The sequence below is a fragment of the Alkalinema pantanalense CENA528 genome (assembly GCF_050753345.1).
Lineage (GTDB): Bacteria > Cyanobacteriota > Cyanobacteriia > Leptolyngbyales > Leptolyngbyaceae > Alkalinema > Alkalinema pantanalense.
In genome coordinates this window covers 1-57,671 of the sequence record NZ_JBLZFX010000009.1, presented here as the reverse complement: position 1 = coordinate 57,671, position 57,671 = coordinate 1, and the positions used below count along the sequence as shown (strand labels likewise).

Here is a 57,671-nt window from a genome sequence, read left to right as displayed (position 1 = left end):
TTTTCATTGCGGTTATTTAACAACAATGGAAATCGGCACAGAGCGACTAGAGCGCAGGAGACCACTAGCTTAGAAAATCACTCAACTTAGTCTAACGAGTCTGATTCGTCCAATTAGTTCAATTAGTCCAACATAGTAACTGACCCACTCTCCACGGACTGATAACCTAATGGGATCATCCCCAGCCAACCCTTTCAGAACCCAGTCAAGCTCAGAAATTGAGCCAAGCTGAAAACTGGCATTTGTCACATACCAGATACATCTGTGCAGTCGTTAAAGTAGGCAAGTTTGAGTCCTTCATCTCACTTTGGCAGCCACTTCATTCCTAGGGGGTGAATTCCATGACGAAGCACACTTTGTGATGAAATCATTGGTGCAGCGAAGTCATGGTTACAGTGGCACTACTGCTGGGAAAAGACTTGGGGGAAAGACTTGGGGGTATGAACTGATTAATCGTCGGATTAAACGCTTGGTTAATTGACTGGGGTCAATTAGGTCTTGCCCCCTAGACTCAGATTCAAACTCAGATCTAACGGTTGATTAGAGACCGTTGACTAGAGACCGTTAATTAGAAACTTAAGTTATGCACTCTTATCTCTCTGTTCTACCATAAGCTAAGTCAAAGTCGCTACAACTTTGATTTGTGATTTTACACCTCTCCATTAGGACTCCGTTGAGAATACTCCTGGGCACCCTGAACAGATAACTATCTTGAGTAACTGTACGGATGGAAGATCTCACTTTGTGTAAAGTGCTGAGACATTTTTCTTTAAGACTAGCCAGAATCTACCTCTAGACTGCACACTAGGGGACGGCTTGCCTCAGTTCACCTTCTCTCAATCCACTGTGCTCAGGTTACTGCGTGTTAAGCCACCCTTTTTCCCCATGACTGTATGCACCCCGTGAGTCAGCAACCCCAAGCCACTGGTTTTTCGGCCCTCCTGCGCGATCGCTCGTTTATGCAGCTTTGGATTGGCCAAATTGTTTCCCAACTCGCAGATAAGATTTTTCTGACCCTCCAAGTTTCTCTCCTTACAGAGAACCTGCGTTATCAAACCTTTGAAGTTAACTTCGGCGCAATGCAATGGGCCTTGGATCCAAATTCACGGCTGCTAATTTTGTTTATTGCCTCCACCATTCCAGCGATTCTGTTTGGCTCAGCTGCGGGAATTTTTGTCGATCGACGGCGCAAGAAATCTGTCCTGTTTCACTGCAATCTCTGGCGCGGACTGATGTTGTTACTTCTACCCTTTGTACCGGGAGGCTTTCCGCTCTTAGTCTTCGTGGTTTTTGTCGAATCTATTTTGACGCAGTTCTTTGCCCCTGCCGAGCAAAGTGCCCTACCTTTTCTGGTTGCAAGAGAAAATCTTATCGCAGCCAATTCCCTGTTTGCCACAACGATGATTGGTTCGATCGTTGTGGGTCATGCGATCGCGTCGCCCATTTTTGATCTTGTGGAACATCTCAGTCAAGGATTGGGCGAAATTCCCTTTGAATTTGGTAAGGAATTCACAGTAGGTTTTCTGTACTTGGCAGGCGCTGTCATCCTCGCTCGCCTGCCCATGCGAGAACCTCGCCAACGGACGGAAGAGACCCTGCACCCTTGGCAAGATTTCAAAGCGGGGCTGGCCTACCTGCGGAAAGATCGTCTGGTGAGCAATGCGATCGTGCAGTTGATGATTATCTACTCAGTCTTTGCTTCGTTAACCGTTCTTTCGATCGCCCTGACCAGCAAAATTCAAGTGAGTCCAGGGCAACTTCTCAAGGCTGATCAATTTGGCTTTTTGATTGCGGCGGCGGGGGTCGGCATGATTTTGGGCGCAACGCTGTTGAATGTGATGGGCGATCGCTTCCACCATAAACCCCTTCCCCTGATTGGCTTCCTTAGCGTGAGTTTTGCGTTGTTTTGTTTTGCGTTTATCCACCAACTGACGCTTGCCCTGGTCTTAAGTGCCTTTTTGGGGTTGGGATCGGTGCTGATTGTTGTCCCTATGCAAACCCTAATTCAACAGCAAACACCAGCTTCCATGCGAGGCAAGGTCTTCGGCTTCCAAAACAACGTGATTAATATCGCGATTTCCCTACCACTGGTGTTGACGGAGTTTTTCGTCAAACTGTCGCCCCCCCTAGATCCGGCTAATCCCAATTCACCTCACGATCCAGGGTATGTTCTGTTGGGCATTAGCGTGATTGTAGCGGCGATCGGGGTTTGGACATGGCATAGGAGCCGTCAGGTTTTTCAAGATGTCCTATGAATTAGGCCCGCGAAATTTTCTGGACGTGCTTTTTTACTTTAATTTCTTCAGATTTATCTCTTCAGAAGGATGAGCTAGGTTGCCTGCTCATTGGTCTTGCGGTTGTATTTATGGGACTGATAACGACGGGTTGTAACGACAGGTTGTAACGATGTCATCAGCTGTTGACCAGTCCTAACGGCTGTATAGCTGATAACATAAAGCTTCTAGCCAAATCAGCCTAAATTTTTAAGCCTATTGACCTCGACAGAGAACAAAATCGCCTCTAGACTTAGGTCTTATAGAATTGCATCAGTCGTTACAGAACTAATTTTAAAATTCCAAAAAGAAATTCCTTCCGGATCTAGATACTTTGCTTAAAGTCGATCTATATAGTCGATACAGTCGGTCTATATATCTATATAGCAGTGCAGCTTTTTTGAGTTAGCTGCTATGTGCGATCGGCTCAGCCAGTCCCTCTATTTTGGGTATCCTAAGGCTAATTCTCTTTTCAGGAAACTTTACTTCTATCCATCTAGACGCTTTTGGTGAGGTTCCCCAGTGCAATTGCAGCAATCGGTAGCAGTCCAACGGGTAACAGGTGCTTATGCGCTGCTCGATAGCCTTAAACGCCACGGCGTGAAGCATATCTTTGGCTATCCAGGCGGTGCTATTCTACCCATCTACGACGAACTTTATAAGTTTGAAGAGCGGGGTGACCTGCAACATATTTTGGTTCGTCATGAGCAGGGGGCTGCTCACGCTGCCGATGGCTATGCTCGGGCGACGGGGCAGGTGGGGGTCTGTTTTGCCACCTCTGGCCCTGGTGCAACTAACTTGGTGACGGGGATTGCGACAGCCCATATGGATTCCATTCCCTTGGTTGTCATTACAGGGCAAGTCCCCCGCCACATGATTGGCACCGACGGCTTCCAGGAAACCGACATTTGGGGTATCACCCTGCCGATCGTCAAGCATTCCTATGTGGTACGGGATCCACGGGAAATGGCACGGGTGGTGGCGGAAGCGTTCCACATTGCCAGCACTGGGCGTCCTGGCCCCGTGTTAGTCGATGTACCGAAAGATGTGGGCTTAGAAGTTTTTGACTACGTACCCGTTGAACCGGGGAATGTGCGGCTGGTGGGGTATAAACCCACGGTGAAGGGTAATCCTCGCCAAATTGGTCAAGCGTTGAAGCTGATACGTCAGGCCAATCGTCCGCTACTCTACGTTGGCGGTGGCGCGATCGTTTCTGGCGCACAGGATGAAGTGAAGGAACTGGCAGAACGCTTCCAAATGCCCGTAACCACGACCCTGATGGGCATTGGCTCCTTTGATGAGCACCATTCATTGGCCCTAGGGATGTTAGGGATGCATGGGACAGCCTATGCCAACTTTGCGGTGACGGAATGCGATCTGTTGATTGCAGTCGGAGCACGGTTCGACGATCGGGTGACAGGTAAACTGGACGGCTTTGCCCCCCATGCCAAGGTGATTCATATTGATATTGATCCGGCGGAAGTGGCCAAAGTTCGCCAGCCCGATGTGCCGATCGTCGGGGACGTGAAGGTTGTACTGCAAGACTTGCTGGAACGCAGTCAGGCGGAAGCCGATCCCCAAAATCCTGGCCAAACGGAGGCTTGGCTGGGTCGGATTGCCCGCTGGAAGGAAGATTATCCGCTGCAAGTGCCTAGCTATCCCGAGATGCTATCTCCCCAAGAAGTGATTGTGGAAGTGGGTCGGCAAGCGCCCCACGCCTACTACAGCACGGATGTGGGTCAGCACCAAATGTGGTCAGCGCAGTTCCTCAAGAATGGCCCCCGTCGTTGGATTTCCAGTGCAGGGCTAGGCACCATGGGCTTTGGGATGCCAGCGGCCATGGGTGCCAAGGTTGCAGTCCCCGATGAGCAGGTAATTTGTATTAGCGGTGATGCCAGCATCCAGATGAACATTCAGGAGCTAGGCACGCTGATGCAGTACGGCATTGGGGTGAAGACCGTGATTATCAATAATGGTTGGCAAGGCATGGTGCGGCAGTGGCAACAGGCATTCCATGGTGAGCGCTATTCTTCTTCCAACATGCAGCCTTCCATGCCGGACTTTGCCAAGTTGGCGGAAGCCTACGGGGTGAAGGGCATTGTGGTGCACGATCGCAATGATTTGTCTAAGGCCGTTGCGGAAATGCTGGCCCATGATGGCCCGGTGCTGATGGATGTGCATGTGCGGCGGGATGAGAACTGTTATCCCATGGTGGCTCCTGGTAAGACGAATGCCGATATGCTGGGTTTGCCGGAGCGCAAGCAGCTTGAACGGGCGATCGAAGATAGTTGATCGAGTCTCGTTGAAGGATCTGAGTAGCTAGTAAGGTCAGTTAGAAAAAGTCTGTTCTCGCAGTGGGAGCAGGCTTTTTCCAGTTTCATGGGACTGGAGGTGCGGCAAGATTACCGGGTGATTAACCTATGGGAAGTAGACGCTGCGATCGTGTTTGAGCAGTCGTTAAATGCACTCTTACCCTTTGTGCCTGTATTGAAGAATGGCGGACAAACTCCGGTAGTCCAGCGAGCCTTGAATCAGTTGCGTGGGGATGGGCAATTAGTTGAGTTGGAATCATTGCTGGCATTTTTTGCTAGTTTTGTGTTGGGAAGTGAAGTTGTACAGCAAATCATGAGGTGGGATATGGCAGTACTGCAAGAGTCACCCTGGTACCAAGAGATTTTGCGAGAAGGCGAACGATTGGGTGAGCAGCGAGGAAAACAAGAAGGGCTTCAGCGGGAGCGATCGCTGATCTTGAAACAACTCACCCGACGAGTAGGTGTTCTTTCTCCGGAAGCTATTGCCCAGGTTGAGGGGCTGTCGATCGATCAACTGGAAGCGTTAGGCGAAGCTTTGTTAGATTTCACGCAGGTCGAGGAGTTGACGGCTTGGTTAGAGCGAAACGCCTAAGGGTTTAAGTTTTACGAACTTCAACAAAGCGATCGAGCCGTCCCGTAAGCAAGCTACCCTGAAACTAGGAGAGAACAGCACACACCCTGGACTGAAGCCGCAAGCTCCTAGGCCGTCGTGCTGACATAAATAGATGAACAGCAAGCCGAACAAACCCAATTCTCAGCAGAATCCTCCACCGAAGGAACTCATTCCTCGGGAAATCAACGTCGATGCAGGCACACTGATGTTGATTGTGAGCCTCGCCATTGCTGTGCCCCTGCTACTCGCTGGAATCTTCTCGCATTAGTTTCTGATTAGTTTGCGCAATAGGTTTCTTTGACTAGTGCGCTTGGCCCACCCCTAAGTACAGTTCGCCTACCTTAGGATCATTCAATAGGTCAATACCCCGTCCCTCAAAGCGATCGCGCCCCGATTCTAGGACGTAGCCCCGATCGGACATTTTCAGCGCTTGCTTAGCATTTTGTTCCACTAACAAAATCGCAGTCCCCGATCGTTGAATCTCTTGGATTTGCTCAAACACCGAAGCCACCATCAGCGGGGATAGCGCCGCCGATGGTTCATCCAGCAGAAGCAAACTGGGACGCAACATTAACGCTTTTGCCATCGCCAGTTGTTGCCGTTCTCCACCGGACAGCGTACCCGCCCGTTGTTTCCGCCGTTCGCCCAACTTCGGAAAACGATCGTACATTTCCCGCTTCAATGGGTCCAGCGCCACATTGCGCACATAGGCTCCCATTTCTAAATTCTCTTCCACGGTCAACGAGCGAAAGACATTGGAAATCTGCGGCACATAGCCCATGCCCTTCGGCACAATTTGATCCGGCTTTAACCCTGCGATCGCTTCACCCTTAAAAATAATCTGGCCCTTGTGGGGTGTTAGCAAACCAAAAATAGTTTTAGCCAGCGTTGACTTACCCGCTCCATTCGGCCCGATGATCGTCACCAACTCCCCAGGCTGAACCACCATATTCACGCCTTGGAGAATATCTAAATCTTTGATATAACCTGCGTGGACATTTTCAACAACCAGAATGGGATCGGCCATGGGTCTTTAGGGGATGGAATAGGTCAGATCGTAATGGGCTGTGGATGAAGGCCAAACAACTGTTCAGAACATTGAACCACCCAAACTGTACCGTGAGATGGGGAATTCCGATCCAAGGAGTTTGGGTGGTCGAGGCAAGATAGCCTAGGCTTTGTGGAGTTGCAGATCGGGGCGCTCTTCTGGCACGATCGCGCCTTCCACCGGGCACACCTGCAAACAGATCCCACAATCAATACAGGTTGAAAAATCAATCCAATACCAATCGGTTCCCTTTAAATTTTTGCTCGGGGATTCGCCGGGATGGATACAGGCGACAGGACAAGCGGAAACACAATCTGCAACGCCTTCACAGACATCGCTCACGATCGAATGGGCCACGGTGTTCTCTCTTCTAACAGGATTTAAGGATACAGAAATCTAGGTTAACGAGGGTTTTCCCTTAGGACAAGTGTTGGCCCAAGACAAAGTTGGATACCCACCCTCGATCGCAGGGCAATCATTCCACTAGTTGCAAGCGTGTGTGCAATTACAGCACAGGTGCCAGCGTTTCTTCCACGATCGAACCATCGGCTTCAATCCAAGCAATATTGGCAATGCCCCGCCCTTGGGCATAGGTGCGGATCCCCTCTTTCGATCGTCCCCCCAAGTCTACTTCCACGCGCAGTATCTCCTGGGACTGCCGCAATTTCTGGCTATGAGCAAAGGCGATCGCATGGGTGCTTTCCTGCCCAGACACCACCAGCCAATCGCTACTGGGCGTGGTGTTGGGTAACTGTCCCGTGGGCAAGAGGGCTTGATGGAGACGCTCTAGTTCCAACGAGAAGCCAATCCCTGGCAGCGATTCTCCCTGGGGATGGTACACCCCAAGCAATTCGTCATAGCGACCCCCTTGACCCAGAATAAATTGCCCTGCTGGGCCAGCACTGATGACTTCAAACACAATTCCGGTGTAGTAGTCAAAGGTGCGGATCAAACTCAAGTCCAGCACGATCGGAATGGTGGCAGAATCGCTATCTGTGTGCATCTGAATCGTCGTTTGCAGGAGCTCAATCAGAGACTTGAGATGGTTAACGGCAGCCCATTGGGTTTCATCCAACGGGAGACGGCTCACCTTTTGAATCACGTCCGCTGGCTTGCCCCGCAATTCTAGGAGAAACAAAGCCCGCTCCCGCAAATCATCAGACAAGGGCATCTGTTCTAGGGCAATGCGATCGAGGTGGGCGATCGCCCGTCGGATTTTCGATCGAATCGCTTCCGGAAAGGCTAGGAGGAGCGATCGGGTTAGCCCCGCTTCGCCCAACACTAGCTGCCAGTGGGATCCTAGCCCCACATTTTGCAGGCTATCCAGCAGCAGCAGCAAAATTTCCGCATCGGCTAAGAGTCCGCCACCACCCAGTAATTCCACGCCCGCTTGATAAAACTCCTGCTGGCCACTGTAACTCCCTTCTTCCGGTCGCCGAAAGACATTGGCATTGTAGTAAAGCCGTTGGGGTTGATTACCCGCCGCTAACCGAGTCACTGCCGTCCGTGCGATCGACGCCGTTAATTCCGGACGGAGACCTAGAGCCTCATCATCTGCTGTTTGGATCTGCAAGATTTGGCGTTGAGCGATCGCCCCACCTGCCATCAAAGTATCCAAACGCTCTAGGGTGGATGTGATAATTCGGTGGTACCCCCAGCGATGCAAAACTTGTTGAATTCGATGTTCAATCCAACGCTTTTGCGCAACATCCAGGGGCAGTAAATCCCTCGCCCCACTTGGCGGCTGATAAACCATTACTTCTTCTTCCCAAATAGCCCTCCAAATAATCCGCCGGATTTTCCATCGGATTTGTCATTTGCCTTACCCCCCGATTTCCCAGGGGTGGGCTTGTCCGCCGCAGACTTTCCGGCTGCACCATTGGTAGGGGTCGTTTTTGCAGTCATTTGCTGAAGACGTTGTTTCCCCAGCAGAGCCATTTCATCCTCTGGGTTAAATTCCAGCGCCTTATCAAAGCTAATGCGAGCCATCGTAGCTTGTTTTTGTTCCAAATAGACCATCCCCATCAAACTGTGAAACCGACTATTTTTCGGCTCAATCTTGAGGGCGTCCCGTAGCTCCAAAACAGCCTGGGCATAGTTCTGCCTTCTAAAGGCCACTTCTGCCCGATTGTAGTAGGGCTCTGCCAAGGATTGCCGGGGAATATGGGCAAAGGGTGTTTTAGTTCTGTCTCCGGAGGCTGGGGGCGCTGATGTAGCCGCATTCGTTGATGATGATGAGGTTCTCGCTGAAGATTCCGCCGCACTCTGGGGACGGCCTATTTTTAACCCCTCTCCTTCACTCCGCATCAAATAGACGAGATTGACTTCACTAATCTGTCCAGTGAGGTCGATCGCCTGATCCATCTGCTCATACTGACGGCTAGATAATTCCTGCACTGCAGTTCGGTAGGCATGATCCAGGTTACTTGCCGTCATCAGTTCCTGCGCCATCGCACTTAAACTCGTTGGATCGATCGTCTGTCGAGCCGCCGCTTTTCCTTTCAGCTTCAGCAGCAAAACATATTCCGTTCTATTTTTATCCTGAGATAGTTGTTCCCAAGCAGGATTCACAAGTTTGGAGAGCAACTGTTCTGCCAATTGTTTATCCGTATCACTGGCGGAGGCTGCACTATCTGGATGTAAGCGTCGCGCAATTTTGAGATAGTTCTTGCGAATTTCCTTAGGATCTGCAGTAATGGGCAGCCCTAAAGTAGCGTAGTGATCGGCAAAATCCGCTAGGAACAGCCCCCGTTGAATTTGAAACACCATGCTTCTCAACCTGCCTAGGATGTCATTTTGTTTAGTGTAGTGTAGTCAGCGAATGGATGGGGGAACGCGATCCAAAATCCTGGGCTAGCCCATCCGTCCAAGGGTTGAGAGTCTCAGGGTTAGACCCAAGCTGCTAATGGCTTGACTTGCTGGAGTTCTTCCACCATGGCGGAATGCAGCTTGCCGTTAGTCGCCAAAACTCGCCCCGATCGCAGTTGGAAATCGGAACCATCATAGGCGGTTACCTGTCCCCCCGCTTCTTCCACAAGAACGATACCCGCCACCATATCCCACGGGGACAGCCCCCGTTCCCAAAACCCATCTAAACGACCGGCAGCGACATAGGCCAAATCAAGTGCTGCTGCACCATCCCGGCGCACTCCTTGGGTTTTATGGGTAAAGTGACAGAATTCCGCATAGTTATTGTCTGCGGTTTGATGGCGATCGTAGGCAAAACCGGTCACAAGCAGACTTTTGCTCAGTTCTGCGGTCGAGGAGACCTGGATCGATCGACGGTTCAGTGTTGCACCCTGACCTTTCGCAGCTCGATAGAGTTCTTGGTGAATTGGGTTATACACCACACCCACTTGGGGAACCCCCTGAATCATTAACCCGACGGAAACTGCCACGCAGGGATATTGGTGGGCATAGTTGGTCGTGCCATCCAGGGGATCGATCGCCCAAAGAAACTCATCATCTAGAGTGCCCACTTGCCCAGTCTCTTCCGCCAAAATCGAATGATTCGGAACATGACGATGCAAAACGGTGAGAACCGCCTTTTCTGCCGCGCGATCGGCTTCTGTTACGAGATCACCAGGACGGCCTTTTTCTTGGATATCTTGCAGGTTACCCCAATACTTTTGTAGCTCTGCACCAGCAGCCAGTGCAGCTTCAGTGGCAATATCAAGAAAAACTTCGAGTTGGGACATGGGCAGTTGTTCTGAAAAAGGACTGGATTGAAAGCAACAAAATCAGAAGGGGCTATCAGAAGTAACGCAGTCAAGCGTGACTCAATCAGAGCGATTGAACCCCAAGAGGGGTGCAAGACAAAATTATGCGTTATTGCCATCTGATATTGCCATCATGATCAACATCAATAGTGATACCCATGCTGATTGAGATCAACGCTTAACAGGCTGCAAGGATGCTAACCGATCGCTAATCTTCGTCTAAGGGTAGACCAAACCGTACCCGCCCCTTACCGAAATAGCGTCCAAATTGCAACTCGTAAACCTCATCTTCATCTTGGGTTTCCACTTCTAAGTCAGAGCGAGCATAGCTGACACACAGCAACGCATAGCCCTGACGTTGCAAGTCAAGGGACAGCCCCATTGCTTCTGGTTGTTCTAGGGTGCCGGAGAGGACTCGTACAGCACAGGCGGTACAGGCTCCGTTACGACAGGAAAAGGGCAGATCGGCACCCTGGTTTTCAGAACAGTGCAGAATATAGCGATCGTCGGGCACCTGTATTTCATGGATAGTGCCCTTTTGCCGATTATGAATACGAACGGTATGAAGCCGACTCATAGAAAAATGGGATGGGAACAAAAATTTTTGATTTACCTTTTCAGTATGCGGCAATCTCTGGTACTATGAAATCTTGTTGGGGCAAATTGCCTGACAATACAATTTGGAGAGATGGCCGAGCGGTTGAAGGCGCAGCACTGGAAATGCTGTTTGGGCGTAAGTTCAACGAGGGTTCGAATCCCTCTCTCTCCGTTGATTATTTTCTATCGAAGGTTTCAGGGAGTCTTGCTTAATCAAAACTCCCTGAAACCTTGTGAGTTAGCAAGTTTTAAGTCTGGTATATCTCTGAGATGGGCCTATCCTCCTGAGATCAACCTCCCCCTAGGTCAGGCTAACTAGGTCAGGCTAAACCTTGCCAATCCTCTCCAGGGGACACCACAGACTCTTTTTTCCTGCGAAACAGGCTGGTTCCTAAAATCAGCAGACCAGGTAGCAGCGTCGGAGTTGGGACTGGTGTACCTACGATCGCAGGATTCACGGTATCACTCTGAATAGCAGCAATATTGACAGCCAGAGTCTCTTTGATCAGTTTAGGCCCAGGAATCAGGGGTGCACCAGGGCCCTTGAGGATACGGCCTTTCTCAAAATATCGCTGATGATGCCAGCGTCTCCAATGCCGCTAATGGCGATAATGTTTGGGATCTTTAGGATCAGTGGGAAGGATCAGTGAGATCTTTAGGATCGGTAGGAGTCGTGGGATCGGTGGCCTTGGGTATAGTAGTCAAGGCGATCGTATACTTGCCTTCGGATTCCTTAAATCCAGGCGTCCAATGATCGAGTACACCTTGAGGATCGATCGTGGGGGTATCGTTGCCTGCAATTTGGTGATTGTTGCGATCGAAGGCATCCAAGTCATCACTCCCAATCCCCAGGAAATAGGTTCCTGCGGCCAGATCTAACATAAATGCCATCGAATTAGAATCCGTTGGTTCTGCAAAGGGAGACATGGGATTGCCCATTGCATTGAACAAAAACAGATTGATATTCAAACCAGAATCTTGGGTAGGATTGGCGTCAAAAGTCGTCATCCCAGCCACATCAATGACAAATTTAAACAGGTCAGGATACTGACTAGTGTCAATATGGCCGTTAATCACGCTACTGGTTCCCGTAGTGCCTGCAATGGTAGCGGCTGTAGTCAGGGTATTTCCAGCATCCATATCAGCAGGTTCCGTGAACGTAACGGCGTTGGCTCGATTCACTGCGCCTAGAGAACAGGCGATATAACTCTTGGAAATAGCCAGAAACTGAGTGAATTTCCGCATTGGTATAAGAATCCTTCACATGTAATAAATTGCGTATGGAAGGTAGATACAGAAAAGATTAGGCACGCATTACAAAGAAAATATCTTCTCTGGCCCAATACGTTTACCTCTTCGTGGCTCAAGTTGTGTTCAGGAAAAATCTATCTCCATTGATGCCACTGCTTCACAGACGCCATAGACTTGTTAAGCCACGATCGTGCAACCATTCAGCAATCATGCACAGACAATCTCTGCCGATGTAAATGACTAATCTATAGTCACACGATCTATGTACACACTATGTACACAGAATAGAGTTAGTAAAAGAGGGCATAGAATAAACAATGAGATTCATGGGAGAGTCAGAGTGGATGTTGCAATTATGCGGCATTAAGATTGAGAAATAGAGCAGTAGAATTGAGAAAAATAAGTGTTTACCTCGTGGGCAAGATCTTTGAAACTTTTTCCCTGAACATCTAGGTCATAGCTTAATCCCACACCCCTGAGGACTGGCCCAATGACTGCTAAGGATGATTGCCAGAGCGTAAATTGTCTCCTTCCACTCAATTGCATAAGCTTGGGTAAGATTGAACCTAGTGAATCTTTCAGCAGTAACCGGAAGCAGTTAATCAGCGGATGAGAGACAGATTTTCCTGCTTATGCAGCGATCGATATGGCATGAAAGGTAATGGAGAAGAAATGCTGAATCTAAGTTCCCAAGGTTCTCAACGATCGTTCTCGTTGGTAACCACCGTTCAGGTTTTTCAAATTTTATGGCTATCACCCGCAATCTTGACGGGGATGATTCAGCTCACTAAAGTAGCCCCAGCCCAAGCAACACAGCTAGCACCAGCGATTATTTACGATTATTTCAATACTAAGTACAGCGTCCATCTGATGGATATACGGGGAGCCTGTGGTTACTATATGGATCCTGAAGATGTTTACGAACGAGGTAACGAACGAGTCACGACGATTACAGTCACAGCGGGACAATCGGGCGGGACTGCTTGCTTCGGGGTGCGGAAGTTTATGCCTTTACAGGTCAACTGCAAAAACATGACTGGACAAGTTTTGGAGCTTCAGGGCATTGGCAGAAGTGCCCGTTGGGATAGTCAGTCAATTGACCCCGAGGCTGTGGAAAAAGTATGCGGGGTAACAAACGTGAAATCGTTGCCATCGCATCGCTCAGGCCGATAAGTCAGATTCCTCGAACTGATACTGGTAGGCCACCATTTGAATACCGGAAATGCCTAGATGGAACTCAGCCCAGCGGTGATCCGGGGTTTGTAGTTGCTGATAGGCAGCTTCAGTGATCATCAGTTCACCCCCTTCAGCGGTATCTTCTCCCAATTTGGAGGCTAGGTTAACCTCATCTCCAAAAAAATCTTTTTGTACAGGATCCTCAATTACAAAAATGGATCCGTAGCCAATTCCGATCGCAACATTGAGTCCTTCCGCCTGTACTGATTTAAATGTGTTGAACGAAGCGGCAACGGCTGCATCAACAGTCGGGAAAATAGCAAAAATATTATCGGCCTCAGATTTAATCACCTGTCCCCCTTGAGCTTCTAACTGGGGCACTGCGATTGTATTCATATGCTGAATCCTAGACAGGGCTGGCAGGATTCCCTGCGTATTGGCCGTTTTGGAAAAGCCTGACATATCCAAAATCATGATGGCTTGGGTTTGCCCAAAAATGGTCCACAGGGTTTGCTCCACCGTCGATCGAGCCTCAGGATCTACAGTTCGCCATTGATGGAGCAAGCGATAAAACGTAGCTTGCGTCTTGGGGAGCGACGCATCGTTGGCATCCACTGGGGGCATCGTTGGAAAATCAATCACAGGATTCATAGGATTTTCAGGATAGGACGCTGACAGCACAAGCTTGGCAACTTACGGCACAGTAGACGGGGAATAGCCTCTATTTTTTGTAGAAGATTTTCCCTAAGGGTACCCAATCTGAGGCTATGACATTCCATTTCCAACGATCGGCATCAATATCCGGATCACATAAAAGCTTCCAGCGCCCAAAAGCACCGCGATCGGAATGGTTGCCACCCAACTTAATCCGATCGAACGGAGGGTCGATAGCTGAATCGATCGCCAATTTTGCACACAGCCAATACCCACCACAGCCCCCACCAGCGCGTGGGAAGTCGAAACGGGTAAACCCAAGCGGGAGGCACACAAAATCGTCATTGCCGTTGCCAACTCTGCACAAAAGCCTCCACTGGGTTGTAGCGGAATGATCCCTTCACCGATCGTGGCCATCACTTTATGTCCCCACAGAGCTAGACCCGTCACAATCCCTAAACCGCCCCAAGCCAGCACCCATAGAGGAATCGTCAAATCCGCCAGCGGAACTTGGTGAGTTTTGTCAATGGACAGAATAGCTGCAAAAGGCGCGATCGCATTGCCAACGTCATTAGATCCATGGGCAAACGCCACACAGCAAGCACTCAGCAACTGAAACCGTGCAAAAACAGTTTCCAGTTGGAAGCGAAGTAATCCTAGATCAGCGCTAGCGCTGATCGATCCCCAGAGCGCAAAGGTAATGATGATCGCAGCAAGGCTCCCGATACCGAGGGAGATCGTATAGGGTGGCAACGAAATTTCCCGCAAACTCGGTAATGCAACCATTGACGTAACCACGGTCGGCAAGACAATCACCCCAAAGGTTCCTGTCAGGAGAACCGCTAACCAGGGAATCCATTCCTGTAAATGCCGATCAGGATTAGGACGGTCGAAAATCCAAAAGCGCAATAGGCTGTAGAGTAGGGCAGCAAGGCAACCACTGAGAACAGGGGTAGCAATCCAACTGAGCGAAATGGTGCCGATCGATTTCCAGTTAACAGCTGAGAATCCCCAAGCTATCCAACCCATGCCCGCGATCGCGCCGACTGTGGCATGGGATGAAGAAACGGGTAAACCCAGATACGTTGCCAGATTTAGCCAAAGACTCGTGGTGATCAAAACGGCGACCATTCCCCAGAGCAACCAGTCGGGGCGATCGAGAAATAAACTGGGATTCACGACCCCCGTGGCTAATTTTTGTGAAACCCCACGACCAAAGAGAACAGCTCCCACAAATTCTAAAATTCCGGCAATGACCAGCGCTTGGCGCAGAGTAATTGCCTTAGACCCCACAGAAGTTCCCATAGAATTGGCGACATCATTCGCGCCTAAATTCCATGCCAGATAAAACGCCAAGCCACTACTTAAAATAAGGATCCACACAATCAGGAGTCCGGTGAGATTAGGGGAGCGTCAGGCCATCCGCTTATTAGCTAAAAGGTCTGTCTCTTGATGGTTTCTGACGGTGCAAATTAGTTCACATAAATTTGGCTGAGGATCACTCGGAGGCGATCGTAATCATCTTTCAGCAAGACACTGAGGGTTCGTCCTGCCTGTACTAACCAAGCCCGATCGGCTTTACGCAGTTGATAAATTTCTCTCAAGGTCGCTGCAACTAAGGAGTCCACGGGTGCCCCCGTCACCTGTAACAACGTCCGCAAAAAGTCTAACTGCTCTGTAAAAGCAATTACTTCATCCACAGGACAACTGTAGACGGCCTGATGAATCTGGGGTGGGCGCGGCGGCAAATGATGGTATGCAGGGGCTCCCTTGCGAGCGGGCTGAAATCCCGCGATCGCGGCCCGAAATTCCGTCTTCAGCATGGCAAAAATTTGCGGCTGTTGTTCCCGCAGTTCTGCCAGCGATAAACCCAAGGCCCGCGCCCGGTGCACAGAGTCGATCGGGCTGGTGGTCGCATGGTAGACCACTGCATAGATGGTATTCCCCGACTCTTCATCCTTCGCCTTGACCCAACTGCCAAAGGGGGGCATTGCCGGAAAACCCAACTCGTCTGGCTCTAAACACTGGGCCAAAAATTCGGTTGTAGCAGTCTCGATCACCTCCGCAAAATGGTGAGGCGATCGAGCACTGGTATCAAACTGGGGGAGGGGCAGTCGCATTCAACTTACTTCCCTTTCTTCTTGCCACCCATTTCTACAGCTTCTAGCTCGGTCAATCGGAAGGTAATGATTTTATCCCAGTTCCCCCCTTCAAAGAGCACAGCCACTTTGCCATCAGTGACCCGTTGCACAAGACCTTGAAACCCGTAGTAGGTATCATCCACATTGGTTACACGAACCACAGAACCCGGAAAAATCATAGGGCTGATTCATCAGTACTTCAGATTTCAGTTTACCGGGAATCCTAGCGTTTCGGCGGGCTAGAAAAACAAACAACCCAGAAAATTCCAGTGAAATTTCCTCTGAGATCGATAGACAGTCCTCAGGACTGTCGTCTGGCCTCTTTAATCCTGCCTAAAATCGTAGGCGTTGCCGATGGTTGGCGACCGAAGATACCACTCCCACCGCCAAAAAATTCATCAACAAAGCAGCATTGCCGTAGCTCAAGAAGGGCAGCGGAATGCCCGTCACAGGTGACAGGTTAATCGTCATCCCAATGTTGACAAATGTCTGGAACACCCACATGGAAAAGACGCCCACTGCAATCAGTGAGCCAAAGTCATCCTTAGCATTTTGCGCAATAATTAACAGCCGAAAACAAATCAGTAAAAAGGTTGCGAGAACTGCAATGCAACCAATAAAGCCCAGTTCTTCACCGATCGCCGTGAAAATAAAGTCCGTATGCTGCTCCGGAATAAAGTTCAACTGGGTTTGGGTGCCTTTATACAGCCCCCGTCCCCATAGCTCGCCCGCCCCGATCGCGATTCTCGATTGGATTAGGTGGTAGCCACTTCCCAGGGGATCGGACTCCGGATGCATAAAGGCTGTCAACCGATCCTTTTGGTACTCTCGCAGGACATTCTCCCAAAGGAAGCGAAACAGTCCTCCGGAGATTAGATTGGCAACCAATGCGGTCAAGGTGCCCCACCGCTTCCAAGGCAGGCTACGAAAGGCAATAATCCCTACTAGTAGAATCCAAATCAACCAAATCCCAATGCCGAAGGGTTCCAGGGCAGGCTGAATATTTTTCATCAGATTGGGGGCAGAACCCAAGATAATCGCTGAGAAGGCAGGTGACAGCATCAAAATCAACCAGCCAGGATTTGCATTACCCCAGTACAGCATGCCTAGGGTAATCGCCCCAAACACCAAAGATGTCCCTAAGTTAGGCTCCAAAAAAATCAATAACCACGGCACCGCAACCACCCCCAACACCCTGAGGAAGGCCGGAAAGGTGGAAGCAGGTCGTTCATGGAGTAGGGATGCAATGGTGATGATTACCCCGAGTTTGGCAAACTCAGAGGGTTGTAAGTAGAAGGGGCCAATGGGAATCCATCGCTGGGCTCCGAGACCTTCGGTTCCGAAAAACATCACCGCAAGCAAACCCAACAACGTGATTCCGTAGACTAACCAGCGCCACTGTAACAGCACTTCATAACGAGCTCGAGCAATTAAAAGTGCGAGAAAGATCCCCACGCCACCTGTAATCCAATGGCGACTCCAGTCTGTTACCGCTTGTTTGTGTTCCACACTGTAAATCATGATGCCGCCTAGCACCATCAGTGCCACTGTGCCTGCAAACAGCCACCAATCCATCCCTTCCCAGGGCTGAATGAACGATCGCCAGTGAATTCTTGGCAGACTTTTTTGAAACATGGGCAATCTCGCTCCTTAGACAAGTGCAGCCACCGAAACCTTCGCCGCAACCGTTTGGGCAATTTCCCGGAGAGCTTTGGCTGACGCTGAAGTCGGCTCAGCAAGGACGATCGGTAAGCCACGATCGCCCCCTTCCCGCAACGGAATCTCGATCGGGACACACCCTAACAACGGCACATCTAATTCTTTCGCAGCCTTTTTGCCCCCATCCGAACCAAAAATGTCGTACTGGCGATCGGGCAAATCGGGCGGCACAAAATAACTCATGTTTTCAACCAGACCTAAAACCGGAACGCCCAGTTGCTGGAACATCTTGAGCCCACGACGGGCATCAATCAACGAAACGGTTTGCGGCGTGGTCACAATTACCACACCAGCCATGGGAACCCGTTGAGCCATCGTCAGTTGGGCATCGCCAGTACCGGGAGGCATATCGACAATCAGATAGTCCAGTTCTCCCCAGTCCACTTGGTAGAGGAAATTCCGCACCATGCTGTCAATCATCGGGCCCCGCCAAATCACGGGCTGATCGGGATCAATCAAAAATCCCATGGAAACCAACTTGACTCCATGGTTAAAGGCGGGCTCAATCACTTCACCCGTTTCCCCTTGACGCACCATCACCTTGGCGTCGGCTAAGCCCAGCATAGTAGGAGCATTGGGGCCATAGATGTCAGCGTCAATCAGTCCAACTTTAGATCCCGCTTGGGCAAGGGCAACGGCTAGGTTCACCGCAACGGTACTCTTGCCCACCCCTCCTTTGCCGCTGGAGACTGCCAAAATATTTTTCACCCCTGGCACATCCGATCGACCCGGTGCACTCTTTTGCTTGGGCGTCTCTGCGGTAACTTCAACTTCAACGGTTTCTACCCCGGGTAGCGTCCGCACCGCTTTTTCGCAATCTTCCACAATAAACTGCCGCAGGGGGCAGGAGGGCGTGGTCAACACCAGGGTGAAGCAAACCTGACCTCCCGCCACCTGAACATTACGAATCATGTTCAGTTCCACTAAACTTTTACGCAGTTCAGGGTCTTGAACAGGTTTAAGGACTTCTAAAACAGACTCTACACTCAGGGTCATAACCAAATAATTAGGTGGGGCGATCGCCTAGGACGAGCGTTACTAAATGTTAAAAAATCTACCTTATTAATCTTACCTGTTGACGAGACCTGCAAGGTTCTCTTCCCCAATGCAAAGGTTGGTTAAGCAGGATTCAAACAATTTAACAAAGGCTCAAACCCTTGCTGAGAAGAGGTTTCACGACATCGAATTTAGGATTGCCATTGGTGTGGTTAACGATACACGGTAGTCTATTTTGAGGTCGTTACAGACGATCGACCGCTGTCATGAGTGCTCACGTTAGACCCCTTGCAGCTTGTTGCACTGAGCAGAGTTAAGCTACCTCGAGCTAGCCCCTCTTGGGCAACATTAGTGATTGCCAGAAAGGATTGGCAGAGGTCGTTGTTTTTCTGTCGCCAGCATAAAACTATCTATCACACTCTCGAAGACTCCTATGACTGCATTCTCTACCCCTTCCAAACCCCAACTTGATAACATGCCACCGTCGGATTCCCGTGAGCGGGTGAGCCAGTGGATGAAGTCTCTGCAAGATAGTATTTGCAAGGGATTGGAAGAGGCGGACGGATTAAGTCATTTCCGCCAAGACAGTTGGGAGCGTCCAGAGGGTGGCGGCGGACGATCGCGGGTGATTCGCGACGGTAACGTCTTTGAGCAAGGTGGCGTCAACTTTTCTGAGGTTTGGGGGAAGGATTTACCGCCGTCCATCTTGGTTCAGCGGCCTGAGGCACAGGGCCATGAGTTCTATGCCACGGGAACTTCCATGGTGTTGCACCCCAAAAATCCCTACATCCCAACAGTGCATTTGAACTATCGCTATTTCGAGGCAGGCCCGGTTTGGTGGTTTGGTGGTGGCATCGACCTAACCCCTTACTATCCCTTTGAAGAAGACGTGGTGCATTTCCACCAAACTTTAAAGTCTGCTTGCGATCAGCATCATCCGGAGTATTACAACACCTTTAAGCTCTGGTGCGATGAGTATTTCTACCTGAAGCATCGCCAGGAAACTCGGGGTGTAGGCGGAATTTTCTTCGACTATCAGGATCCCACGGGTGTACTTTATCCCATTTCCTATCCAGGTTCTCAAATGGATACCCTTGCGGCCCAGTATAGCGATCGGGTCGGGGCTGTGGAAGGTCGAACCTGGGAAAGCCTGTTCTCGTTCGTGCAGGCTTGCGGAAATGCCTTTTTACCTGCTTATGTGCCCATCATTGAGAAGCGACAGAATACGGAGTACGGAGATCGGGAACGGCAGTTCCAACTGTACCGTCGGGGGCGCTATGTAGAATTCAACTTAGTCTACGATCGCGGTACGATTTTCGGCCTACAAACTAATGGACGGACGGAATCCATTTTGATGTCATTGCCACCCTTGGTGCGCTGGGAATATAGTTATGCCCCAGAGCCTGGAACCCCCGAAGCTCGGTTATATGACATCTTCCTAAAACCCCAAGACTGGATCAACTGGCCCCTATCCCAATCGATTTAGGGTTCAAGTAATTAAAATGGGTGGATCACTCCCGACTGCCCCCCCCATTTCTATCCGAGTGATCCCATGCCAGTTGCTTCTTAGGTTCACCTAAGGCTACACTCAGTCATTGATCGGTGAGACAGCTTGGGATCTCCTCAGGCTGTTTTGGTTTTCTAGATAATGACCGGTAAGGTTAGCTGCTAACGATCCCGCCTTACTCAACACATTGGGCTATAACTTAGCCTAGTCAGCGCTGTAGTACTCAAACAGTCCTAATTATGAGGAATTTTAGAGAATGACTCAGCATTGAACTAATGGGAGAATCTAGGGTTTCTGTTTAGGCACAGCACTTTTTGGGCATAACTGAGTTATACCAGTGTCATTAAATCTCAGGGGAAAGCAGTGATTGACGTAGATCAGAGGTCAATACACATGGAGCAGAGAGTTCATACAACCCGTGATGGGAATAGCGTAATTGTCCTGACACCTGTTGGTCGGCTGGACATTACGACTGCATGGCAATTTCGTCTAACTTTGCAAGAGTGCATTTCTAAGCAAAGTCATCATGTTGTTGTCAATCTGGGACAAGTCAATTTTATTGACAGTTCCGGTCTAACCTCCTTGGTTGCAGGAATGCGAGATGCGGACAAGGTACGGGGCAGTTTCAGAATTTGTAACGTCCATCCCGAAGCTCGCTTGGTTTTCGAGGTAACGATGATGGATTCAGTATTCGAAATTTTTGAGACTGAGGAAGAAGCCTTAGAAGGAGTACCCAGAGGAGTTGCCTAAAGAAGCATCAGGTAACTCGCTTTAGCAACAGATACATAACTGGATTAATGTTTTCTAGTTATCAAAGAATTGTAAATCAGAAATCGTCAATAGATTTCGGTACATCCTTCATGATTAGCGTCATGGTTATTGATAAGTGTTTTCTACCATCGCCGATCGCAATTTCTAACGTTCAATTTTAGCGTCTCTGAAACTGGTAAGGCCCCATGAGTGCCCCCCAAATGGGTTCTCCAGTCTCTGGAGAAAGTCCCTCATCGTAACTGTAAAAAAAAGATTCAGCGACCCAAAACCCTAAGGCCACGTGGCCAGTTTTTCGTTCTCCGCGATCTAAGTAAGAAAACTGACAACAGGAACCTTCTGGCGCGATCGCGGCATAGCCAGGGCGTTCTATCCCAGAGCTTTCTATGATGTTTTTTGGTTGAACCTCCAAGGCGCATCCCGGAAGGAACTCAACATCGTCGGATGTTATGTCCTGGAGTTTTGTTGGGTTCTGTCCTGCGCCTTGGAATCGACTCGGATTTTTAAAGCCATAATATTGCACTTGAATCTGACTATTTTGGCCGTCACGCCCATATCCGTTTGGCGGGCTCTGTAGCCGAAGAAGGCGTTGGCGGTAAGGGTGATCAAGCTGAAGAATATTGGCTTGTTCAGCAAAAATTGTGATGCTATCTTCACTAAATAGAGGTGTGAGACGGTGCCATAGTCGCAGATGGACATACCAAATCGGATCAGCGATCGCTTGTTCACGATTATCAAACTCACCAAGGAGATACTGTGCCAATTTTTGTAGCTCAGGGCTAGGCATGGTTGTCAACTTGCTAGGGAAATTAAAATTCAGAAAGGACTGAAGATCGCGATCGTAAATTCATTATGCTTGCAATGATCCCAACGGAGATCTTAAATTAAACCTGGGATTGTTCACTCAACATTGTCAACATTTGACGGTGCCCTATTCAATTTTTCCGCCACCGATCGATCATCCTGAATATCTTCACCATCGCCGCTGGATGCTACGAGCATTAGAACTGGCAGAAGCAGCGGGGACAGCGGGTGATATCCCCGTGGGTGCGATTATTGTCGATCGCTCAGGAAACGTCTTAGCCGAAGCCAGTAATCGTCGGGAACGGGATCACGATCCGACGGCCCATGCGGAAATTTTGGCACTCCGACAAGCGGGAAAAGTTCGCCGTAACTGGCATTTGAATGACTGCACGCTCTATGTCACTTTGGAGCCCTGTCCCATGTGTGCAGGGGCGATCGGGTTGGCACGATTGGGGCAGTTAGTTTATGGAGCTGATGATTTAAAAGCGGGGGCTGTGCGCAGTGTGCTGAATATTCCCGATGGTCCGGCTTCTAACCATCGGCTCACGGTGATCAGTGGCATTTTGGAGCAATCTTGCCGAGAGCAACTGCAAAACTGGTTCAGGCTGCATCGATAGGCAGTCTAGGCTAAGGTCAGTTAACATAACTTTATACTTGCTGATGACGATTGCGCTCGGTTTAGTAAGTTCCCTAGTCTCACAGTTGGATCCAGCGTTATGCAACTTCGGCCTGAACAACGTACCAAGCTCGATGCCTCCGACGATCGTTTGTTTTACGACTATCCTCGGTTTGTCACCCATGTAGATGACGGTTTTATCCAACAATTGACAGATCTGTATCGCGATCGCCTACAACCGGGAATGCGGGTCTTGGACTTGATGAGCAGTTGGGTTTCGCACTTGCCGGAGGAAATGGAATTCTCCCACGTTGAAGGCCACGGATTGAATCCAGAAGAGCTGCAAAAAAATCCTCGGTTCAATCATTATTTTGTGCAAAATCTCAACGTTGATCTACAACTCCCCCTTGCGGATCAATCATTTGATGCAGTGCTGTGTACTGTGTCAGTGCAGTATTTGCAATATCCCGAAGCCATTTTTACTGAGATCTATCGCGTTCTCAAACCGAATGGACTTTGCATTGTCAGCTTTTCCAATCGCATGTTTTATCAAAAGGCGATCGCGGCTTGGCGAGATGGGTCTGAGGGCGATCGGGTAGAACTCGTCAAGTCCTATTTTGCAGCAATTCCTCGTTTCAGCACTCCGGAAGTGATTGCCTACCGATCGCAGGCTCCTGCAATTCTACAAATGATGGGTTTTGCCAGTGGTGATCCCTTCTATGCTGTGATTGCTCGACGGATGATGTAGATGCGGTTCAGTCAATCAGATGTCTCTCTAGTTCTGGTAAGCAGAATTTACAGTATTGAGAATGATATTAAGATTGTTAAATTAGTTACTTAGTCAAACAGAATTGTTGATACATCTATCAATATGGAAGTACAGACTGATTGTATATTTTTTAGTAAAACTATACAAAAGACCAACCTAAGTGCAGGGCAATGTTATGTACTGGGTCGTGATCAGATGGTCTTCTCGCTAAAGGTGCTGATATTAAATGACGAACGCTCAAGCTTTAGCTTTAGTACGCACCATCCATACCGTGATCTACATCATTATGGTCATGGCGATCGGCATTCTGCTGTACTCAGGAATCACAGGTTATACCGGAATCTGGCTTTGGATTTCACTAGCGCTGCTGACGATCGAAACTCTGGTTTTCTTCGGTAATGGGATGAAATGCCCATTAACGGCCCTCGCAGTGCGCTACGGAGCCGAAAAAGGCTATGCTTTCGACACCTTTCTACCTGAAAGCATCACTCGTCATACGTTCTGGTTCTTCGGTTTCCTCACCGTAGTAGGTGTCATATTAATCAGCCTCAGATGGCTTGGCGTGCTTGACTAATCGCGAGACTCCAAGCAAACACAGCAAGAAATTCGTCAATCCCACGCCTTGTATCCTGCCACAATCCCATCATCACCAAATTGTTCACTGCGAACTCTTAATAAACCTCGATCGCCCTGTCACACCCACATCTCCTTCGCCCTCTACAATGGAAAAACATTGTTAGACTCCATGAAAGAAGGGAATGCGCATGAAGGTACAAGGTTCAGCGATCGCGTTAACCGACTTTTCCGGTGACGGACTCGCGATCGGCCTCTTTGACAACCAACTCGAACTCAGCGGAGATCTCGCAGTTCTAGATGACACCCTTTCCGGCTTGATTAAAGAAGTCATTGCCGATGCAGAATTTAAAGGCAAACCCGGCAGTACTGTAACAACCCGTGTGGTGGGTAGCACCTTTAAGAAACTGATTTTGGTGGGCCTGGGCAAAGCTGATCAACTCAAACTGGATCACATGCGTCGCGCCGCTGCCACGATCGCAAAAACCGCCCGCCGCGAAAAATGCAAAACCCTGGGGATTGCCCTACCGACGGGAAACTTGGATGCCAGCAATGTCGCCCAAGCCATCACTGAGGGCGTCGAACTTGCTCTTTATAAAGATCTGCGCTTTAAGTCGGAAAAAGACGAAAATGGCCAAATTGAAACGGTCGAACTCATTGGCCTAGCTGGTCAAGAAGTCGCGATCGAAACCGCCCAAAAAATCTGTTCCGGGATCTTCCTAACCCGCGAATTGGTGGCAGCTCCGGCTAACTACGTCACCCCCATCACCATGGCGGAAATGGCCCAGGATTTGGCTAAAACCTACGGCATGGAATTGACCATTCTGGAGCAAGCAGACTGCGAAAAACTAGGTATGGGAGCCTTCCTTGGCGTCGCCCAAGCCTCAGACATTCCCCCCAAATTCATCCACTTGGTCTACAAACCCGCTGGAACCCCCCGCAAAAAAGTCGCGATCGTCGGCAAAGGCTTAACCTTTGACTCCGGTGGCTTGAACCTGAAAGTGGGAGCAGCCTCGATCGAAATGATGAAAACCGACATGGGCGGAGCCGGAGCTACCTTTGGAGCTGCCAAAGCGATCGGTGAACTCAAACCCGACGTGGAAGTACACTTCATCAGCGCCGTCACGGAAAACATGGTCAGTGGCAAAGCCATCCACCCCGGTGACATCCTCACTGCTTCCAATGGGAAAACGATCGAAATCAACAACACCGACGCCGAAGGTCGGCTCACCCTGGCTGACGCTTTGGTCTATACCGAAAAACTGGGCGTGGATGCGATCGTTGATCTCGCTACCCTGACTGGAGCCTGTGTAATCGCTCTGGGGAACGACATTGCAGGTCTGTGGAGTCCCAATGACGACCTTGCCAATGCCCTGCTGTCAGCATCCGAAACGGCGGGTGAAAAGCTGTGGCGCATGCCCATGGAAGAATCTTACTTCGACAGCATGAAGTCCCCCTTAGCGGATATGAAAAACACCGGAGCCCGAGCCGGGGGGGCCATCAGCGCGTCTGTCTTCCTGAAGCAATTCGTCAAAGACACACCCTGGGCGCACTTGGATGTGGCTGGCCCCGTTTGGGCCGATAAGGAAAATGGCTATAACGGCGTGGGGGCAACGGGTTATGGTGTGCGGCTGCTGGTGAACTGGGTGATGTCCTAATCAATCTTGATTCCATCTTGATTGAGTATATTGGGGCAACAGGGGATCCGATCGGATCCCTGATTTTTTATGCTTTCTAGTGCTGTTCAGCCCAACCTCAACAAAATACCAGTTCAATCTAGAAAACCAATGGTATAAGGGGAATGTTGATTCCTTGATGTGTCTACATGACCAGCACAGATCTTCTATTACTCACCATCTACTTTCTGTGTGTCACCTACGTGCTCTACCAGATCATCAACTCATTTAATGATGAATTCACAATCAAGCTAGAAAAAGGTGAGTTAGAAGAATGGCTCAACAAAATGAAGCTCAAGGATTGGGTTGAAATTAGCTTCAACTTCGATGGTCGCTACGAATTCGATAAGTTGAAGGAACTGGCCATTTCGATTAAAAACAAATCCAACGAGTACCCCATCTATGTTGATTGGGACTATAGCTCTATTACTGACCTAGATGGCAAAGCTCGCCGCGTCACTCGCCTAACCCCAGGAACAACCCTCGACCTGTTCCAAGACCAAGCCTTCAGCGCGATCGCCCCTGGCACTACCCTGAAGGAAAAAATCGTCGCTGAAGATATGCTGAAGCGCAAAGGGGACAATGGCGAAATGGAAATCGCCAAAACCTTAATTGACTTAAGTAAACCAGGAAAACCGGGGCCGCCCCTGACCCGATATTTAGAATTCATTGCCCTCCAGCGCACCCTTCAGTTTTCCCTCGATCTCGTCTTTCGGTTTGTAGATAATGACACCCCAGTCACAGGCTACCGTACCCGCGTACCCATGAAGTTCACGATGTCTAAGTTGCATTGGACAGCGGGATTGCCCTGGAATCCTAAAAAGTAATTCCGAACGAGCCCCAAAAGCCGTCAAACCCAGCGTTCAGGCAAATCCTCAGGCTAATCAAGCGATGGGAAGCCGTAGCCCCTGTAATACACTAGTAATAGAGAAGAGCCAGCGAGGCGGTTGCGGAGGGGATTCCCTCTGAGGAAAGTCCGGGCTCCCGAAAGACCAGACTTGCTGGGTAACGCCCAGTGCGAGCGATCGTGAGGATAGTGCCACAGAAACATACCGCCCCTAGGGTCTTAAATATTTAGGATCTGAAAGGTAAGGGTGCAAAGGTGCGGTAAGAGCGCACCAGCAGCATCGTGAGGTGCTGGCTCGGTAAACCCCGGTAGGGAGCAAGGCCGATGGAACCAAGGTTGGTCTTTTCCCGGTTCCGTTCCGCAGAGGCGACTTTGCGGAGTGCCGCTTGAGGCGGTTGGAAACAACTGTCCTAGATAGATAACTGCCCGCGTCAGCTTGCTGATGCGAACAGAACCCGGCTTATGTCTGACTCTTCTCTTTTTTGAACCCGTTTTTTCTTGTTAAGGCTAACTTGTCTCCAGGCTGACTTACAGCCCTTTGCTGAACTGATTGATAAGCAGCCTACAGCAGAACACACTTCAGGCATCGTATCTGCTCCTTGTCATTACGCCCACTGTCTCTAACCCCTGTCTCTAACCCCTGTCTCTAAACCCCCTGTCTCTAAGCCCCCTGTCTCTTCGGTACCCCATCATCCGTAGGAAAAGTTCATGGGGCGTTTATCTGTATTTTGATTGACTAGAATTTATTGATCAGTATCTATCGAATGGCATAGAGCTCTAAGGTTATCTCTCTAAGGTTATATGTAGATTTGTGTAAATCTCAAAGAGTACTGTTTTTTGTCAACCACTAGGTTTATGATTTTCTCAAGTCTTTTGTCAGGTGTAGGAAGATCTCCTCAATCTACCTTCTCTTCTGGTTATCGTCGGTATACCTATTTTTTCATTGATCACTTATAATTCCTGACTTTGCTTAGAGCACCTTAATTAAGGTGCTCTAAGTTGAGGTGCTCTAAATCCTCTTGTTAAGGTTGCCCCTAGCCTAGAGCAGTCTGTCGCCTAGGATTACAGCAGATAGGACTGTATCCCATGGAATCATAGGTATTTCTAGGACACAGTTTCGAGGACTATGGTTTCAAGGACACAGTTTCAGGCCAAGTTTTTAGTCCCCAAGGACTCCCATGATTAGCAAACTTTGCTCAATCTCAGGGGAAGGTTTGGGGTTTCTTTACAAACGCTGGAGTAATGTTTAAATTCAGCAAAGCTCCGCTTGCATTCGCTGTTGGGTGTCTAATCTAACCTAGGATGGAGATGCTGGAGAGGCTATTTCTCTGGTCTTTTAAAGACTTTGATTGGGCCACTGAGTTAATTCTTCATTCACCTTCGCAGTTGACCTGTTAACGACCTAATTCCATATAGGGTAAATTTGTGAATACCCCGTTGTTAACCCTAAACCCTAGCCAAGTGACTCCGGAAGGCAACCCAGGTTTTTTACTGACCGTTGGTGAGCAAAAACGGAGTGGCTTGATTCTGTGCAAGGAATTTCATGCTGAATTTGCTGGCCCAGGTGCAGCCGTTGCTTGTTCCGGTGAGCAATCCTATCAGGCCGTGATTGCGATCGGTGCACCGAATTTAGTGCCCGTGCAGGATTGGGAGGCTCGTCGCAAAGCCTATGGTTTACGAATCCAATGGGGACGTTGGCTACACAAAATTGCTGACCATCCCGATCCAGGCAGTCGAGTCGAGCGGTTGTTTGCGGGGCTAGAAGGCTTTTTTGGTCGCCAAGTCGTCATGAGCTTACCCACGGAAGTTTTAGCCCTGTTGGTCGGCGTTTTACCCAGTACCGTAGAAATGGTGCGGCGGCGGCAAGGTCATCCCAGTCGGTTTGACCCCACTACAATCATTTTCCCATCAGAGCAATTACAGATTACGACTTTGAATTTGGAGACCTTGTTTCACCAAGGGCATCCCCATCAGACGCCGTTAGGTCGTAATCTAACTTTGCAAGAAATTCATACAGTTTATGAAAAGCTTCAGTCTGCTTAACCAGGAAGTCTAGTGGATCTAGTCTGGTAAATCGATGGGTTTTGTCAGGATTTCGTGCGATGGTAGAAGCGGTATACTGCGCGATCGTCCCTCCATGAGCCTGCCCTATCCCCGTCGTCAAAAGCAACTGGTCAGCTTAGTCCATCGTTTAGGGTTGGATGAGCAGTTCGCGCTACGGTGGGATTTACTAGATTTGGCACTGACCCATTCCAGCGCCTCACCCACTGCAAACTATGAACAACTGGAATTTGTGGGGGATGCGGTGGTCAAGTTGGCTGCTGCGGCATTTTTGCTAAAAGAATATCCCCATTTAAAGGTCGGCGATTTCACGGCGATTCGATCGATTTTAGTCAGCGATCGCAATTTGGCCGCCATTGCAGACCAGTATGATTTCGAGCGTTACCTAGTTGTGGGGGGGAGTGCCGCTGCTGATAGCAATGGGAGAGAATCGCGCTTGGCTGATAGTTTTGAAGCAGTGCTGGCCGCCTTCTATCTCAGTTCACAGAATCTTGACTTCATTCATCCTTGGCTAGATCCATTGTTCCAGCAGAGCACTGAGAAAATTTTGGCCGATCCTGCCCGCAACAATTACAAAGCAGCGCTACAAACCCTAACTCAAGGGAAACAAAAGCTTTTGCCCGAATACCGCAGTCGTGAAATTCGCCCAGTTCATGGCGATCCTGAACGGTTTGAAGCAGAAGTTTGGCTACAAGGTCAGTGTTTAGGTGTCGGGCGGGGACGATCGATCAAAGCCGCTGAACAGGCTGCCGCGCAAATAGCCTTTGTCCAATTAAGTGCCCCTCACCCCCCACAGGGGAATGCTGAAGAGACATCTTCTTCCATTGAGTTCTAACCTATGCAGCCAATCAACGTGGCAATTTTTGGCCTAGGTCGCTGGGGCCAACATCTTTTGCGCAATTTTTTAGCCCACCCTCAAGCCAATGTGCAGGCGATCGTTGATCCCCTGCCAGCGAACTTAGATCGCATGGCCCAACAGTTTGGGTTGCAGGCATCAATCCAGCAACTGACGGACTGGAAAGCGGCGATCGAACTGCCGGATCTAGACGCTGTGGTGATTGCGACCCCTGCGGAAACACATTACCCGATGGTTCGGCAGGCACTTTTGACCGGCTTACATGTCTTGGCAGAGAAGCCCTTAACCTTGGATTCAGGCAGTGCCTTAGAACTGTGTCAATTGGCGGAAAAGGTGCAACGGCAACTGGTGATTGACCATACCTATCTTTTTCATCCAGCGGTATTGCGGGGAAAAGCGGCACTGGAGGCGCAGGCAATCGGCGATTTGCGCTACGGCTATGCCACCCGAACCCATTTGGCTCCAGTGCGGCAGGATGTAGATGCACTCTGGGATCTGGCCATTCACGATCTCGCAATTTTGAATCACTGGCTCGGAGAAAAACCCATCCGGGTGAGTGCTCGAGGCCAGGGCTGGCTGCAACCCCAGGCCACGAATCCCCACAGTACTGCCACTGGGTTAGCGGATGTTGTTTGGGCGACGGTGCAGTATCCCAGCGGCTTTCAGGCCACCATCCACTTGGCCTGGTTGAACAGTGATAAACAGCGGCGCTTGGCCTGTGTGGGAAGCCAGGGCACGATCGTGTTTGATGAGCTAGCTGCGGATCCCTTAGCAATCTACCGGGGTGAATTGCAGGCGCAAGGCGTGGGATTTGTCCCCATGAATCAGCAACGGGACGTTTTAGAACCGATCGGGCAGGAACCGTTGGCGCGAGTGTGCGATCATTTCTTAGCCTGTGTACAACAGAATCAATCCTCTACGATTTCCAGCGGATGGGTGGGGGCAGAGTTGATCCAGGTATTACAAGCACTGTCTCGATCGATGGAGCAGGCGGGCGCTTGGATAGACGTTGCACGATTAGCCGGGGAGGTGTGATTCAGAACATGAAGACTACTGTTGTGCTGGCCATGACAGCTGATGGCAAAATTGCCGATCGCGATCGCACCGCCGCCCGCTTTGGGTCACCACAGGATCAATGGCATTTGCAACAACAGGTGGCCCTGGCCGATGCCGTGCTATTCGGCGCGGGGACGCTGCGGGCCTATGGCACAACCCTGACGGTCCATCATCCCGACTTGCAGGCACAACGACTATCGCAGGGCAAACCGGAGCAGCCGATCCAAATGGTCTGTTCCCGGCAGGCTGTCTTTGATCCGACCTGGCGATTTTTCTCACAACCGATTCCCCGCTGGTTATTGACGACTGCGCGGGGGGCAATCGCTTGGCAAAATCACTCTGCCTTCGATCGGGTAGTCATAGTACCGGAGCGGCAGGATCCCGCGCAAGCCAACGATCAACCGTGGGACTGGCTTACCATTTTCCAACAGTTCTCGCAGGAGGGCATCGATCGGCTGGCGGTTCTGGGTGGCGGGGAATTGGTGGGCAGTTTGTTTGCAGCGGATTTAGTCAATGAATTGTGGTTAACGGTTTGTCCATTGATTCTGGGGGGAACGGCTGCGCCGAGTCCGGTGGCGGGGGCTGGTTTTTTAGCCAAGCAAGCGCCCCGATTGAAGTTATTAGCCGTCAAACCTGTGGAACAGGAAGTGTTTTTGCACTATCGCGTCTTGCGGGAAAATGAAGCGTGAGTTGCTTCTACACTAGAGAAGGTTTTGTTGCTGAAAGAATGACCTTTTGTTGGGATGAGTTCTATGCAAGCTTGGCATCTGCGCGATCGGGAATTTAATTGGGGTGAGCGAACCTATTTAATGGGTGTGTTGAATGTAACACCAGATAGTTTTAGTGATGGAGGCAAATTCACCACCGTTAATGCTGCAATCGCCCAAGCTCAACACATGCGGGATCATGGGGTGGATATTTTAGATATCGGAGGGCAATCCACTCGCCCCAATGCTGCGGATGTTAGCTTAGCGGAAGAGCTCGATCGCGTCATTCCAGTCATACAAGCCTTACGAACGAATCATCAATTTGATGGGATTCCCATTTCGATCGATACCACTAAAGCAGACGTAGCGAAAGCCGCAATCGCTGCCGGAGCAGATATTATTAATGATATTTCAGGCTCAACGTTTGATGAACAGATGCTGTCTACCGTCGCAGCCCTAGGCGTGCCTTTGATTTTGATGCATCTACGGGGAACACCCCAAACGATGCAGCAACTGACGGATTATGAGGATTTGATTGCAGAGATTATTGGTTTCCTCCAAGGGCGGATTACGGCAGCGATCGCGGCGGGAATTGCCCGTGATTTGCTTTGCATTGATCCGGGCATTGGTTTTGCCAAAACCACCGAGCAGAATCTTGAATTATTGCGTCAAGGCAGTGCATTTAAACAACTAGGCTGTCCAATTTTAATAGGTACGTCCCGCAAGAGTTTTATTGGGAAACTTCTCGATCAGCCCGATCCGACCCAGCGAGTGTGGGGAACAGCGGCAACGTGCTGTATGGCGATCGCCCAGGGAGCGGATATTTTGCGGGTGCATGATGTGGCGGAAATGTATGATGTGGTGCGGGTGGCCGATGCGTTATGGCGCGATCGAAGTTAATACTACTTATTGGATTTCCAGGCAATAAACGCAACATGGGCAGGCGGTAATTCAAACTCCCCGTATTGATGGATGATTTGAATCCGAAACCCTGCGTTTCGTAACATCTGAGCGACGTCTACCGCTGAATATAGTCGCATTTGATGCACAACATCTTCCCGCCTGTAATGTTCGTCTACCTTGCGTAAAGTTGTAATTCGCCGGGTCAGGATCGATCGACGCAGATCCTCTTCCTTCTCGACTAATACGATCCAATCTCTGCCCTCCCGAAAACTTTTGGTTGTACTCCCTTGCATGACTTGCCCAGGTTCCGCAATGTCAAAAATAAAAACTCCACCGGGAATCAAAGCATTGTATATTCGATCGAATAGTTCGACCAATGCTGAACAACCACTATCCGGATCACATAAATAATTGAGACATTCACCAATTGAAATAACTGCATGACAGGTTGAAAGTTCAGTTTTAAACAAAGACTCCACTCGAAACTCCACCGTAGGGACTCTGCACCGCGCCATCTCGATCAACGCCTCTGACAGATCGACACCTAACACTTGATAACCCGCTTTTGTCAGTTCCTGTGCCGATAGTCCACTGCCACACCCTAAGTCAACAACTAGCCCCTCTCGAATGTCATACTGAGCCAGAATGGCAAGGATTCCCGGAGCGGATTGGAGGGCATAATCACTATGCCCAACATCATGAATATAGGCTAGGTCTTCCTTATACCCATCTTGCATAATTGTGCTCCAATGGCTGACTCACCGAGGAATTACCGAGGAATTACCGAAAACAATCGTGTTGCCTCTCATCATTGCAGTTTAACGTTTCTGATTCCAGAATAACTACGGTTTGTTCTGTCTTCTACTGACTGGCAATTCGTTCAGTACAATCGAGCCAAGTCACTGGGTGATGAAAATCAGCGTTAGATAACGCCCTACAAAGACCAATATTGAATCATTCCAAACCACTCTGTTAACCGTAACGCCCCTTCCCGGAATACCACTGCTCCTCCGTGTTAGATATATCGTTGGATCCCAGATTATTGATGCACACAACAATTTCAAGATAGTTTCAAGATAGAAAGTGAGGCAGCGCAGATCCCAGAAACATAATGGATTTATTAGATTCTAGTAATCTTACCTCTGCCAAAGTTAGTAAGATAGAGGCAAGGATGATTCAGTCAAATTATCAATTTATTGTTCACTTTAGTTGATTTATCACCGGATGTTAAGTGCATAGGTGTTTCGTTCATAAGACAAGACTTCATTCATCGATCGACTATTGGCTTTTCTTGCATGGATCTTCAGGCGTTCTCACTGACCCAGGTTGACCTACAATCGACCATTCTTCGAGATCCCCTCGTCGTGGATGCCAGCACGACTGTGATGGAAGTGCTTGTTCAGATCAGTACGCTTACGAGCAGGCATGATTCCGCTCCATCCGTCTTAGAAGAGAGTCACCGATCTCGTTGTGCCGTAGTGGTGGAAGATGACCAAATTCTGGGAGTCGTGAGCGATCGAGACATCTTGAATCTTGTAGCGCAACAACAACCGATCACGCAAATTTCCCTGCGCCAACTCCTCCAGCAGCCAGCGCTTACCCTGAAGGAATCTGACCTCACAGATCTGGGCACAACCCTCCGATTCATGGAGCAAAATCAGCTAAGCCATTTACCGATCGTGGATGCTGACGATCGCTTAGCAGGGCTGATTACCTATGAGGATTTGCAGCAGCTTAGCCATTACAGCCAACGAATCAACGATCTCGTTCAAGTGCACAAAGACACTAACGAACAACTGCAAACAGAATTGATTGCACGACAGAAAGCAACGATCGAACTTCAGGAAAGTGAACGGCGCTATGCTGCGTTAGTGGCGGCTTCTCCCGTTGGAATTTTACATACCGATGCCGAAGGGATTTGCACCTACGTCAACGATCGCTACTGTGAAATTCTCGGAGTCCAACCATCCGCCCTAATTGGCCAACCCTGGCATCAAGCATATGCCCCAGACAATCAGATCCGCATTCATCAAGAATATGAACGATCGTTGCGTGAAAATCACCCCCTCCACATTGAATATCGGGTTCCGCTTTTTGATGGCAATGAAGGCTGGGTCTACGGTCAAGCAGCCGGTGTTTGTGACGCAGATGGGCAGGTAATCGGTTATGTTGGCACAATTACGGATATCAGCGATCGCAAACGGACAGAATTTCTGCTCGCCAGCCAACACAAAGTCCTCGAACGCATTGCGAAAGCAGAGCCACTGCCTAATATTTTGGATGCACTGCTACGAACCACAGAATTTCACCTACCGGGAACGCTGTGTTCGATTCTGCTGTGCCAAGAAGGACATTTACATTGCATAGCAGCCCCCAGCTTGCCTTCGGCCTATTGCAATACGGTAGATGGAGCACCCATTGGAGAAGGGGTTGGCTCCTGCGGTACAGCAGCCTTTCGCCGGGAGGTGGTCATTGTATCTGACATCACGACGGATCCGCTATGGCGAGACTATCAGGCATTAGCATTAACCTACGACTTGCGAGCCTGTTGGTCGGCTCCCATTGTTAGTAGTGAAGGGACAGTCCTTGGGGTTTTTGGAATTTATTATCGTGAGCAAAGAGTTCCCCAGTCCCAAGACTTAGAACGGCTACAGCAATCCGCTAACATTGCTGGAATTGAGATCGAGCGATCACAGGCGATCGAGGCACTCCATCAACTGAATCAGGAATTGGAACACAGGGTGGTGGAACGCACTGCCGCTCTCCAAGCGAGCGAAGAACGTTGGCAACTAGCCTTCAATGGTTCAAAAGCAGGCATTTGGGATTGGGATTTAGAAAATAATCTTAAGTTCTATTCCCGTGGCTGGAAGCAGAACCGTGGATATCAAGATGATGAAATTGGTGATGCAGTTGAGGAATGCGTCGGTCGAATTCATCCAGAGGACTATGAACGGGCAATGGCTGTGGTCGCCGCTCATCTAGCCGGGGAAACGGAGTGGTTTGAGTTGGAGTATCGCAGTCGCCACAAAGATGGTTCTTATATTTGGGTGCTGGATCGTGGGCAAGCAATGCGAGACGCCACGGGGCAAGCTGTACGAATGATTGGTTCAGAAATCGATATTACCGATCGTAAACAGGCTGAATTGGCCCTACAAGAAAGCGAAAAGCTTTACGCAACTCTAGCAGAAGTGTCCCCCGTGGCTGTTTGTCGGTTTGATGCACCCATGAATTGTGTGTATGTTAGCGATCGTTGGAGCGAATTGGCAGGTAGACCTGTTGAATCTGCATTAGGTCGAGGCTGGATTGAGGCGGTTCATCCTGAAGATCGAGAAAGGCTGTTAGCCCCTTGGAATAGTTCTGAGAACCACCCTGATTTAGTGCCCCTCATTGCGATGCAAGGAATTGAAGGGCGACATTTGCGTCCAGATGGTAGCGTTACCTGGGTGTATATTCAGGCTCGACCTGAATTCGATGCGCAGGGTCAAATATGCAGTTGCATCAGTACTTTGACAGATATCACCCAACTCAAGCAGATTGAAGCGGAACTCGCAGACAGTGAAGCCAAATTCCGCCGATTGGTAGAAGGGGGACAAGATGTCATTTGGGCATTGGATAGCCAATGGCGATTTACCTATTTATCACCCCAATTCAAATCGCTATCGGGGTGGGATACAAGGGACTGGATTGATCAACCCTGCATTGAGATAGTTTATCCAGACGATCGAGATCAGCTTCTAGCCCATCATGCCACCCAAAACCATCAATCAACCATAGCCTACCTTGAGTTCCGAATGCGTCATCGCGATCGGCCTTATGTTTGGGTAAGAATCAGTTCAACCACAATTCTTAACGAGGCTGGGGAAGTCATTGGTTATCAGGGAATTTTGGCAGATATTACCAATCGTAAGCGCATTGAAGCCGAACTCGCAGAAAGTGAAGCTAAGTTTCGGCGGTTAATTGAGGGCGGACAAGACGTCATTTGGTCGATCGATACACAGGATCGCTTCACCTATATTTCCCCTCAATTCAAAACACTCTTTGGTTGGGAACCCAGTGAGTGGATTGGTAGACCATCGCTGGAGGCCATCTATCCAGACGATCGCGATTGGTTAATCCAGAAACGCTCATTACGAACGGTTAACTCAGAGAATAGTTATCTAGAATTTCGTCATTGCCACCGAGATCGGCCCTATGTGTGGGTCAGAGCGAGCACAACGCCCGTTATGGATAGTAACGGCCAAGTTGTCAGTTATCAGGGCATTTTAACGGACATTACCGATCGTAAACTGGCTGAAATGGCCTTGCAGGAAAGTCAGGCGCAGTACCAACGGCTGACGGAAAATATTCCGGGGGTGATCTATCGCTATGTGCGCTACGCAGATGGAGGAGATTCTTTCACCTATTTAGGACCCTGTCTCTATGACATGTTTGAGCTAGAGCCCGAAGCCTTGCTGCAAACGACTCAAGCTCTGTGGGCTAGGGTACATCCAGACGATATCCCTCACCTGCAAGCGCTCATTCTGCAATCTGCTCAAACCTTGCAACCCTGCACCAAGGAATTTCGGTTAATTCTCGCCCAAGGCAGGATTAAGTGGATACAAGCTATTTCGCAACCCGAACACCAGAGCGATGGTGCGATTGCCTGGGATGGCATCTTTTTTGATATCACCGATCGTAAAATGGCTGAAATTGCGCTTCAGGAAAGTGAACGGCGCTATGCTAGCCTTGCGGCAGCGGCTCCTGTGGCCATTTTCCGCTTTGATGCTCAGCTTAACTGTACCTACGTCAACGAACGCTGGAGCGAAATGACAGGTAGATCGGTGGAGTCTGCCCTAGGGTTAGGCTGGCTTGATGCGGTACATCCAGAAGAACGCGAACAGGCCCGATCAGATCTAGCGCAGTTGCAGAACAATCTGGACTCCGATTTTCTACTGCTAACATCGGGAGAAGGTCGTCATTTGAACCCTGATGGGACGATTAACTGGTTCTATTCCAAGATTGTCCAAGAGTTGGATGATTCAGGGCAAGTGATTGGGTTTGTGGGCACCTTAACGGATATCACCGATCGCAAAACTGCTGAAATTGCACTGCGGGAAAGTGAGCGGCGGTATGCCAGTTTAACTGTTGCGGCCCCTGTCGCTATTTTCCGGTTTGATGCCCAGCTGAACTGCATTTACCTCAACGAACGCTGGAGTGAAATGACCGGACGTCCGATCGAATCAGGCTACGGGCTAGGTTGGATTGAGGCGATTCATCCCGACGATCGTGCCATGTTAGAGGCTATTACTTGGTCTGAAGCTAATGTGCAAGTCTTTCCACAAGCGATGTCCCTAGGTAGTTGGGAGGGTCGGCATTTACATCCCGATGGCACCATTACTTGGTTTTATGTTCAGACCGTGCGGGAGTTTGATGAGTCGGGGAATCTCCTAGGCTATGTTGGCACCTTGACGGATATTACCGATCGCAAAATCATTGAACAAGAACTCATTCTGAAACAAAATCATCTCGCAGCTTTACTCAATAACATTCCCCACATTGCTTGGATTAAGGATGAACAGAGTCGATTCATTGCCGTTAATCAACCCTTTGCCGAAGCCTGTGGCCTTGCAGCAGAAGAACTCGTTGGGCAGACTGACTATGATATTTGGCCTGATGATCTAGCACAAGCCTATCGGCAGGATGATTTTCAGGTTTTACGATCGGGCCAACGCAAGGTCGTTGAGGAGCGAGTTGCATTAGCCAATGGAACATTAGGCTGGCTGGAAACAACAAAAACACCTTTTAGAAATAACCAGGGCCATTTGGCAGGCACCGTTGGAATTGCGGCTGACATTACCGATCGCAAAAATGCAGAGATTGCGCTTCAAGACAGCGAACGTCGCTATTCCAGCCTTGCCAATGCTGTCCCCGTAGCGATTTACCGCTTTGATTCACCCTTAAACTGTGTCTATGTCAATGAGCGTTGGAGTGAAATGACCGGTCGCCCGATCGAAGCAGCCCTCGGGCAAGGATGGATTGATGCCTTACATCCTGACGATCGCGATCGTCTTCTCGCAACCTGGGAAAATTTATGTCAACAGGCTTCTCCAAGCACACAATCTTTGCAAGTAGGCGAATGGCGGCATCTACGACCGGATGGTACCGTCAATTGGTTTTATTCTCAAGTTGCCCAAGAGTTTGATGCAGCAGGTAATATCATTGGCTATGTTGGCACCTTGACCGATATCACCGATCGTAAAAACGCTGAACTTGCCCTTCAGGAAAGTGAACGCCGCTATGCTAGCCTTGCTGCTGCTGCTCCAGTGGCTATTTTCCGTTTTGATCAGCAACCTCTTAACTGCATTTACGTTAATGAACGCTGGAGTGAAATGACCGGGAAGCCTACGGAATCTGCCCTAGGCCAAGGCTGGCTAGATGCCATTCATCCAGATGAGCGCGAGGCAGTCATTGCAGCTTGGATGGAAGTCTATTCCCAGAAAAGCATCGGGAATCTTACGATATTAACCGGCAGAAGAGAAGGCCGTCATCTCCAACCAGATGGGACTGTAACTTGGTACTACGGTGAAGTTGCACGAGAGGTTGATCAACAGGGAAATGTCCTTGGTTATGTCGGAACACTGACCGATATCACCGATCGTAAAAACGCTGAAATTGCTCTACAAGAGAGCGAACGCCGTTATGTAAGTCTCGCTGCTGCGGCTCCAGTGGCTATTCTCCGCTTTGACGCTGAAATGCGTTGTACCTATCTCAACGATCGTTGGAGTGAAATGACGGATAGGCCACCAGAATCTGCCTTGGGTTACGGATGGATTGAAGCCATTCACCCGGACGATCGTGATTACTTAGCGAGTTGTTGGCAGGAAGCCAACGCCAACAACTCTACAGATGTCATCCGTTTAAGCAACTGGGAAGGTCGCCACCTCAAGCCCGATGGAACAATTAATTGGTTTGAAGTTCAGTCGGCACAGGAATTGGATGAGTCCGGCAATGTCGTTGGCTATGTGAGTACTTTGACAAATATCACAGAACGCAAAATTACAGAACAGGCTCTGCAAGAGAGCCAAGCCCAATTTCATCACATGACTGAAAATGTACCAGGGATGATTTATCGCTACGTGTTACATCCTGATGGTAGCGATGATCTGACCTATGTCAGTTCTCAAGTGCGTGAAATTTTTGAAGTGGAACCTGAAATTGCACTGCAAGAGGTAACTCAAGTTTGGGACAAAATTCATCCCGATGATGTTCCTATGTTAAGTGATGAAATTCGCCTATCTGCAAATACACTACAGCCTTTCACCAGTTCCTATCGCTTACTTTTACCTGAAAAGGGATTGCGCTGGGTTAAAAATATGTCCCATATCGAGCAATTAGAGAATGGTGATGTCGTTTGGGATGGCATTGTGGTTGATATCAGCGATCGTAAACGCATTGAGACCCAATTAGCGCAATCTCGCCAGAAATACTACAGCTTGATTCAATCGGTGAATGGAATTGTTTGGGAGTACGATCTCCAGACCGATCAATTTATCTTTGTTAGCCAAAAAGCAGAGGAAATACTCGGGTATCCCCTCTCGGATTGGCTCAATGAGCCCAATTTCTGGCGTAATCATGTCTATGCGGCTGACCTGAGTCAAGTTGAGCACCATTTCGATTGTGCGATTCAGGCTCAGAACAATTGTGAAATGGAATATCGGATGATTGCAGCCGATGGAAGCTTGGTGTGGTTCTATGATGTTTCCAGTCCGACCTTTGATGACCATGGCCAAATCACTCGATCGAGCGGCGTTTTAATCGATATTCGCGATCGTAAACAAGCAGAACAGGCATTACAGGCCCTTGCAGAACGACTGGAGTTTGCCCTAGAAGGGGCTAATATCGGCATTTGGGAATGGAGCGCAGCGAGTAATCGTTTAATTTGGGATAGTCGGATGTTTGCTCTGTATGGCGTTCAACCCGATGACTTTTCCGGTCAGTACGAAGACTGGCTCAATCGAGTCCATCCCGACGATCTCACCCAAGTGCAACAGATGGAACAACAATCTTTACGAGAACAAAGAAATAGCCTGGTAGAGTTTAGGATTCTCTGGCCCGATGGGACAGTCCGCTTTATTGAATCCCGGGCATTTAACCAGCGTAATGATCAAGGCGAAGTTATTAGAACAGTAGGTTTAAATCTAGATATCACCGATCGTAAACAAGCCGAACTTGCCCTGGAGCAGGAAGTGTTATGGCGAACTGCAATTTTTAACACCTCTTCCGATGGCATCCATATCCTAGACAGCGAAGCCAACCTCCTTGAAGCCAATGTCAGCTTCTTTCAAATGTTGGGGTATACCGCCGAAGAAGCCAGATATTTCAATGTTAGCGACTGGGATGCTAATTTGACGCGAGAAGAGGTTCAAGCCAATTTGCAAAACTTTTCCTGGGACACTTCTCGCATTAGAAAAATAGAAACCTTACATCGTCGTAAAGATGGCTCGATCTTTCCCGTTGAGATTTACGTCTGCCAGATGGAATGGAATGGACTACAATCCTTCATCTGTATTTCCCGCGATATTTCTGAACGTAAACAAGCTGAAGCCCAATTAAGAAATACCAACGAAGAATTACTACGTGCTACCAGGCTCAAAGATGAATTTCTAGCGAATATGAGTCACGAATTGCGCACTCCCTTAAATGCAATTCTAGGAATGTCCGAAGCGCTGCAAGAGCAGATCTTTGGCCCCCTCAACGATCGGCAACTGCGATCCCTTAAAACGATTGAAACCAGTGGCAATCACCTTTTAGCGCTGATTAACGACATTCTCGATGTTGCCAAAATTGAATCTGGTCAAGTTACCCTAGACTGTCAGCCAACCAATCTCAAACTACTATGCCAGTCCAGTTTGACCTTTATTAAACAACAAGCCTTCAAAAAGAATATTCAGGTTGATCTGCAATTGCCAACCCAACTACCTCACATCTGTATAGATGAGCGTCGTATCCGACAGGTACTCATTAACTTACTCACCAATGCAGTCAAATTTACCCCCGAGAATGGACAAATTATCGTAACGGTCAATGGTTCGATCGACAATAATATAATGCAAATCAGCATTCGTGATACAGGCATTGGAATTGCGCCAGAAGATCAAGCCCAGTTGTTCCAGCCGTTCATGCAAATTGATAGTGCTCTCAACCGTCAATATACAGGCACTGGCTTAGGTTTGGCCCTCGTCAAACAGATTGTAGAACTCCACGGTGGCGAAGTTCACCTCACCAGCGAAGTTGACGTTGGTAGCTGTTTCACGATCGAGCTACCCTGTATCCCCCCTTCTGAAACCCTCATTCCGCCTCAATCTTGAAGCGGTTGCACTGTATGTACTTAAAACGAGCAATTAACCTTCTTCCTGGGGAACTGCTTGACCCGTTCGATCAGATCCAGCGAGATCAGCTTTCGTTGCTTCGACTTTGGATGACTCGATCGAGTTATCTGCTGTTTCTGTTGTCAAACGAGTTTCCACGATCGCGGGATTGTCAGGATTAGCCGCAATCTCCGAAGTGGGCGCTTTCAGGGCACCTAGGGCGGTTTTAATCACCACAGCCGTGGGCACTGCAATGATCACCCCTAACAGACCACCAACCCGAGCTCCAGTCAAAATCGAGATGAACACCCAGACGGGATTCAGTCCCGTAATGCTGCTGAGAACGCGGGGGGCAATAATATTTTCAATAATTTGCTGCACTAAAACAGCAGTGGCCAAAACCTTTACGCCTAGCCAAATATCCCGCAGCGCAACAAGCAAAGTGACTAAGGCAATTCCCACGGAACCACCGAAGGGAACCAACGCCATGGTGCCGATCGTTAGTCCGAATAACAGTCCAAAGGGCACGCGCAACCAGAGAAAGGCCAGGGTTAAAATCGACCCTAAGGAAGTCGCCAGAATAAACTGTCCCAAGAAAAAGTTTTGGAAACTGACTCGCAATGTCTGGGAAAAGGGCTGACGAATCCGAACGGGCAACCAATCAATTAAACTTTCCCACAGTTCATCACCATGCTGAAGCAAATAAAACGTTAACACTAAAGTTAACAGTGAATCCAACAGACTCGTGACAGTAAATAGGGCGAGATTTAAAACTTTTTCGGTAATAGCCTGTAATTGACTCTTCAATCGATCGACAATTTGTTCCGTCAGTAAATCCAAATTCAGCGGAACGCCCATATTCTCCAACTGCATGTTCAACAGCAGCAGTTGTTGCTTGCCTGAATCAATCCATTTCGGCAAACTGGAAATCAACTGTTCAGCTTGAGCTAAGGCTAAGGGCACCAGCGTGACCCCCAAAGCAAGTAGCAGAGAAATCGACAATAGGAAGACGACGATCGAAGCGCGTTCCCGGTTATTTCCCTTCAATTGGAGTAAAGTGACGGGGTAGTTGAGCAAAAATGCCAACAACGAAGCAGCAATAACAATGACAAAGAGGGAGTTGAAATATTCGAAAACAGTCGAAATCGCCCAAATATTAACTACCAGCAGTGGAATTGCCAGGGCGATCGCCAACACCTTGCCCAACGGCGAAACTGTTTCCCACCAAGTCAACCATCGATTGGTCTGCTGCATCATGCCACCGAGTTGAACCGTGCACACTAAACGTAACTGTTTTTGACCGGAACTGTTTTAACCGGCACTCTTTTGACCAACTGTGTTCCCAGCACTATTCTCACAGCACTGCCCCCACAGTTATCCAACCTTCCTCCATTATCACGAAAATTTGAGTCTAAGGCACGTCATAACGGAAGGGAGAGGGCAAAATAGAGCAAACGTCATCTATCTTCCCGTTACCCACCGTTGAACTGAGGGATCCATGAATCGAACGATCGAAGCCATCGATAAAGATGAGCTCAAAAGCTTAACACTACTGCTTTATCTAATGCCCGTGTTTGGGGTTGGTCCTGCCATGTGGACGCTGAGTCGGCCCGATCGCTCCAAGCAGGAACGAGCCCTCAGTCGTTTGGCAATCAAACTAGCAATGGCCTGGTTTGCGGGGACGGTGATGTTTGATCTAGGGGTGAACAATTCCGACACTATTAAGGTTCCGCTGCTGCTGGCAAGTAGCTTACTTACATCGGGCTATTTTGTCTTGAACCTGTATCTCATGCTGCGGCTATGGCAACGTAAACCTGTAGATGTGCCGTTCTTCGGGCGGGTGAGTCGGATGTCCTAAGGACAAGATATCTGTCCTGACAATGGAATGTCATTCGCCATCGTCAACGAGATCGTCAAATTACCAGTCCTTGCTGTTGCAGAACTTGCTTGAAGTGGCGGAGGGACAAGGGTTTGCCGTCCTTTTGAGCCTGTTCAATCGCCCGTTGGCAAATGGATTGAATTTCTGTAGAAGATAACTCTAGCTGAGCCAGCCGCTTCCAGGACAGATTTTTCACCCGAGGGAGATCCTTGGGCACCGCTTGCCGCCAGACCCGTTCTCGCTCTCGGACGATTGGCAGTCGCTCGATTGGCAGTCGCTCGATCGCGGGTAGAGGGACGGTCACGACTGAGGGTTCAATCGGCGGGATTTCGATCGGTGGTGCAATGGGTTGAAGAGTTTCAATAAATCCCAGTTCAGGGACATCGGAGAGCAAAAACGTGACCAAATCATCGGAGAGCTTGATCGATCGCTTCAGCAACGGCCCAGGTTTTTCTTCCAATAATTGAATTAACAACTGGAAGGGCGCAGTCAGAAATTTGAGTCGCCCTTCCCGCCATGCCTGATCACTCCGACAAAACAACCGCAGCGCCAAATCCACCGTCGGCAAACTTTGCTGACAGAGATAATCCAGCAAGTCACTATAGCGATGGTGAACTTCCGGAGCCAAGGCCAATAGCAACACCTGCTTTTCAAACCGAGATAGGGCAAGGCGATCGCACAGTTGCGGCAGGGCTAAGGGAATGCCCTCTTTGGCGGAGGCTTGAACGCGAGTTTCCAATTGTTCGTGATAATTGCCCACGGTGACTGATTTTGCCACTACGGGCCGAGGGGAGTCATAACCACCCTTTTCCACCGTGATCACGCCTTTCCACCAGTGGCTGGTTGCCCGATCGCCCCGTGTTTTGGCGATCGCATCCAATTCTTTCGCTTCCTGCCGCTGTTTTGCAACGGCCATCATTAGCAACCGTTCTAACCAATTCAATTCAACTTTGAGATAGGCCCAATTGTCCGAAAAGGCATCCATAGCACGGGGCACCGGGTAAATACAGCCAAGCAGAAGCATCACCAAACCGCAAACATCCAGGGGGCAAATTCTCTCATAGCCAATGGCAATGCTCTAACCTCCAGTCTACCCAGGCAGTTGTGCCATTTCCCGCAAAAACTCTAACGGCAAACCATCACTATCGGCCACAAATGCCACTTCATACACCCGATCGCCAATCATCTGCTGTTGCGGCGTCAGCAGAATGGTTAAGGGTTGGTCGATCGCAGTCAGTTTAGCCTGGAGCTCTGCTAACCAACTGGGCAAGTCCTGGGTTAACTCAGTCAAGTCGAAAGAAAGATGATAGTACCCCACATAATGCTCATCCCCAAACGCATCGGCGGCGGGCTTGGGCTGGGGAATTTGCATCAGTTCAATGCGTCCACCCAGTCCCTCCATCCAACAGGCGAGGGTATAACCCGCTGTAAACCGCTCACATACCGTAAAGCCTAGTTGCTCATAGAATGCGATCGCCCGAAAAATGTCCGCCGTCCGAATCGAAGCATGGTGGAGCATAGGGTTGCCTGGTCTACCTCACCTTTCCAGAACTCAAGCATTCCGTCTGACAATTACTCTAAGAGCCGAAAATAGGGATATCGCACCGGGGCACCCGGTTCCTTTTCCAGATCAAAGTTAATCACATTCCAGCAGGGTTCTTCGGTTGGATCCGGGCTGAATTCCACAGGCAGTCCATAGAGCCGAGGTTTCTGGGCATCGGTTTGGCCGCGCCAAGGGGTGCTGCGTTCCAGATAGGTACTGATCAGTTCTTGATAGCGCTTGGCAATAATGACCCGTGTAGCTCGGTAGCCTTGGGTATACAGGCGATCGAGGGCTTCGTGAATCTCAAACCGAATGCCATCGGGGTGGGTGTGCTGACGATACCAGTCGCCATTCCACAGCCGCCAATGCCGACCAGATTGGAGATGAACAAGTTCGCCAGTGTTGGGATCTGCCTCAAACGCACCATGGCGAGGACACAGATAGGTATCCGTTAGCGTCAACGCGGGAATCGTTTGACGACAGTGAGGACATTGGATCTCTGGCCCGAAAATCGGATACTGCGAGCCTAGACTGTTCATGTATTCGGGGATTTGATACGGCATGCGGTTGCTAACGTTTATTATAACTAGGGGCAAATCCTTATCTCTAGGTCATCCTGACATCTTCCGCTAGAAACTATCAGGATCCCACTGAAAAATTTTGGAATCTCAAAACGTTTCTTGATACAAATTCCGGGGTGTAAATCCGTGGTGCAAGCTTCTTCATTTCCATCCTATTGGCCCCCTGTCGATAGGTCTCAAGCGGCATTTGTCGCGGAGAATGCCACTGTGATCGGATGTGTGACGATCGCGGAAGGGGCCAGTATTTGGTACGGCGCGATCGTACGGGGGGATGTGGAAAAAATTACGATCGGCCCCCACAGCAATGTTCAAGACGGGGCCGTCCTCCATGGGGATCCGGGGAAGGAAACCATTTTGGAAGCCCATGTGACTGTCGGCCACCGAGCGGTGATCCACAGTGCCCATATCGAATCAGGTTGTTTGATTGGCATTGGCGCGATCGTTCTGGACGGGGTGCGGATTGGTGCAGGCAGTATTGTGGGTGCAGGGGCGGTGGTGACGAAGGATGTGCCGCCGCGATCGTTGGTTGTCGGCATTCCGGGAAAGGCGGTGCGGGAACTGTCGGATCAGGAAGTGACAGATCTGATTACCCACGCAGAGCATTATGAGCAATTGGCCCTCGTCCACGCAGGCAAAGGCACCCACTTAGGGTTTTGCTAATTAGGGTTTTGCTATCTTGCTAATTAGGATTGAGCGGATTGAGCGGATCTCGCTGATTTCGTGAAGCTAAATGACAGAGACGGATTGATAAGAGGCCGATCGGTCGGCAAATTCCCCTGAACTCGCTGTCCTAATGTCTTCCCCTAGGGCGCGTAATCAGGTAAAAATTAGTAATAACATTACCTAGCTTTTTAAGAGAGACAGGGAACTATGGATTTAGACTTTCGTGTTTTGGCTGTTCTGGCACCCGTAGGACTCGCACTCGGTTGGGCCGTTTTCAATATTTTCCGTGCCGCTCAACAACAGTTGGACAACTTCTTAAACAAGAGAGCTTAGTGATCACTGAATTCTTTTCAGAAGTTTCTTGTCAGAGAAAAAGTCTTGGACTCTGTCCATTAGGCTAGTCAATTAAATTTTTTACCAACTCGATCGTCCTTGGGCGATCGAGTTTGGTATTTAAGGATTTGCAAAGAAATAATATCCCCTCTTCATTCCCCTACCCTTTTACTCTCCTACCCCTACCCAATTGGGATTTTATTGATGCGCTGTTCCCTTAAGGGAAAATGTGCTGTAAATCCAGGGTCACCGCCGCAAATCCAGGAATGGTCAGGGGTTGATCAACCAGAACAATGTGACGGGTCTGGTAGGCAAAATAGCCTTGGGCCGATCGATAGGGTTGGCTGTAGCACTCCATCTGCCGCCCATTCACATCAGCAATCCAGTAATGGGCAATGCCCGCTTCCGCGTAGAGTGCCAACTTGACCGTGCGATCGTACTCCAAGCTGGAATCCGCCACTTCGATCGCCAGCAGAACATCCGCCGGATAGGGATGGTGATCCAGATAATCGGTATCTCGGCCTTGGGCCAGCACAATATCCGGCTCCGGTTGACTGTCTGGTGGAATTGCGATTGGTTCCTGGCAACGCAACGTCACCGCCTCACCCAACAACCGATCCAACAGCCGGAACAATCGCATCGTGCAGAAACTATGGGCAGTGCCTTTGGGTGACATTTGAATTAATTCCCCCCGGATCAGTTCAACCCGATCGCCCTCTTGCAGCAATCCCACTTCCCGCAGGCGATGGTAATCCGCGATCGTAAATCGTTTCGGCGTGATGAGCGGCATAGAATCACCTTCCGGTCTTGATCCAATTATGCGCCTTTGCTGCCTTCGCGGGGACGGGGGAAGGGCTTGATCTGATCCTGCGCGAGGAAAACATGGAAGCGATCGACCACCACGCCCCCTCGGTATAACGGCACTTCTCCCACTTTTTTCAATGACCGGAAATAGGGTACATATTCCGCAGCGGAATCTTCCTTGGCTTGGTACTCGTTAGAGGTTAGGTACAAGCCCGTTTTGCCTAGCCAATCCGTTTCCTTAGACCAGAAGGCAAACCCGCGCATATCCCGTTTGTCAAAGCAGGTCACTGGCAGCGATCGCAAAGGTTTTAGTGCCATGGCAATGTGACCGGAGAGATGGAAACGATTGCTAAAGATAAAATCCGATCGCTGCAAGGCTTGCATCAGTTGGGGCTGCTGGGCAAAGCCTTGACGCAGTTGGACAATGTCCACCAGTTGCACCGAGGCATCTTCTTGGGGGGAAATAAAACCACCAAACAGAGCCGTATTACTTGGGTTTTGCAGCGTGCCGCCCGCTACATGGGAGAGGGCCAACAGCAGTAGAAAATTGACAGCGATCGCCGAACCCAGCAACCACCGACGAATAATTTTGGGTGAAGGAATTTGCCAGACAGCCACCTTCTGGGCCAGCAAAATCGTCGCGATGAAAAATCCCGGCATGGCCCAGGTGGGCAGAACCGATCGGTATCCGCCGATTAGCGTGAACAGCAGAAACACCGGAGCCGATAGCCACAGGACTAACCGTTGCTTAATGCGAATCTCCTGGTGGGTATCCCGAATCCGTCGCACAAACGGAGACAGCAACTGCGCCCCCAACACCCGCAGACTGACCCACCACAACGGAATCCCGATCGTCGGGAACAGGTAGCCCACTTCCTGCAACACCACCCCCAGGAGTTTACCAATGCTGTATCCCTTGGCCGGAACACTCCGCCCCGCTTGGAAGGTAAAGGAAATCCAGTCATGCTGGGCATTCCAGACCAACACCGGATACAACGTTGCAAAAAAGGCGACAAAACTCGCCAGCGCCCAGGGGGAGTAGAGGGCTCGTCGGTGCTCCCGACTGGTGAGGCAAAATCCCACCAATCCCGCCCCCAGCAGAAATCCGTGGTACTTGCTAATGCAGGCCAGCCCAACCAGTAAACCCAAAATGGCAAGGCGATAGGTCGGTCGGTAGCGTTGACCGTTTAACGGGAAAAACTCCTCCGATGCGCCCCACAGCGTCGCTGTCCAAAAAAACATCAAGGGCACATCCGGCAGCGTCATTGTGCCAAAAGCAAGCTGGAAAATCGGCACGATCGACGCCAAAATCAGCCCCAGCAGCCCCACCCGAAAGCCAAACAGTCGCCGCCCCGCCCGATAGAGCAAATATAACGTGGCCGTATACAGCAATAAACTGCCGATGCGAATTGTGAATTGCGACACCGTTTCGCCACTGAACCAAAGGCCGATCGCGGTGGTAATGGCCACGAGGGGCGGATGGTCAAAAAAGCTCCAGTCAGGATACTGCGTGTAGAGGTAATAGTAGGCTTCGTCAAACCCCGGTTGGAGCCATAGAGCAATCATGGTGCGAATGAAGAGCCCAGCGGCCAAAATCCAGGTGACTTGGCGGTTTGTGGAAACACTCCACCATTTTTGGGTTGTTTGCAAAAAATTATGCATCATCTTCCATTACTTCTATTCCCCCCTTCTTAAGGGAGGCTAGGGGAGATCGGATTGAAGGATTGAAGGGTGATTTCCCGAGATCCTTGTTTATCGAGACGATCGCAGTTCAGGATACCTAGGAAATTGGGAAGCGCACCAGTTTATAAACCCCTGCCGTCGCCAGAGATTGGTAGCGATCGGCGGAAATTTGCGCTTCTGCCAAGGTTTTTGGCGTTGTCACCACCAGCGCTGATTTTACTGTTCCGGATTGCTGGAGCTGCTCTAGCTCAGGGCGCAGTTTTACCGATCGATTGATAAAAACGATCGGCTGTTGCGTATAAAACACCAAACTGGGTTTCTCAAAAAAATTGACCGCCATAATCAACGGCTCACCGGAGGTTTGAACTTGGCGAATTTCCGCAGCCAGTTGGCGCAGGGGCAATTGCCGCTCTTGATCCACTAGGCCCAGTAACGGCAGCACAAATAGCGCAATGAATAGAGCCATGGCCGCTAAATTAATCGTCCAAAGCCTGCGATATTTCTGGAAAAGGAACGCGAGGAAGATGGCGATCGCAGCTACGCCCCAAATGGCGGCCCCCAGATAGGGAAGACCGAAGGCCGCAACTTGTTGACCCAGATTAGGCATCGCCGGATCGCCGTTTAACCAGTTGGGACAGAGCCAAGCCGCTACAGCCATCGCGATCGCAAATAATCCAGTTACCGCAAACGTGCTGATTTGCCCTAGATGCTTGCCCTGCAAGCTTCCCTGAACCGGCTCCTGGGCTTTCCCGGAAGACGATTGCCGCTGTTGGCTCCACCACAGCCCCACCAAAATGGCGGCAGCGGGAATGGCGGGCAAGCTGTAGGTAATGTATTTCGTTTGGGCGATCGTAAAAAAGCCCAACACAGTCCCAAACCAAATCAGCGCGAGCAATCCCAGATGGTGGTGACGATCGGTCGATTTCCAAGTTTTTTGCTGAATCACTTGGGCGATCGCGGCGGGCAACGCCAACGACCAAGGGGCAAAACCGCCCAACACCATTAAAAAGTGGTAGTACCAAGGCCCACTGTGTTTATTCACCACCTGAGTAAAGCGAGCCACATTGTGAAAGCCGAAAAATGCATCAATAAAGGTTTGTCCGTTAGCCCGATAGGCCAGGATGTACCAAGGCAGCGCGATCGCAACCAGTAGACCGATACCCAATTTCCACGGCATTTCCTGCCAAACCTTGTGCCATTGCCCCGTGATCAATAACAACAGCACGAGGATGGCACCGGGCAGGACGATCGCCACGGGGCCTTTGGTCAAGACACCCAGCGCCATCAGGATCCAAAAGCCGAGATACCAATAGCGTTGCCGCGCTGGATTGTTCGGTTGCCCGTAGCCGCCCCAGAAGGCCAAAATTGAGCCGCCAAAGCAGAGGTTAAGCAGCATATCGGAATACCCCGTGCGCCCAAAGAACAGCATTTGCAGATTGAGGGCGAGGGGGGCGGTGATCAGGTAGGGCAAGGCTGGATCGATCGATGACAATGGAGTTCGAGCCAATGTCACTGGGGAAAATGTCGCTGGGGAAGCTGTTTCGGCTTTCGGTTCAAGAGACGCGACCGGAGTCGATCGCCCCTGCTTGACCCACTGCTGAGCAATGTAAAAAATAAAGCCCACTAATGCCGTGGCTGCGAGGGCTGAGGGAAATCGCGCTGCCCAACTGTTGACCCCGATCGTCTGGTAGGCGATCGTCATCAGCCAATAGATTAAGGGCGGTTTGTCAAAGCGGGTCACGCCGTTGAAATAGGGCGTAATCCAATCCCCAGTAACGGTCATCTGCCGCGCGGCTTCGGCAAATAGGGGTTCGGTTTCATCCAGCAGGCCCGTACTGCCCAAGCCATACCAAAAGGCAATCCCCACCAATAGGCCGATCCAGATCCAAGGTACCCAGCGACTTGATTGCAACGCCTTCACCCGCGCCCTCCTCTACAGAAACCCCAATCAATATACAGGTTGGAGGGGATGCCTCGGACGGATCAGCCCAAGCGAATTCCAGAGCCAGCGAATTCCAGCGCCTCCTCATGACGAACGACCGATAGCCACGGTCGAGCCATCACGCGATCCGGTTCATCCCACGATGTAAAGGCGTTAAACCTGAACACAAACACCAGCCAAAATCTCTCGAAACTGCTGCACGACTAAATCCGGCTGCTCAACCATTGCCAAATGTCCACAGTGGGGAATTTCAAACACATTGGCTCCCCACTCCTGAAAGAGAGAATGGAAACTGGCTAAATGCCGCACATACTTCAATTCCATGATGCGATCGTTGGCTCCGGCGATGAAGTAAACCGGTTGGCGCAGACGGGCAACAACCTGGGGCAAGCGATGCACTTCGGCTTGGGTGGTGGAATCGAGCAGGCTCCCTTGGGCCGCTTCGGCATCTGCTGCGAGAAAGTCTACAATGCGTTGCTGCCCCCAGTGGACTGCTAATTTTTGGGTCACCATGGCCTGGGCAAACACCCGATCGAGACCAGGAATGTAGTGCAACCAGCCCGGTCGAAAGCGCACCATTTGCTGCCCAGCTTGGCGAAAACGCTCAAATTCTTCCTTGAGGTAAATTCCACCCCCCGCATTCACACAAATCACCCCTTCCACCCGATCGGGCATGGCCTGGGCTCCCCACAGGGCAATACTGCCCCCTAGGGAATGACCCACCAACCAGGCTTTGTGGATACCCAATTGATCTAACAGACCAGTGAGATCCTCAGCGTAGGCTTGGAGACTGTAGGGTGGATGCTGACTAATGTCTCGGGTCTGGCAGGGTTGGGATTGTCCAAATCCCCGCAGGTCGTAGGTAAGACATTGATAGTCTTGGGCTAGACGATCGACAAGAGGCCGCCAATATTCACGGCTCAACATCCAGCCATGGACGAAAACCAAGGTGGTCTGTGAATCAGTAGGAGCGGTTAACTCATAGGTATGAGGCACGCCCAAAACAGAAATCGCTGGCATTTCCCAATCCTACCGTGAAAGGGCAGGGGGATTGCTCGCAACTTACCAGATCAACCTTGAGATGGAGACGAATTGGCGGAAATAGGCGGAAATTGCTTGAAAATGACGATCGTGACCGTCGGCCACCTCAAACCAGCCAACCTAAAACCAACCAACCTAAAATCTGCGACCCAGCAGCCGTTGCTTCATGCCTTCCGCAATTTTTTGGCCAAGATATTCTGGAATTAAGCTTTCATTCGGCCCCAGCAAGTAGAGAATCAAGCGCGTTCGCCCGCGCCAGACCAACAAGTTGGCATTCACGACCAACAGGTCTTCCTGCCAAATGGCATACATCACTTTGTAAAACAATCCCGGTTGGTTATCGGCCTCGATTAAGAGAGCTGGAAGATGGAACACTGGATCCACATAAAATTCCGTCTCCACCTGTTCTAGCCCCGCATCCAGGTTGAACTCGACCGCCAGCATTTCCTCCACCTCAAAGCGTCCTGCCAAGGCTTCTCGAATAGCACGGCAGACGTTTTCTGCGGTCTTGTCCGTCAGGGCTTTGCCGCTACGGGAGACAATTAGCTTAATAAACACCAGCATGGGCGGATAAATTTGCCCATATAAACTCAAACTGTGAATTGTTAAACCATAGGCGGCCAGTACCCCAAAAATATCACTGAGGAGAAACGACTGATTGCGATAGGCAAAGTGAAGCGCGCTTTTGCTTCCCTCAGGCTTGAGTTCAATCACAGCCTGCCGTGTTTTATAAAGTTGGTAGGCTAGCCGGAGATTTTGCAGTTGAATCTCGCTGCTGACAAACTGCTCATAGAACTGAGGAAACGCTCGGTTAAAGCGCTTCAGAAGTTCTAAGGTGGATTGCTTAAGACCCAAGGCCATAGGGAAAAAGTTTCAGTGCAGTATCAAGACAAAGTTGGGCGAAAGAGAAGCAATTCTGGTGAACAGTACAGAGAGACTGAGTCCTACGATCGACTATGTATCTGCCCATTAGGGTCAATCTATCTAGGATCTCAACATTGGGAGGCTGCTCACATGAACGATTCGTAAATTAACCACGGTTCAATCTGGAGGAGTAGTTTCGTCCTGTGTGAACGTCTGCATACTAGATTATGCTTGTCCTGCGACCGTCAGCACAGAATTCTAGGAGATTCTGCAAATTCCAGACCGTCGAAATATATTCTGTAGGTCTAGATTAAGATGCCCCGTGGGAAATACCTGATGCCAATCATCCGAACGATATACTAGCTAGTACTGATTCCACGTTATTGACCTCCACCGCGATCGCATGGGTTTTTGGAAAAGCTTATTTAATGGGCCTGAAACCGCCTCAGCGCCGAAGACCGCCGCGCTAGAGAACTATTCTGCCGTCGAACCAACCGACGATCGCTCGACTCCACGAATTTTTTTTAGTGTCGATCGAGAAATTGATCTCTATGAACTAGAAGAACTCTGTGATGCGGTGGGCTGGTCTCGTCGCCCCCTGCGCAAAGTCAAGAAGGCCATTCAGCACAGTTTCATGGTGGTTTCCATGTGGGAGCAACGGGGTGTCCGACGACGGATGATCGGCTTTGCCCGAGCAACCTCAGACCATGCCTTTAACGCCACCATTTGGGATGTCGTGGTCCATCCCGATTTCCAGAGCAAAGGGCTGGGGAAAGCGTTAATGAAATTTATGATTAAAAAATTACGCAGCGAAGATATTAGCAACATCACCCTATTTGCGGACCCCCATGTGGTAGATTTCTACCGCAACCTTGGATTTATGCCCGATCCCGAGGGGATCAAAGGTATGTTTTGGTACCCCGATTGATTTGGTCGATCAAACCAGATTCGGGCCACCCCGCAGTGCAGTCTTGATTCAATATGCCCCGATCTCGATGGAAAGCTTCGATCAGGGTTGACGTTCGTAAACGAGCAACAACTTAGCTTGCTGGATCCAGTGCGCAATTTCACCTGCATTAGGGCAGAGATCCGGGCGCTGCATCATGGTCACCTGAAGTTTAAGAATTTGGCGATGCAGTTGGCCTGCTTGGAGCTGAGCAAGGCGTTCTACCGTAGCGACTCCCGCGTGGAGCAACAAACCATTATATTGACAGCCTACGCTGGGAACTCTTGCCAGATCCGCCAGCGCGACCCACTTTTGCACATGTTGTAGGTGGAGATTCAATTGAGCGGCAAGGGCTTCCCGCGCCGTGGATGTCCAAGCGTTTTTTAAAAGCTGATGGGTGGTGGTGATGTTGATCGATCGGAGTTTTGCTTGATCCGGCTCACTCAATCCCGGTAATTGGCTTAATAACCAGTTAGCTGATTTGAGTCGTGCGGGAGCGGAGCCCTTGCGCTGAGGTGGGTGGGTTGGATGGGGAGTGGGTTTGCGATAGTGCACTACAGCTCGGCCTTTGAAATGGGGGTGAGAATTTTTTGCCCAGTTCAGGATCCTAGTGTAGCGAAGATCAGGATGGTTCAAAGTTGTTAAAATCTTTGCTATAATCGCTGAGTGCCAGTACGGGATGTAGCGCAGCTTGGTAGCGCGCCTGCTTTGGGAGCAGGATGTCGCAGGTTCAAATCCTGTCATCCCGATTTAATTTAGTTCAGTTAAAAGCATTGTTTCCTTTGCTACTGATTGGAGACCAAATAGATTTTTGCGCAGATTGCTTGCTCAAATTGTTCGCTTACGTTGTAGGGTGCTCCCGTCATCTGGGGCATATTTAGAAATGTCGCAACGGAAGCACCTCAGCCAAACAGCTGAAATTGATTTAGCTAAGATCACGATTCTAGGTAACTCAACCCCTGCTTCTCTTGCATTTTTCTGGGTTTTATAGGAACAGGGGAACCCAAACCCTCAGTTTTTCTTCTTGGGGGAGAGTGGCCGGAGCATCATGGCGTCCATGGTTGCTAACATAGCATCTTGCATTCATTCAAACCAGTCTCATCCACTCAAACCACTCTACTGGTTCTGATTTTTAATTCTGAATCGTGCGAGGGAAAATTTACAGATGACTCACTATCCAGCAGAATGGGAAGGCCGATCGAGAGACTTCCACATCAGCCATTTGGGTGGGGGTTATTGGGACTATAGGTTCGTCGGTTAATCCAAAGGTTGTGGCACAATGAGTCTTTCACCGATTCCTTGTCACAATCAACCGACAGTTGGAGCGCGCGATTTATCTAGCCCTTATTGCGTAATTTTCAGGAGATCTCAATGAAATCATTGGTGCGTTGGACAACTAAAGCAGGTTTGATTAGCGGTGCCCTCGTGGGTGCTGTCCTCGCCAACGGCCTTGCAGTGCTGGCGCTAACCCCCGAACAAATTACCCAGAAACTGAGCCGGATTCCTGTGTTTACGATCGCGGATTCCAAGGGTGCGCCCCTAGTTGCTCAGCCGCCCAATGGACAGAAGGGAAATCCTGCGGCAGGGGTCTTCTTGAGCCAAAAGGATGCCCAAGGTTTTCTCGATCGCCTCAAGACGCAAAATCCTGATCTGGCGAAAAATGTCAAGATTGTGCCTGTGTCGATGGCGGAGGTCTATGACCTCGAGCGCAAGAGTGCAAGTAGTAAAGATGCCAAGCTGGAATTTGTCTATGTTCCTACCAAGCAACAGGTCGATTCTGCAACGGCATTACTGAAGCAAAGCGGTCAGAAAATTGAACAGTTTCCTGGGACTCCTTTGTTTGCAGCACGGGCAGGAAAGGATAAGAATAAGGGCTTTTTGACGATTCAGCAGGGGAATCAATCGGTGATTCCGATGTTCTTTGATAAGGAACAGTTGCAGGGGTTGCTCGATCGCTTTAAGCAGCAACAACCGGATTTAGCCGCGACCGCAGACATTCAAGTTTTTCCGTTGGAAGGGTTGTTGGATGCGATGCAAACTCAGAAAGATCCTCAGCTTGAGAAAATTGTGCTGGTGCCTTCTGTAGAAGCGGTGCAGTTTATTCAATCCCTCATGCAGCAGCAACCCAAAGCAGCTCCCAATAGCCAACCCGCTGCTCCGAAGAAGTAGATTAACGATTGGTTTTGTGAATCGGGTTCTTGGAGCGATCGCTTTGCCATAGAACCTTGCGCAAGATAATGAATGATCAGGATGCCATCCCTTATTTCCGAATTGGAGGTAGGGATGGTTATTTTTTTGACATTTGGGCGATCGAATAGTTTTGGCTCAGACGATTTTGGTGAATCCAATGTATCGGCGCTAATCATCAATGCAGTTGATTTGGCAGCGCGATCGCTAGTCTGACGATTTCCCACTAGTTGGCTGATTGAATGAGTCAGCGATCGGATGTTGAATGTACCCAAACTGGAATTATCCGCCTCAATCTGGATAATGTTGTTATCCCGGATTTGTATGGAGTGAGTGGAATAACAGCCACATTCGGGTAGTTATCCGCTCAGATCCATATAGATACACTAGTTGAGTGACATAGCATCGAGGAACTTTTAGGAGGACATTCATGAACGATCCAAAGATGTGGCGCATGACGGGTGCCTTTGGGCTTGCATCTGTCTGTATCTGGCTCGCCATTTTCCCGTTGTACGTGGCGCAGCCTTCGACCTTACTTTACGACGGCGCGGCCACCGCCGAAGCGCTGTTCTCGATCCGGAACGTCGTCTTCACCCGCATTCTGCTCGGACTTGGCCTTTACGTCACCTTGATGGTCTTCGCCGTCGGCTTTCGCGAGCTTATTCGCCGGACAGACGCGGAGTACGAATGGGTTGGTACATTGAGCCTTACTAGCATGGCGGTGTGGTTGGGCGTTACTTTGGTTGCAAACGGCCTTGAAGGAGGCGCTGCCCTAGATACGCTTGGGGGCAGCGCCGATCCTTCGGTGGTTAGAGCGCTCACCATGGGCTATCTCCTGCTCTACAACGGCTCCATTACCTTCGTGATGACCGGGTTGTTCCTGGCTGTGGCAGGGTATGCGACACTCGCCACCGGGATACTGCCGCGATGGACGGGGTGGCTTGCTTATGCCGCCACGGTGTTGTGCGTGGTGTCTGTCCCGGCAATGTACTGGGGGCCGCTCGAACCGGTAAGCTTCTACACCGCCGGTGGATTGGGGCCGGCCATAGCAGCCAATTTCCCCCCGTTGCTTTGGTTCTTGGCAGTCAGCATCCTGCTGATTCGGAAGCGTGCGTCAGGGGTGGTGACAGCGGTGCATCGGGACTGATCGAGCACCATGTGTAGGTCTAGTGGTGAGAGTCAGCCGCCCAACAGTCCATTGCACACCGACCATACAGAGTCTCTTCATTGAGTTCGAGAGCTTACTAGCGTCGGGTGAACGGGGTCGTTAGCTGGCCTTTACGTAATGCACCGATATTCTGCACATACTACCTATAGTGTTTGAGTACATATGAATGTACTGCACAAAGTGTAGTTGGTCTGTACTTGACTCCATTGACCGGATGGTACAAGAAAACTATGCTATTGCTGATCCTGACCTGCGGAATGTGGGTTATGGAATCCTAGTTCTAGAGAATGGCAGAAATATGAAAAGAATAAACTCTCAAAACTTAAGTTTGATCACTCTTTGTACTATTTCAATCTTTTTTTTATGTTCTATAAATTTAGCCTCCACAGCTAGAAGTACATTAAGACAAGTAACCCTTGAGCAGGCTCTGAAAGCTCCTCCTGAGGCTCTGGCATCAGGTTACCTCGGTGTTAGGCAGAATTTACTGCAAACAAGAGCTGTTGCGAGAAATAATACTTTTGTGACTGCGATCGATGGCGAACCTTTCACCATTGATGCATCCCATAAAGATGATTATATTTCTGCCTTTGAGGAACGATTAGGGATTTATGCGAAAGCAATAAATCAGCGGCGATTCCAGAAAATTTCTGGAACATACAGTACAACCGTTACACCAGGATGCCGTTCTCTAGGATTTATTCAAGGCGCAAAGACAATTATTGAACAAAATGGATTCCAGTTCACCCTCGCTCATGGGCAGTTTCAGACTATTTCAGAAGGAGTTTTTCGTGGAGATTTCAGATTTCAAGGTATAACGGTAGAATCTACCGTGGTTGTCGAACATCCATACAGTATCGATCTCTGCGGTGGACCCCAAAAACTGGACAGGTCGTTAAGCTCTGAAAACTCAAACTGTGATAGGAGTATTTCATGGGCAATAAACGCAAACAGTACAATGCCGACTTCAAAGCCAAAGTAGCCTTAGCAGCAGTGCGAGGAGATAAAACCGTAGCGGAACTGGCCAGCCAGTATGAGCTACACCCAACAG

The 57,671-nt window shown here is 49.8% G+C and carries 51 protein-coding genes, 2 tRNA genes, 1 other RNA gene and 1 pseudogene; 29 read left to right on the top strand and 26 right to left on the bottom strand.

Annotation, left to right across the window (positions count from 1 at the left end; translation table 11 throughout):
- Positions 1-902 precede the first annotated feature (902 nt).
- From ACN4EG_RS05065 to ACN4EG_RS05050, 4 genes are all read left to right on the top strand, one after another.
- Positions 903-2,255 carry an MFS transporter gene (locus tag ACN4EG_RS05065; protein ID WP_431628133.1) on the top strand — a complete coding sequence of 451 codons (1,353 nt, stop codon included), beginning with the start codon at positions 903-905 and terminating at the stop codon, positions 2,253-2,255.
- A gap of 540 nt (positions 2,256-2,795) precedes the next feature.
- Entirely contained in the window at positions 2,796-4,565 is a 1,770-nt protein-coding gene (gene ilvB / locus ACN4EG_RS05060) for a biosynthetic-type acetolactate synthase large subunit (protein WP_431628132.1), read from the top strand.
- Between the two features lie 87 nt (positions 4,566-4,652).
- Entirely contained in the window at positions 4,653-5,177 is a 525-nt protein-coding gene (locus tag ACN4EG_RS05055) for an Rpn family recombination-promoting nuclease/putative transposase (RefSeq protein WP_431628131.1), read from the top strand.
- A 133-nt stretch (positions 5,178-5,310) separates the two neighbouring features.
- Positions 5,311-5,466 carry a hypothetical protein gene (locus tag ACN4EG_RS05050; RefSeq protein WP_431628130.1) on the top strand — a complete coding sequence of 52 codons (156 nt, stop codon included), beginning with the start codon at positions 5,311-5,313 and terminating at the stop codon, positions 5,464-5,466.
- Positions 5,467-5,730: 264 nt separating this feature from the next.
- Here ACN4EG_RS05050 and ACN4EG_RS05045 read toward each other — a convergent pair.
- The 6 genes and pseudogenes from ACN4EG_RS05045 to ACN4EG_RS05020 form a co-directional block, all read right to left on the bottom strand.
- Positions 5,731-6,225: pseudogene (locus tag ACN4EG_RS05045) on the bottom strand (ABC transporter ATP-binding protein); the annotation flags it as partial.
- A gap of 144 nt (positions 6,226-6,369) precedes the next feature.
- Entirely contained in the window at positions 6,370-6,603 is a 234-nt protein-coding gene (locus ACN4EG_RS05040) for a 4Fe-4S dicluster domain-containing protein (RefSeq protein ID WP_190569345.1), read from the bottom strand.
- A gap of 148 nt (positions 6,604-6,751) precedes the next feature.
- Positions 6,752-8,002 carry an ATP phosphoribosyltransferase regulatory subunit gene (locus tag ACN4EG_RS05035; RefSeq protein ID WP_431628128.1) on the bottom strand — a complete coding sequence of 417 codons (1,251 nt, stop codon included), beginning with the start codon at positions 8,000-8,002 and terminating at the stop codon, positions 6,752-6,754.
- Positions 8,002-9,015, bottom strand: a complete 1,014-nt coding sequence (locus ACN4EG_RS05030; protein ID WP_431628127.1) for a J domain-containing protein — start codon at positions 9,013-9,015, stop codon at positions 8,002-8,004. Before ACN4EG_RS05030 ends, ACN4EG_RS05035 begins: the two co-directional genes overlap by 1 nt.
- Before the next feature lie 119 nt (positions 9,016-9,134).
- A complete protein-coding gene (locus tag ACN4EG_RS05025) occupies positions 9,135-9,944 on the bottom strand; it encodes an inositol monophosphatase family protein (protein WP_431628126.1) in 810 nt (269 codons plus the stop codon).
- A 229-nt stretch (positions 9,945-10,173) separates the two neighbouring features.
- Positions 10,174-10,542, bottom strand: coding sequence for a 2Fe-2S iron-sulfur cluster-binding protein (locus ACN4EG_RS05020; RefSeq protein WP_431628125.1), 369 nt, complete (start codon positions 10,540-10,542; stop codon positions 10,174-10,176).
- A 105-nt stretch (positions 10,543-10,647) separates the two neighbouring features.
- Between ACN4EG_RS05020 and ACN4EG_RS05015 the strand changes: the two genes are divergently transcribed.
- A tRNA-Ser gene (locus ACN4EG_RS05015) sits at positions 10,648-10,734 on the top strand.
- Positions 10,735-10,882: 148 nt separating this feature from the next.
- Here the strand turns inward: ACN4EG_RS05015 and ACN4EG_RS05010 are convergent.
- Together ACN4EG_RS05010 and ACN4EG_RS05005 are read right to left on the bottom strand one after the other, a co-directional pair.
- On the bottom strand, positions 10,883-11,020 hold the full coding sequence (locus tag ACN4EG_RS05010) for a PTPA-CTERM sorting domain-containing protein (protein ID WP_431628124.1): 138 nt from the start codon (positions 11,018-11,020) through the stop codon (positions 10,883-10,885).
- A 172-nt stretch (positions 11,021-11,192) separates the two neighbouring features.
- Positions 11,193-11,807: a hypothetical protein gene (locus tag ACN4EG_RS05005; RefSeq protein ID WP_431628123.1), complete on the bottom strand. Its 615-nt coding sequence runs from the start codon at positions 11,805-11,807 to the stop codon at positions 11,193-11,195.
- 678 nt (positions 11,808-12,485) lie between these two features.
- On the opposite strand from ACN4EG_RS05005, the gene ACN4EG_RS05000 reads away from it, so the two are divergent.
- Positions 12,486-12,986 carry a hypothetical protein gene (locus ACN4EG_RS05000; RefSeq protein ID WP_431628122.1) on the top strand — a complete coding sequence of 167 codons (501 nt, stop codon included), beginning with the start codon at positions 12,486-12,488 and terminating at the stop codon, positions 12,984-12,986.
- Here the strand turns inward: ACN4EG_RS05000 and ACN4EG_RS04995 are convergent.
- The 6 genes from ACN4EG_RS04995 to ACN4EG_RS04970 all read right to left on the bottom strand — a co-directional run bounded on the left by ACN4EG_RS04995 (position 12,975) and on the right by ACN4EG_RS04970 (position 18,499).
- Entirely contained in the window at positions 12,975-13,640 is a 666-nt protein-coding gene (locus ACN4EG_RS04995) for an adenylate/guanylate cyclase domain-containing protein (RefSeq protein WP_431628121.1), read from the bottom strand. The genes ACN4EG_RS05000 and ACN4EG_RS04995 overlap by 12 nt on opposite strands.
- Before the next feature lie 114 nt (positions 13,641-13,754).
- A complete protein-coding gene (locus ACN4EG_RS04990; protein WP_431628120.1) occupies positions 13,755-15,026 on the bottom strand; it encodes an inorganic phosphate transporter in 1,272 nt (423 codons plus the stop codon).
- 89 nt (positions 15,027-15,115) lie between these two features.
- The gene (locus ACN4EG_RS04985) at positions 15,116-15,763 is read right to left on the bottom strand and encodes an HAS-barrel domain-containing protein (RefSeq protein ID WP_431628119.1); all 648 of its coding nucleotides are present in this window, start codon (positions 15,761-15,763) and stop codon (positions 15,116-15,118) included.
- 5 nt (positions 15,764-15,768) lie between these two features.
- Positions 15,769-15,963, bottom strand: coding sequence for an NAD(P)H dehydrogenase subunit NdhS (locus ACN4EG_RS04980; RefSeq protein WP_431628118.1), 195 nt, complete (start codon positions 15,961-15,963; stop codon positions 15,769-15,771).
- Between the two features lie 154 nt (positions 15,964-16,117).
- Positions 16,118-17,419: a rod shape-determining protein RodA gene (gene rodA / locus ACN4EG_RS04975; protein WP_431628117.1), complete on the bottom strand. Its 1,302-nt coding sequence runs from the start codon at positions 17,417-17,419 to the stop codon at positions 16,118-16,120.
- Positions 17,420-17,434: 15 nt separating this feature from the next.
- Positions 17,435-18,499, bottom strand: coding sequence for an Mrp/NBP35 family ATP-binding protein (locus ACN4EG_RS04970; protein WP_431628116.1), 1,065 nt, complete (start codon positions 18,497-18,499; stop codon positions 17,435-17,437).
- Between the two features lie 433 nt (positions 18,500-18,932).
- Here ACN4EG_RS04970 and hemF point away from each other — a divergent pair, with 433 nt between their 5' ends.
- Positions 18,933-19,985, top strand: a complete 1,053-nt coding sequence (gene hemF, locus ACN4EG_RS04965) for an oxygen-dependent coproporphyrinogen oxidase (RefSeq protein WP_431628115.1) — start codon at positions 18,933-18,935, stop codon at positions 19,983-19,985.
- 414 nt (positions 19,986-20,399) lie between these two features.
- Complete coding sequence (locus tag ACN4EG_RS04960) at positions 20,400-20,756, top strand: STAS domain-containing protein (protein ID WP_190569370.1); 357 nt, start codon at positions 20,400-20,402, stop codon at positions 20,754-20,756.
- Between the two features lie 178 nt (positions 20,757-20,934).
- On the opposite strand, the gene ACN4EG_RS04955 is transcribed toward ACN4EG_RS04960, so the two are convergent.
- Positions 20,935-21,561 (bottom strand): chromophore lyase CpcT/CpeT, encoded by a 627-nt coding sequence (locus tag ACN4EG_RS04955; protein ID WP_431628114.1) that lies wholly within the window; start codon positions 21,559-21,561, stop codon positions 20,935-20,937.
- Between the two features lie 139 nt (positions 21,562-21,700).
- On the opposite strand from ACN4EG_RS04955, the gene tadA reads away from it, so the two are divergent.
- From tadA to folP, 11 genes are all read left to right on the top strand, one after another.
- Positions 21,701-22,195, top strand: coding sequence for a tRNA adenosine(34) deaminase TadA (tadA, locus tag ACN4EG_RS04950; RefSeq protein WP_431628112.1), 495 nt, complete (start codon positions 21,701-21,703; stop codon positions 22,193-22,195).
- A gap of 99 nt (positions 22,196-22,294) precedes the next feature.
- Positions 22,295-22,942, top strand: a complete 648-nt coding sequence (locus ACN4EG_RS04945) for a class I SAM-dependent methyltransferase (RefSeq protein WP_431628111.1) — start codon at positions 22,295-22,297, stop codon at positions 22,940-22,942.
- A 247-nt stretch (positions 22,943-23,189) separates the two neighbouring features.
- Positions 23,190-23,537: a hypothetical protein gene (locus ACN4EG_RS04940; RefSeq protein ID WP_431628110.1), complete on the top strand. Its 348-nt coding sequence runs from the start codon at positions 23,190-23,192 to the stop codon at positions 23,535-23,537.
- A gap of 190 nt (positions 23,538-23,727) precedes the next feature.
- Positions 23,728-25,194: a leucyl aminopeptidase gene (locus ACN4EG_RS04935; protein ID WP_431628109.1), complete on the top strand. Its 1,467-nt coding sequence runs from the start codon at positions 23,728-23,730 to the stop codon at positions 25,192-25,194.
- 167 nt (positions 25,195-25,361) lie between these two features.
- The gene (locus tag ACN4EG_RS04930; RefSeq protein WP_431628108.1) at positions 25,362-26,039 is read left to right on the top strand and encodes a hypothetical protein; all 678 of its coding nucleotides are present in this window, start codon (positions 25,362-25,364) and stop codon (positions 26,037-26,039) included.
- 104 nt (positions 26,040-26,143) lie between these two features.
- Positions 26,144-26,537: RNase P RNA component class A (rnpB, locus tag ACN4EG_RS04925), an RNA gene on the top strand.
- A 947-nt stretch (positions 26,538-27,484) separates the two neighbouring features.
- Complete coding sequence (locus ACN4EG_RS04920; protein WP_431628106.1) at positions 27,485-28,102, top strand: hypothetical protein; 618 nt, start codon at positions 27,485-27,487, stop codon at positions 28,100-28,102.
- 94 nt (positions 28,103-28,196) lie between these two features.
- Positions 28,197-28,955, top strand: a complete 759-nt coding sequence (gene rnc, locus ACN4EG_RS04915) for a ribonuclease III (protein ID WP_431628105.1) — start codon at positions 28,197-28,199, stop codon at positions 28,953-28,955.
- A gap of 3 nt (positions 28,956-28,958) precedes the next feature.
- On the top strand, positions 28,959-30,011 hold the full coding sequence (locus ACN4EG_RS04910; RefSeq protein WP_431628103.1) for a Gfo/Idh/MocA family protein: 1,053 nt from the start codon (positions 28,959-28,961) through the stop codon (positions 30,009-30,011).
- An 8-nt stretch (positions 30,012-30,019) separates the two neighbouring features.
- Positions 30,020-30,721 carry a RibD family protein gene (locus ACN4EG_RS04905; protein WP_431628102.1) on the top strand — a complete coding sequence of 234 codons (702 nt, stop codon included), beginning with the start codon at positions 30,020-30,022 and terminating at the stop codon, positions 30,719-30,721.
- Positions 30,722-30,784: 63 nt separating this feature from the next.
- On the top strand, positions 30,785-31,639 hold the full coding sequence (gene folP, locus ACN4EG_RS04900) for a dihydropteroate synthase (RefSeq protein ID WP_431628100.1): 855 nt from the start codon (positions 30,785-30,787) through the stop codon (positions 31,637-31,639).
- Between the two features lie 2 nt (positions 31,640-31,641).
- On the opposite strand, the gene ACN4EG_RS04895 is transcribed toward folP, so the two are convergent.
- Positions 31,642-32,379 (bottom strand): class I SAM-dependent methyltransferase, encoded by a 738-nt coding sequence (locus ACN4EG_RS04895; RefSeq protein ID WP_431628099.1) that lies wholly within the window; start codon positions 32,377-32,379, stop codon positions 31,642-31,644.
- 558 nt (positions 32,380-32,937) lie between these two features.
- Between ACN4EG_RS04895 and ACN4EG_RS04890 the strand changes: the two genes are divergently transcribed.
- Positions 32,938-40,989 (top strand): PAS domain S-box protein, encoded by an 8,052-nt coding sequence (locus ACN4EG_RS04890; RefSeq protein WP_431628098.1) that lies wholly within the window; start codon positions 32,938-32,940, stop codon positions 40,987-40,989.
- A 33-nt stretch (positions 40,990-41,022) separates the two neighbouring features.
- On the opposite strand, the gene ACN4EG_RS04885 is transcribed toward ACN4EG_RS04890, so the two are convergent.
- Entirely contained in the window at positions 41,023-42,246 is a 1,224-nt protein-coding gene (locus ACN4EG_RS04885) for an AI-2E family transporter (RefSeq protein ID WP_431628097.1), read from the bottom strand.
- A 241-nt stretch (positions 42,247-42,487) separates the two neighbouring features.
- On the opposite strand from ACN4EG_RS04885, the gene ACN4EG_RS04880 reads away from it, so the two are divergent.
- On the top strand, positions 42,488-42,847 hold the full coding sequence (locus ACN4EG_RS04880) for a hypothetical protein (protein ID WP_431628096.1): 360 nt from the start codon (positions 42,488-42,490) through the stop codon (positions 42,845-42,847).
- A 55-nt stretch (positions 42,848-42,902) separates the two neighbouring features.
- Here ACN4EG_RS04880 and ACN4EG_RS04875 read toward each other — a convergent pair whose 3' ends face one another.
- The 3 genes from ACN4EG_RS04875 to ACN4EG_RS04865 all read right to left on the bottom strand — a co-directional run bounded on the left by ACN4EG_RS04875 (position 42,903) and on the right by ACN4EG_RS04865 (position 44,950).
- Complete coding sequence (locus tag ACN4EG_RS04875; protein ID WP_431628095.1) at positions 42,903-43,892, bottom strand: hypothetical protein; 990 nt, start codon at positions 43,890-43,892, stop codon at positions 42,903-42,905.
- A gap of 66 nt (positions 43,893-43,958) precedes the next feature.
- Positions 43,959-44,387: a VOC family protein gene (locus ACN4EG_RS04870; protein WP_431628094.1), complete on the bottom strand. Its 429-nt coding sequence runs from the start codon at positions 44,385-44,387 to the stop codon at positions 43,959-43,961.
- Positions 44,388-44,440: 53 nt separating this feature from the next.
- Positions 44,441-44,950 carry a TIGR02652 family protein gene (locus tag ACN4EG_RS04865; RefSeq protein WP_431628093.1) on the bottom strand — a complete coding sequence of 170 codons (510 nt, stop codon included), beginning with the start codon at positions 44,948-44,950 and terminating at the stop codon, positions 44,441-44,443.
- A gap of 168 nt (positions 44,951-45,118) precedes the next feature.
- Between ACN4EG_RS04865 and ACN4EG_RS04860 the strand changes: the two genes are divergently transcribed.
- On the top strand, positions 45,119-45,652 hold the full coding sequence (locus tag ACN4EG_RS04860; protein WP_431628091.1) for a gamma carbonic anhydrase family protein: 534 nt from the start codon (positions 45,119-45,121) through the stop codon (positions 45,650-45,652).
- Between the two features lie 210 nt (positions 45,653-45,862).
- A complete protein-coding gene (locus ACN4EG_RS04855; protein ID WP_431628090.1) occupies positions 45,863-45,988 on the top strand; it encodes a photosystem II protein Y in 126 nt (41 codons plus the stop codon).
- 217 nt (positions 45,989-46,205) lie between these two features.
- On the opposite strand, the gene ACN4EG_RS04850 is transcribed toward ACN4EG_RS04855, so the two are convergent.
- From ACN4EG_RS04850 to ACN4EG_RS04830, 5 genes are all read right to left on the bottom strand, one after another.
- Positions 46,206-46,778, bottom strand: a complete 573-nt coding sequence (locus ACN4EG_RS04850) for a Uma2 family endonuclease (RefSeq protein WP_431628089.1) — start codon at positions 46,776-46,778, stop codon at positions 46,206-46,208.
- Between the two features lie 26 nt (positions 46,779-46,804).
- Positions 46,805-48,457 carry an ArnT family glycosyltransferase gene (locus ACN4EG_RS04845; RefSeq protein ID WP_431628088.1) on the bottom strand — a complete coding sequence of 551 codons (1,653 nt, stop codon included), beginning with the start codon at positions 48,455-48,457 and terminating at the stop codon, positions 46,805-46,807.
- A 115-nt stretch (positions 48,458-48,572) separates the two neighbouring features.
- The gene (locus tag ACN4EG_RS04840) at positions 48,573-50,396 is read right to left on the bottom strand and encodes an ArnT family glycosyltransferase (RefSeq protein WP_431628087.1); all 1,824 of its coding nucleotides are present in this window, start codon (positions 50,394-50,396) and stop codon (positions 48,573-48,575) included.
- Between the two features lie 174 nt (positions 50,397-50,570).
- Positions 50,571-51,437, bottom strand: coding sequence for an alpha/beta fold hydrolase (locus tag ACN4EG_RS04835; RefSeq protein ID WP_431628086.1), 867 nt, complete (start codon positions 51,435-51,437; stop codon positions 50,571-50,573).
- A 156-nt stretch (positions 51,438-51,593) separates the two neighbouring features.
- Positions 51,594-52,319 carry an ACT domain-containing protein gene (locus ACN4EG_RS04830; RefSeq protein ID WP_431628085.1) on the bottom strand — a complete coding sequence of 242 codons (726 nt, stop codon included), beginning with the start codon at positions 52,317-52,319 and terminating at the stop codon, positions 51,594-51,596.
- Between the two features lie 406 nt (positions 52,320-52,725).
- On the opposite strand from ACN4EG_RS04830, the gene ACN4EG_RS04825 reads away from it, so the two are divergent.
- Complete coding sequence (locus tag ACN4EG_RS04825) at positions 52,726-53,250, top strand: GNAT family N-acetyltransferase (protein ID WP_431628084.1); 525 nt, start codon at positions 52,726-52,728, stop codon at positions 53,248-53,250.
- Positions 53,251-53,331: 81 nt separating this feature from the next.
- Here ACN4EG_RS04825 and ACN4EG_RS04820 read toward each other — a convergent pair whose 3' ends face one another.
- A complete protein-coding gene (locus ACN4EG_RS04820; protein WP_431628083.1) occupies positions 53,332-53,823 on the bottom strand; it encodes a DUF4332 domain-containing protein in 492 nt (163 codons plus the stop codon).
- A 120-nt stretch (positions 53,824-53,943) separates the two neighbouring features.
- On the opposite strand from ACN4EG_RS04820, the gene ACN4EG_RS04815 reads away from it, so the two are divergent.
- The 5 genes from ACN4EG_RS04815 to ACN4EG_RS04795 all read left to right on the top strand — a co-directional run.
- Positions 53,944-54,017, top strand: a tRNA-Pro gene (locus ACN4EG_RS04815).
- 622 nt (positions 54,018-54,639) lie between these two features.
- Complete coding sequence (locus ACN4EG_RS04810) at positions 54,640-55,437, top strand: Tic22 family protein (RefSeq protein WP_431628081.1); 798 nt, start codon at positions 54,640-54,642, stop codon at positions 55,435-55,437.
- A gap of 448 nt (positions 55,438-55,885) precedes the next feature.
- On the top strand, positions 55,886-56,602 hold the full coding sequence (locus tag ACN4EG_RS04805) for a hypothetical protein (RefSeq protein ID WP_431628080.1): 717 nt from the start codon (positions 55,886-55,888) through the stop codon (positions 56,600-56,602).
- Between the two features lie 235 nt (positions 56,603-56,837).
- The gene (locus ACN4EG_RS04800) at positions 56,838-57,602 is read left to right on the top strand and encodes a hypothetical protein (RefSeq protein ID WP_431628079.1); all 765 of its coding nucleotides are present in this window, start codon (positions 56,838-56,840) and stop codon (positions 57,600-57,602) included.
- Positions 57,554-57,671 (top strand): transposase (locus ACN4EG_RS04795; RefSeq protein ID WP_431628167.1); only part of this gene is annotated, 118 nt, incomplete at its 3' end. The genes ACN4EG_RS04800 and ACN4EG_RS04795, both read left to right, overlap by 49 nt.

Coding starts and splice junctions, on each gene's coding strand:
- ACN4EG_RS04810 (WP_431628081.1), top strand. CDS start 54,640: ATGAAATCATTGGTGCGTTGGACAACTAAAGCAGGTTTGATTAGCGGT.
- ACN4EG_RS05005 (WP_431628123.1), bottom strand. CDS start 11,807: ATGCGGAAATTCACTCAGTTTCTGGCTATTTCCAAGAGTTATATCGCC.
- ACN4EG_RS04910 (WP_431628103.1), top strand. CDS start 28,959: ATGCAGCCAATCAACGTGGCAATTTTTGGCCTAGGTCGCTGGGGCCAA.
- ACN4EG_RS04830 (WP_431628085.1), bottom strand. CDS start 52,319: ATGGCCTTGGGTCTTAAGCAATCCACCTTAGAACTTCTGAAGCGCTTT.
- ACN4EG_RS05035 (WP_431628128.1), bottom strand. CDS start 8,002: ATGGTTTATCAGCCGCCAAGTGGGGCGAGGGATTTACTGCCCCTGGAT.
- ACN4EG_RS04905 (WP_431628102.1), top strand. CDS start 30,020: ATGAAGACTACTGTTGTGCTGGCCATGACAGCTGATGGCAAAATTGCC.
- ACN4EG_RS04935 (WP_431628109.1), top strand. CDS start 23,728: ATGAAGGTACAAGGTTCAGCGATCGCGTTAACCGACTTTTCCGGTGAC.
- ACN4EG_RS05000 (WP_431628122.1), top strand. CDS start 12,486: ATGCTGAATCTAAGTTCCCAAGGTTCTCAACGATCGTTCTCGTTGGTA.
- ACN4EG_RS04875 (WP_431628095.1), bottom strand. CDS start 43,892: ATGCTTCTGCTTGGCTGTATTTACCCGGTGCCCCGTGCTATGGATGCC.
- ACN4EG_RS04885 (WP_431628097.1), bottom strand. CDS start 42,246: ATGATGCAGCAGACCAATCGATGGTTGACTTGGTGGGAAACAGTTTCG.
- ACN4EG_RS04880 (WP_431628096.1), top strand. CDS start 42,488: ATGAATCGAACGATCGAAGCCATCGATAAAGATGAGCTCAAAAGCTTA.
- ACN4EG_RS04800 (WP_431628079.1), top strand. CDS start 56,838: ATGGTACAAGAAAACTATGCTATTGCTGATCCTGACCTGCGGAATGTG.
- folP (WP_431628100.1), top strand. CDS start 30,785: ATGCAAGCTTGGCATCTGCGCGATCGGGAATTTAATTGGGGTGAGCGA.
- rodA (WP_431628117.1), bottom strand. CDS start 17,419: ATGTTTCAAAAAAGTCTGCCAAGAATTCACTGGCGATCGTTCATTCAG.
- ACN4EG_RS04955 (WP_431628114.1), bottom strand. CDS start 21,561: ATGCCTAGCCCTGAGCTACAAAAATTGGCACAGTATCTCCTTGGTGAG.
- ACN4EG_RS04945 (WP_431628111.1), top strand. CDS start 22,295: ATGCAACTTCGGCCTGAACAACGTACCAAGCTCGATGCCTCCGACGAT.
- ACN4EG_RS05055 (WP_431628131.1), top strand. CDS start 4,653: ATGGGACTGGAGGTGCGGCAAGATTACCGGGTGATTAACCTATGGGAA.
- ACN4EG_RS04995 (WP_431628121.1), bottom strand. CDS start 13,640: ATGAATCCTGTGATTGATTTTCCAACGATGCCCCCAGTGGATGCCAAC.
- ACN4EG_RS04895 (WP_431628099.1), bottom strand. CDS start 32,379: ATGCAAGATGGGTATAAGGAAGACCTAGCCTATATTCATGATGTTGGG.
- ACN4EG_RS04865 (WP_431628093.1), bottom strand. CDS start 44,950: ATGAACAGTCTAGGCTCGCAGTATCCGATTTTCGGGCCAGAGATCCAA.
- ACN4EG_RS04890 (WP_431628098.1), top strand. CDS start 32,938: ATGGATCTTCAGGCGTTCTCACTGACCCAGGTTGACCTACAATCGACC.
- ACN4EG_RS04850 (WP_431628089.1), bottom strand. CDS start 46,778: ATGCCGCTCATCACGCCGAAACGATTTACGATCGCGGATTACCATCGC.
- ACN4EG_RS04930 (WP_431628108.1), top strand. CDS start 25,362: ATGACCAGCACAGATCTTCTATTACTCACCATCTACTTTCTGTGTGTC.
- ACN4EG_RS04845 (WP_431628088.1), bottom strand. CDS start 48,457: ATGATGCATAATTTTTTGCAAACAACCCAAAAATGGTGGAGTGTTTCC.
- ACN4EG_RS04805 (WP_431628080.1), top strand. CDS start 55,886: ATGAACGATCCAAAGATGTGGCGCATGACGGGTGCCTTTGGGCTTGCA.
- ACN4EG_RS05025 (WP_431628126.1), bottom strand. CDS start 9,944: ATGTCCCAACTCGAAGTTTTTCTTGATATTGCCACTGAAGCTGCACTG.
- ACN4EG_RS04855 (WP_431628090.1), top strand. CDS start 45,863: ATGGATTTAGACTTTCGTGTTTTGGCTGTTCTGGCACCCGTAGGACTC.
- ACN4EG_RS05030 (WP_431628127.1), bottom strand. CDS start 9,015: ATGGTGTTTCAAATTCAACGGGGGCTGTTCCTAGCGGATTTTGCCGAT.
- ACN4EG_RS04825 (WP_431628084.1), top strand. CDS start 52,726: ATGGGTTTTTGGAAAAGCTTATTTAATGGGCCTGAAACCGCCTCAGCG.
- ACN4EG_RS04835 (WP_431628086.1), bottom strand. CDS start 51,437: ATGCCAGCGATTTCTGTTTTGGGCGTGCCTCATACCTATGAGTTAACC.
- ACN4EG_RS04870 (WP_431628094.1), bottom strand. CDS start 44,387: ATGCTCCACCATGCTTCGATTCGGACGGCGGACATTTTTCGGGCGATC.
- ACN4EG_RS04940 (WP_431628110.1), top strand. CDS start 23,190: ATGACGAACGCTCAAGCTTTAGCTTTAGTACGCACCATCCATACCGTG.
- ACN4EG_RS04980 (WP_431628118.1), bottom strand. CDS start 15,963: ATGATTTTTCCGGGTTCTGTGGTTCGTGTAACCAATGTGGATGATACC.
- ACN4EG_RS04985 (WP_431628119.1), bottom strand. CDS start 15,763: ATGCGACTGCCCCTCCCCCAGTTTGATACCAGTGCTCGATCGCCTCAC.
- rnc (WP_431628105.1), top strand. CDS start 28,197: ATGAGCCTGCCCTATCCCCGTCGTCAAAAGCAACTGGTCAGCTTAGTC.
- hemF (WP_431628115.1), top strand. CDS start 18,933: ATGACTGCATTCTCTACCCCTTCCAAACCCCAACTTGATAACATGCCA.
- ACN4EG_RS04960 (WP_190569370.1), top strand. CDS start 20,400: ATGGAGCAGAGAGTTCATACAACCCGTGATGGGAATAGCGTAATTGTC.
- ACN4EG_RS04970 (WP_431628116.1), bottom strand. CDS start 18,499: ATGACCCTGAGTGTAGAGTCTGTTTTAGAAGTCCTTAAACCTGTTCAA.
- ACN4EG_RS05020 (WP_431628125.1), bottom strand. CDS start 10,542: ATGAGTCGGCTTCATACCGTTCGTATTCATAATCGGCAAAAGGGCACT.
- ACN4EG_RS05050 (WP_431628130.1), top strand. CDS start 5,311: ATGAACAGCAAGCCGAACAAACCCAATTCTCAGCAGAATCCTCCACCG.